The sequence below is a fragment of the Hominiventricola aquisgranensis genome (assembly GCF_040096225.1).
Classification (GTDB): domain Bacteria; phylum Bacillota; class Clostridia; order Lachnospirales; family Lachnospiraceae; genus Hominiventricola; species Hominiventricola aquisgranensis.
The window spans coordinates 54389-112059 of record NZ_JBBMFC010000006.1 but is presented as its reverse complement, the minus strand read 5'-3'; the positions used below and the strand labels follow the sequence as shown (position 1 = coordinate 112059).

Here is a 57671-nt window from a genome sequence, read left to right as displayed (position 1 = left end):
TCGATCAGATACAGATAATCCTGTATCATATAATATTTGAATTTTTCTTTGTCAAGGCTGCCGTCTGCAATTCCTTTTACAAATGGATGCTCATGGTAAGCCTCCCAGATCTCTTTAGATACATTCAGCAGTCTCTCCGTAGTCGTCATGCCTTCTCCTCCGCAAAGCCTTTTCCACGGAAATCAAATCCATGATCCATAGGTCCAGAACCATGTCCAAGGTCAAGCATCGCTGCCAGTGCGCCGGAAATATATGCTTTTGCACGCTCTACGGCTGTGTCCAGATCATAGCCTTTTGCCAGGTTGGAGGCAATGGCACTGGAAAGGGTACAACCGGTTCCATGAGTGTTCGGATTATCGATCCTTTTTCCATTGAACCACTTGTATCCACCGTCTCTGTACAGAAGATCGTTGGCATCATTCAGCTGATGTCCACCTTTGCACAGAACTGCACAGTGATAGGTCTCACTGATATATTTTGCAGCTTCTACCATATCCTCCGCCGTCTTCACTTCCATACCGGACAGAACCTCTGTCTCCGGAATGTTTGGTGTCAGTACGGTTGCCATGGGAAGAAGCTTTTCTTTCAATGCTCCAATGGCATCCTCACTGATCAGTCTTGATCCGCTGGTTGCCACCATCACCGGGTCCACTACAATATTTTCTGCTTTGTACTCTGTGAGCTTCTTCGCAATAGATTCAATTAATCCTGTGGAAGAAACCATTCCGATCTTCACTGCATCCGGACGAATATCCGTAAAAATGCTGTCGATCTCCTGCTCGAGGAACTCTGGTGTCACCTCGAAAATTCCCTGAACGCCGGTGGTATTCTGGGCTGTCAATGCTGTGATCGCACTCATGGCATATACTCCATTGGCAATCATCGTCTTCATATCAGCCTGGATTCCGGCGCCTCCGCTGGAATCACTTCCAGCGATCGTTAATGCTGTCTTCATTGTTGTTCTCCTTTCAACATCAATAACTTTTGTTCCGCGATACAAGGTGGTGCCCCCAATGTACCGCCGTAAAGCTTTACAACACAAAAATGGAAGTCCCCGCAGGCACTCCCATTCTATTACTTATCTCACAGTCGCTCCCTACGTTGGCATGATCCAAATCAGGTATACGGGTCCTGGCGGTATTCTCAGCCAGCTCTCAGTCTGCTTCACACAGACTCCCCGGTACTTCGTTATTCACTTTACACTACAGACTATACTCCCAAACGACAGATGTTGTCAAGTAGTTACGGGCAATTGGTAGGATGTTTTACCATGCATACCGTTCACACATGCCATTCACACGCGCCATTCATGTGTTTTGTAACCCCAGTTTATATTCTGTCCATATTCATGCTTTATCTTTAGACAATTACAGGGTAAAATAATTATATTCTACCAGAAATGAGGAAATAATCATGTTAAGCTATTATATTTCGCAGTTGCGATCCATTCTCTATGTGACACCTGTCATGCTGTTAGCCATCATCGTCCATGAATGTGCCCACGGCTGGGTCTCCGATAAGCTGGGCGATCCTACCCCCAGAATGTCCGGTCGTCTGACCTTGAATCCATTAAAACATCTGGATCCTATGGGAACACTCTGCCTGCTTGTCTTTCACATGGGCTGGGCCAATCCGGTTCCGATCAACCCTTATTACTATAAGGACCGGAAGAAAGGCCTGATCCTGGTCTCTCTTGCCGGTCCCATTGCAAATATGCTGCTGGCATGTATCTCCATTTTGCTGGAGGGTCTGCTACTGCTCTATGCTCCAAACACTGTCTTCTTCCAGACTTTAGCCGTTCTGTTCTGGTATTCTGCTGTACTGAACGTAGGTCTTGGCGTTTTTAACCTGATTCCCATCCCACCGCTGGATGGATCCCATGTGCTGGGTGAGCTGTCAGACAAAGCAGCGGAAATCTATAATCGCTACCGTCCCTATTGGAGCATCGTACTGATCCTGCTCCTGATATCCGGCGTCTTAAGCCGTCCGCTGACCGTCATTGACAACGCTGTCCTCTCCGGCATGCAGACAGCTATTTTCAATCTGCTGTCCCTGCTGGTACACACCGGAAATGCGATGAGTGGTGTTCTGTAAGATTTTATTGTTCCTGCTGTCTGATGTCTGTCACATATCCATCCGTAAGGTCAGATGTCAGATTGCAGGTATTTCCTAAGTCAAAATACATTTCTCCAAGCTTTTCTTCCGGTACGGCAAATGCCCAGTGTACGGTCACTGTCTCTCCAGGTGCAAGAGAATCAATATAGTTATTTGAACGTTCTCCACCTTTCACATCGTACAATCCTACCTCCGTATTAAAGGAATGATTGTCCACAGCCACATAGGTCCATGCGTCATTCTCTGAAGGGGTCTGGGTATCCGCTCTCCAGATCTTTGCCACAGTTCCAGCCGGTTCCAGAATGTTGATCGTTCCATTGAACATAATGTCTTTCCATGTTTCTGTACCAGTATTGGTATAATCCACGGTCACGCAGACCAGCTTCTGCGGCTCTTCTTCCGTCCGGATCACCTGATCCAGCGTATTGACTCCATCTCCTTCTTTCACATAAGTAAGTATGACGGGAAGCAGCGTTCCATCTGATGCAAAAGCCTGCTTATCATCCTCTCCCAGCATGGAATCTGACAACATGGATCGATTATCCCCGATCTGGACATCTGTTACCTTTGCAGTCAGTCCTGGATGCTTTTCCAGATCGTTTTCTGATATATCCAGTACGTCTCCCATTGGATGTGCTTTTTCCAGGCTCTCCATGGATACCGATGTGACAGGAAGGTTCGATTCATCTATCATCTCCTGTCCTTCATCCGCAGTCAGATAACTGCTCCAGTTATAGCACATCATCACATCTTTATCGTCGGACTGTTCCACGGGTGTCAATGTCACATGCTCCGCGATCTGGATAGCATCCTCTTTTGACACATCTGATGCCGCTGTCATCTCCAGCACCAGATGAAGCTCCGGGTACGCCACATAGAGCTGCTGGTTAAATGCAAGTCCATCTCCCAGTGCCTGCTGTCCCAGGTATATACCTTCTCTGCCATTGATATTCAATGTTTCACTCTCTACCACCTGTTGTGTCAGCATTTCAAAAGCGGAGTCTCCCGTATCCATATAGTAACAGAGCATGCTCACGCCACCCTGCGCATAAGTATCTTCAAAACTATATTTTCCTTCCTCTGTCTGCACCATTCCGTCCGGCAGCCACTTGGCAGTCAGCCTCACATAATGGTTTTCTCCTGTCGGCTGCATAGTTTCATTTTCTGTTCCTGCTTCTTTTTCCTGCGTTGTCTTCACTGCATAGGTTCCCACCTGCTTACTCTTCATCCGATATAAAACACCTGCAAATGCGGTGGTTCCCAGTGCCAGAGTTGCTGCCAGCACAGCGATCATCACTCGGCGGCCTATGAATTTTCCTGTTTTTTTCTGTAACTGCTGTTCTACTTCCTGCTCTATCATCTTCCGCATAGCATCCGGCATCTTCGGAAATTCCTGATTCATATTTTCCAGCTTCATCGTTCATCCTCCCTTTTAACCTTCTTTGGATAATTCTTCCTTCAGCTTTGTCCTCGCTCTGGCAAGCCGGTTCTTCACCGCACTTTCTGTCACTCTTGTCATTCTGGCAATCTCCCGAATGCTGTATCCTTCCATATAATACAGAGTCACCGCCAGTCTTGCTTCCTCTGTAAGCCTCATCAACGCCCCATAAAGATCTGAATAATCCTGTCTCTCCATCCACGGCTCTTCCCGTTCACAGGTCTCCAGTGATATGATTTTCTTTTCCTTACGCATGATTCCATAGCATTCATTGATCAGAATACGGATTAGCCAGGTCTTTGCATACGTGTCCTGTTTTAACGTTCTAATCTTGTCAAATGCTTTTGCGATGGTCTCCTGAATGGCATCCTGACAATCTGCATCATTATAGAGCAATGATTTCGCCACATGATACATGCTGTCCTCCGATGCCAGGATCAGCTGACCCAGTTGTTCTCTTTTCATAGTATCCTTCCCGCCGGCTTTTTTGTATTTACATAGATTAGATGCCTGCCGCCTCCATTTGGTCGCGGTGTTTTTTAAATTATTTTCACCCAAAAGAAGAAAGAGCAAAAAGAAACTATTACATTTCTTTTCACTCTTTTTACAATTCTTCTCTTATTTCAAAATCAATTCCACCGGACAGTGATCACTGCCAAACTGATCCGACAGAATCTTGCTGTCTTCGATCCGGTCCTCCATTCCTTCGGACACCAGGAAATAGTCAATACGCCAGCCTGCATTCCTCTCTCTTGCCTTGAAACGGTAAGACCACCAGCTGTAAGCTTCTGTCTGCTCCGGATACAGATACCGGAAGGAATCCACAAATCCGCTTGCCAGCAGTTCCCGCATCTTATCACGTTCCTGATCAGAAAATCCTGCATTTCCACGGTTGGATTTTGGATTCTTCAGATCAATTTCTTCCTTTGCTACATTCATGTCCCCAGTCACGATCACCGGCTTTTTCTCTTTGAGTGCACCTACATAAGCGCGGAAATCATCCTCCCACTCCATTCGATAATCGATCCTTTTTAATCCATCCTGTGCATTGGGTACATAGACGCACACCAGATAATACTCTGGATATTCCACTGTGATGGCACGACCTTCTGTATTGTGTTTGTCCTCAAATCCCAGATCATAGCTTACAGACAAAGGCTTTTCCTTCGTCAGCACAGCTGTTCCTGAGTAACCTTTTTTCACCGCACTGTTCCAGTACACATCATATCCGGGAAAGTCAAAATCCGCCTGATGAGGCTGCATCTTCGTCTCCTGTAAACACAACACATCCGGCTGCTCCCTCTCCAGGAACTCCCGGAATCCTTTTTCCATACATGCCCGAAGACCGTTCACATTCCATGAATATAATTTTGTCATTGCCGTTCCTCCCACTGTGTTTTCATCATTGTCAGATCATGAAATCTCCAGATCTCTCCCATCAGATGATAATCTGTACAGGTTCCTGTCTTTTGAAATCCCAACCGTTCATAGCAGTGTGCCGCAGTTATATTATTTTCAAATACGCCCAGTGACACCTGCTCCACCTTCAAAATGGTAAATGCATACGTCAGTGCCAGTGTCAGCATCTGTGTGCCGTATCCTTTCCCACGGATCAATGGATCTACGATAATGCAGCCAAATTTCAAATGTCTCTGCTCCGTATCTAAGAACTGCATCAGCAGATGCCCCACCACTTTTGTATCATCCAGCATCGTCATCTGCCAGAAATCATCCTTCATGCGGAAGGAATCATAAAAATTATTGATATCATCGGCTGTCACCGGATAATGATCGTACCGCCCGGCACACCATTTCCAGAATCCTGCTTCATCGGTCAGCCACTGTACAAGTGACTGTGCATCGCAGGGCTTATAAGGGCGTAATCGCAGCATATCTCTTTCTCCATCTCATCTGTTTTCACTTAGATAACAAAAACGCAGGAAACGACTTTAGAATCTCTAAAGCAGCCCTGCGTCTGTTTCTGAAAGTAACTTCCAGTCTTATTTCTTATAAATACAACAAGCAAAACGATAAGCCGGGTTATGTCGTTGGACAATCATCTATCTAGACGTACCGTTACCGGCACGTTCAAGCAACCTACCTGAAGCTGGCGGGCCACCATATGCTTCTGCTTGGTCTTGCTTCGGATGGGGTTTACATGTGCCCCGTCTGTTACCAGCCGGGCGGTAGTCTCTTACACTGCCTTTCCACCCTTACCCGTCCCTTGCGGAACTGGCGGTTTATCTCTGTTGCACTGGCCTTGGAGTCGCCTCCACCGGACGTTATCCGGCATCCTGCCCTGTGAAGCCCGGACTTTCCTCACCTGATATAATCAGCCGCGATTGTCTGTCTTACTTGTCGTAGAGTCTATTGTAACGTACTTTTTCCGACTTGTCTATGGGAAATTTTTAATTTTCTGCACTTTCTGCGCTTTTCTTCTTCGGCTTCAATATCGCCAGAAGCATGCCACATACACCCCAGCCAAGCATCCAGAGCCATTTATGGTATCCGTAAATAAGAATTACGTTACCTAAAATACCCGAAGCAAAATTAAAAGATACAGAATCACCGGGTCGCATATTTTCTACCATCTTCTTATATATCCACTGTTCATATCCATAGCGAATACATTCCACTGTCATTACAATCCCATAGGCAACTACTACGCCTATTAAAATCCAAAACACAACCTTTATCCATTTCGCTCCAGAAATTTCTTTTCCATATGCGCGCCATAACAGCGCCATAATCTGTTCTCCAATAATCACATATGCCGCTGGATAACTCACAAGCCCTAACCACCATACCCAGCTTGGAACAATAAACGTATCTTTTGTCAGATCATTTCCATATCTGATTAATGAAGAAGAAATCACCATCATTAATCCAGCAATTACAAGCCAGATAACCCTTTTCAGAATCTCTTTTCGCCATGTCTGATCCGCTGACTGCTCTTTCTTCTCTCCATAGATCAATGTATTCGGATCTGTCTTAAGTGCCTCTGCCAGCAGCTGAAGCATCTCTATATCCGGGTTGGAATGTCCCGTCTCATAATTGGAAATAGTATTCCGCGTCACACACAGCTTCTGCGCTAACTGTTCCTGCGTATATCCCTTTTCCGACCGTGCTTTTTTAATGTTCTTTCCGATCCGATTCATATGCCACGCCCCTTCCATGTTCTGGTAGCTTTATCATACCTTATCAGATAGAAAATTGTCACGCCAAGAATCTTTACATGGTCTATTTTTCCAGTTTCATTAAATCACAATCCCATGACAATGGTCGATCTCATGCTGAATGATCTGGGCTGTCCAGCCCGTATAGGTTCCATGCTGCTTTTTGAAGTTCTGATCCAGATAGTCCACTTCGATTTCTTTGTATCTTGTACAGGGTCTTACACCATCCAAGGACAGGCATCCTTCTTCTGTCTGAAATGCCTCTTTCTTTTTGGTGATCACCGGATTGATCATGGCAAACTGAAAGGGACCCATTGCCACAACAATGATATTTTTTCTGACACCGATCATATTCGCTGCCATTCCAACGCATCGATCCAGATTCGCCCGGAGCGTATCCAGAAGATCCTGTACCACCTGTTTATCTGCCTCTGTTGCCGGCACGGATTTCTGTGCCAGAAATAAAGGGTCTCTCACGATTGCTTTTACCATTTTTTCTCCGACAGCCTTTCCTATCATTACTCTTTATTTTTTCACGATTTTCTCAACCACCACAACCAGCACTGCAAACATGACGATTGCGGCACTCACATCCAGTACGGAATGCTGCTTGGTGAACATGGTGGACAGCACGATCAGCACCGCCAGCACTCTGCCAACCCAGATACCCCAGGATGGAATCAGTTTTTTCTGCATCTCCAATGTATACTGAAGCACCAGTGTCACATATACGTGCATGCTGGGGAATACACTTTTCGGTGTATCTACCGTCTGCACGAACTTCAACAGATTTCCACTTAAGGTATGAAGATCATAGACAATACTCTCACGGAGGCTCAGTCCCGTAGGCCACACGAAGGAAATGAACAGGAAAATGTTCATGCCTGTGGTCAGAACCAGTACCGCTTTCTTGAATTGTCTGTCATCCAGATTCTTGATTACAAGATACGCACACACGACTATGTATGGAAACCAGCTCACATACGGGTAGATAAACACTGCCATATATGGAATCATGTCATCCAGTGCACAGTGGATCAGATGCACTTCTTTGGGCGGTACGATCTCCAGAAATCCAAATAATCCCATATAAATAACAAACCACACCGCAATCGGAATGAGATGCCGTTTTTTGATCAGTTCTTTCATCTTATTGTATATTACTCCTGTTAATTTCAAAGCTGAACCTGTTCAATCATGCAGGTATGCTTCTTTGTCTTTTTGCTGTAATTGATACCTGCAAGCAGCAAATTTCCTTTGTAATCACGCAGAACATCTATATATTCATTTCTCTTGATCTGCTCAATTGCCCCTGATACACTCTTATCCCATTTCAGTTCGATTACTACTGCCGGCTTATCTATATGAAGCTTTCTTGGAATCATCACAATATCTGCAAACCCTTTTCCTGTCGGTAACTCCCGAACTATCGTATAATATTCTCTTGCAAAATAGAAGGCCAGATTGATCGTACAGCTTAATGCATTTTCATTATTATACTGTAAAACTGAGATCTCTTTATGTGCCTGTTCCACACCTTTTGCCACAGCAGCCTCATCCATCTTCCACAGTGCTTCCAGCAGCTTTCTGGAAGCTTCAATAGAGCGCGCTACTTCATGCCAGTCCATAGTGCTGACTGCATTCACATATTCCTGTGCAACTTCTCTGTTCGGAATTGATACCTTCTCTGCATCACTGTCATAGGTCAGATATCCCAGATGTACCAATAACGTAAGAACATCATCTCTGGTCGCAAATGTGGTCATATCATTCATAAACGTCCCAGTATTAACACGAACGGACTCTCCACCAAGCATTTCTATAACAGCATCTTTCAAGCCATCCATATTCATCTGAATATAGACTTTCAACGCTTCATACGTCTCCGTACGGTTCCAATATGTGCCATACTTATGACGCATCATTGCTTCTACTACGGATTTAGGATTGTACATGGCATAATCGAAGACTTTCGTCCGCTGATGGACCCTTAAGTGATATCCGTCATACCAGGCCTTTGTCTCTTCATAATTCATCTGGTATTCTGCACACAATTTTTTTACTTCATCTTCTGTAAAGCCAAAATATTCCGCCAGATCACCAGGATCTGTCATGGAATACTCAGTAAACATATTCAAAGCAGAATGAGACCCATATTTTTTAATCGGTAAAATACCTGTCATATATGCCAAAGCTACATATTCCTTATCCTTCAGCCAGCTTCGCAAAAAATCCAGATATTTTTTCTGGGCATTCTGATCATGTTGATACTCTCTGAACAGGCAATCCCATTCATCGATCAGAATAATAAACGGATGCTGTGTAAATGCATACACATCCTGCATGGCAAACATCAGATTATTCTGTGTCACATACTCCGGATATTTCCGTTTCAGTTCCAGAATCAGACGCTCCTGCAAAAGCTTCAGCATCTCATCAATTTCATGTGATACACTGAAGAACTCCTGCATATTCACTCTGATCACATCGTATTGATTTCTGTGTTCTTCATAAGAAGCGATTCTGCTCACCTGGAAATGCTCAAACAAATGTCTGCTGTCAGTCTCTCTGTCATAATATGCTGCCAGCATATTTGCTGCCATGGATTTTCCAAATCTGCGCGGACGACTAATACACAAATATTTCTGCAATGTATTGATTTTCGCATTTGTCTTTTCAATCAGTCCGGTCTTATCTACATAAATGTCAGAGTTAAGACTTTCCTGAAATCCTTTGCTTCCCGGATTCAAATACGTTCCCATACTCTCACCCCCTGTGAACAGCTTTTCATCAGTTACACGTTGAAAAAGCTTCCTCCTATAAATTCTCGCAAAATGGAGTTGCCCGGAATCATATTGCTGTCGATTCCCTGGAAATAGTTAAGAAATTTCAGCAGCCGTTTTGCTTCCAGATACTCCGGTTCCTCCGGCTTGATACCAAAGAGCAGTGGTTCTGCATACTGTTTTAATACAGACAGCTCATAGATCAGTGCAGAGTTGAATACCACATCTGCCGACTCCTGATATGGGAAAATGTTCTCATCTTCACCACGACGGACTGACGGCCACATGGAGATAGTCTTCTGAGCACTTGCCCCACGGGTTCTGGCATCGCGGACCATTCTGCGGAGCAGTCGTCCGTCTGTGGTCGGGATCCGGTTATGCTCGTCAATATTCATCTGCGTCAGGGCACTCACGTAGATCTTAAACTTATTTTCTGCCGGAAGAGAATAGGACAGGGCATCATTCAGGCAGTGGATGCCTTCGATGACCAGTACATCTTCCGGTCCCAGCTTCAGGCTGTTGCCCTTATATTCTTTCGTACCGGTAATAAAATTAAAGGTCGGCATATACACTTCTTCTCCCCGAAGAAGTGCACTCATCTGCTGATTAAACAGCTCAATGTCCATAGCTTCCAGACATTCAAAATTGTACTGTCCATTCTCATCCTTTGGTGTATCCACGCGTTCCACAAAATAATTGTCCACTGCGATTGGATGAGGCTTCAGACCATGTGCCATCAGTTGAATGGAAAGACGATGAGAAAATGTGGTCTTTCCTGACGAGGATGGTCCTGCGATCATAATCAGCTTCTTGTCTGGGAGAGCTGCGATCTGCTCTGCAATATTTCCCAACTCTTTTTCCATGATCGCTTCCTGCGCCAGAATGATATTTCCGATATTTCCTGCAGAGATCTGCTCATTTAACGCACCAACAGTTCCCACATCCAGGATCTCTCCCCATTTAGTAGAACTTTTCAGTGTCTGGAATACCTTATGCTGCTCCTTGAATGGTCCAAAAGTTTCCGGGGTCTTGCGTGGCGGGAATTCCAGCACAAATCCTTCATCATAGGGAATCAGCTTAAAATATTTCAAATACCCGGTGCTGGGTACCATATATCCATAATAGTAATCCTCAAAATTATCCAGCAGATATACATTCACGCTGGAGCTTCTGCGGAAGCGGAACAGACGTGCTTTGTCGATCATTCCATGTTCCGTAAAATGCTCAATGGCTTCTTCCACCGGAATGCTATGCTTTTCAATTGGCAGATTTTCATTTACCAGTTCTTTCATCCGCATTTCGATCCGGCCGAGCGTTTCCTGGTCTACCGGCATCTTTTTGCTGCTCACATAGTAGCCCTCGCTGACAGAGAACTCCACTTTCATGCCACGAACAGCTTCCATGCCTTCCACATCATAGATTGCCTTCAACAAAAGCAAAGTTGCACTTCTTCTGTATGTATTATAGCCATCGATCTGTCCGGTTGTCAGAAAAGTAACCGTTGCTCCATCTTTCACTTTGCGGAACAGCTCCCGCATCTTGTTATTTTCCAGAACCAATACAATATCATGGTCAAATTTCTTTTGAAAATTCTTCGCCAGTTCCAGATATGTCGTTCCATCCTTCACATCCAGAGTCTGTCCTTCTACTATGATCTGTCTCATATACGGTACACCCCTTCCTGTCTGTATAACTGCCAAAAGCCCGTATCTCACGGGCCTTAGAGTATTTTTAGATAACTACAAATGGATGCTTCACAGCCACGCAGTCCATATGGACACCTGTCAGCACCTTTTCCAGATATGCTTTCACATCCTCCATAAAAATGTGTTCCACACCATAATGTCCGGCATCAATGATACACATTCCCTGATCCACTGCATCAATACCAGTATGATGGTCAATGTCTCCGGTAATATAGACGTCGCATCCAAAGCCTAATGCCAGCGGCATAGTACTTTTTCCAGCCCCTGGGCAGATTCCCACCAGGCTTACCTGTGTATCCGGATTTCCAAACAGTCTGACATTTGGAATGCCATATGCCACTTTCACCTGCTCTCCACACTCCCGAAGGGTCATAGGATGAGGCAGTTTTCCGACTCTTCCGATGCCTTCCCCATCTTTCACTTCTTCCAGTACTGCGCACTCGGTCAGTCCCATCAGCCGCGTTGCCAGATCTGCCATTCCTCTGGTATCATAATTCGTATGCATGGCATAATAAGAAATGTCATTGCGGATCAGTTCCAGCAATCTTCGCCCATTCATATCCTGATCAGTCACCCGCTTGATGGCTGAAAATAGCATGGGATGGTGAGTGATCAACATATCATATCCACCTTCTGCTGCCATGCGAACCACTTCGTCTGTGGCGTCCAGGCTCAAAAGGATTTTCTTTACTTCTTTTGTACTGCGGCCGGCCAATAATCCAACATTATCCCAGTCACAGGCATATTCTGTTCCATATTCCTGCTCGATCAGAGCACAGATCTCGCTGCATTTCATTATCCGTCCTCCTTATCTGCCGTCCAACGCTTCCAGCGTCTCCCTGATCAGATTCATCTGCTCCTGAAGCTCTTTCATGCGATCAGACACTTCTCTTCCATTTTCATGCAGACGCTCCATGATGGTGCTGCTTTTCTCCTGTTCATGAATGAGGAAATTCCTCAAAACCTCCGGAGAGCGCTGTTTTTCCACATCACCATAAAAATACTGGAAGGTTTTCCACGGATGATCCTTACACTGTCCACTTCTATCTTCAAAGTCGTGGATAAGTTCTGCACGCATCATGGGATAATATTTTCCATCCTCCAGCACTATGTCCTCGTCCGTGATTTGATAGCCATGCTCCGCCAGGAACTTCCGCACCAGATGGATATCTGACTGGGGCTGCAAAATCAGTTCCCCAACACTGGACAGGCAATGCCCGCCACCTTCCAGAATCCTTTTCATGAGCATACCGCCCATTCCGGCGATCAAAACGGTATCTGCTTCTCCCTCATGAAGCTCTGTCAATCCATCTGACAACCGTGTCTCTATATATGTATCCAGTCCCTGACTATGAATATGCTCTCTGGCCCTTGACAAAGGACCTTTTCCAACATCCATGGCAAGTGCTGACGGGATTCTGCCTTTCTGCACCAGTGCAATGGGAATATATCCATGATCCGTTCCAATATCAGCCAGACGGCTGCCCTCCGTCACCAATGACGCCAGGGCACTCATTCTCTTTGATAACTGAATTCCCATGTAAGTTACTCCAGGAAATCCTTCAGTTTCCGGCTGCGGCTCGGATGACGCAGTTTGCGGAGAGCCTTCGCCTCGATCTGACGGATACGCTCACGGGTAACGTTAAATTCCTTTCCAACTTCCTCCAGCGTACGTGCTCTTCCATCATCCAGTCCAAACCGAAGACGGAGTACCTTCTGTTCTCTTTCCGTCAGTGTACCAAGTACCTCTACCAGCTGTTCTTTCAGCAGTGTAAATGCAGCTGCTTCTGCCGGCACCGGAACATTGTCATCCTGAATAAAATCACCCAGATGGCTGTCCTCTTCTTCACCGATCGGAGTCTCCAGAGATACCGGTTCCTGGGAGATCTTCAGGATCTCACGTACACGGTCTACCGGCATATTCATTTCTTTTGCAATCTCTTCCGGCTGCGGCTCACGGCCCAGCTCCTGAAGAAGCTGTCTGGATACACGGATCAGCTTGTTGATAGTCTCTACCATATGAACCGGAATACGGATCGTACGTGCCTGATCTGCGATCGCTCTTGTAATTGCCTGACGGATCCACCAGGTCGCATAGGTACTGAACTTATATCCTTTTCTGTAATCAAATTTCTCTACAGCTTTGATCAGACCCAGATTACCTTCCTGGATCAGATCCAGAAACAGCATTCCACGTCCCACATAACGCTTTGCAATGCTGACTACCAGACGAAGGTTAGCCTCTGCCAGACGTTTTTTTGCATCTTCATCACCAAGCTCCATCCGTTTTGCCAGTTCGATTTCTTCCTCCGCACTCAGAAGCGGCACTTTACCGATCTCTTTTAAGTACATGCGGACCGGATCTTCGATGCTCACGCCATCCGGCACAGACAGATCGATCTGCTCCACATCCACATCATCCTCGTCACTGAGAATAATATTACTGTCATCATCATCGTCTGTGATTCTCAGCACATCGATGTTATTCTGCTCCAGGAAGTCAAGGATCTTATCGAATTTCTCCGCATCCAGTTCCATATCGCTGAAGAAGTCGCTGATCTCCTGATACTCCAGTACATTCTTTTTCTTTTTTGCCATTGCCAGCAATTCTTTCAGTTTCTCACTGAATTTTGCTACATTTTCTTCCATATTGGTTCTTCCTTCCATAATTGTTCATATTTTATCCTTAATCCAAAGAAATATGCAATTTCTCTATTTCCCTGCGCTTTCGCACGATCTCCTGAAGTGCATTCATGTCTCCGGGATCCATGTGCTCCGTCTGCCAGGCGATGCTGTTCTGTTTTACTCTCAGGATCGTTTCCTGTAACGCTTTTTCCTCTTCCTCCCTGCTCTTCAGAGCTGGAATTGAGTCATTAAACATGGCTGCTGCACGCTCCTGTTCTTCTCCCTCCTCAAAATACTGAAAAAGAGCCGCAGGGTTCAGATGCCCCTGCTCCATCTGTGTTCCTAACAATGTAGCCGCCTTTTGGCACAGCTCATCTGTAAAATCTTCCGGTTTTACATATCTGGTGATATTCCGGTACAACTGCTCACTGGTGCTCATCCATGTGATCAGTAACCGCTGGGAACGGACACCCGCATCTTCTTTCTGCCGTCTTCTTGCCGGATCTCTGGACACATTTCCCATCTCGGGCCGTTTTTTCAGATTTCCCAGCTGCTCTCCGGTCTGGCTCACCATTTTCACAAGCTGATCATAGGTCAGATGATATTTCTCAGCCGCCGCTTCAATGTAATTGTTTCTCTCAATACCTGCATCGAACTCCAGCAGTTTCTTCGCAACTTCCCTGAAAAACAAGGTCTTGCTCTCCGGATCACGGAAGTTATACTGTCTCTCCAGAATCCGCAATTCAAAGAAAAAGCTGCTCTCTGCCGTGTCGATCCGCTTCTGGAATTCCTCTGCTCCCAACGCTTTGATGAATTCATCAGGATCCTTATACGGTTCCATATTGATAACTCTGGCCGTCAGACCTGCATCCTTCAGGATCGGAATGGCCCGCATAGCGGCTCTCACTCCCGCATCATCACTGTCATAGGTCAGAAGTACTTCATTGGTATACCGTTTGAGGATCACGGACTGCTGCTGCGTAAACGCAGTTCCCAGCGACGCTACCGCCTGATTGAAGCCCGCCTGGTGCATGGCGATCACATCCATGTACCCTTCACACAGAATCATGTTTGGCTTCCGGCTTGTCCGCGCCAGGTTCAGTCCATAGAGGTTCCGGCTCTTGTCAAACACCTTGGTCTCCGGAGAGTTCAGGTATTTAGGCTTTGCATCTCCCATGACCCGTCCGCCGAATCCGATGATCCGGTTTCGGCTGTCCATAATGGGAAACATGACCCGGTTCCAGAATTTATCGCGCATGCCATCTCGTTCATCCACCTGCATCAGCCCGGATTCTTTCAGCAGAGAATCCGAATACCCTTTGCTTTTCAGGTATTTATACAGGTCGTTGCCCCGTTTGCTGGAGCATCCAAGGCCAAACTTCCGAATGGTCTCATCCGAAAGCTTCCGCCCCTTGAGATAGTCAAGGCCCTGCTTTCCATCCGGCTGGCGAAGCATATAGTAATAATACTTTCCTGCCAGACGGTTAAGCTCCATAATCTGTTCCTTCAGATCTGCCTGTTTTCTGGCTTCCGGTGAATAATCCTGCTCCGGCAGTTCAATGCCTGCCCGATCCGCCAGTACTTTGACAGCCTCAGGGAATGTCAGATTTTCATAATCCATCACAAACTTAAATACATCTCCACCAGCTCCGCAACTGAAACAGTGATACATCTGCCTAGGCTGGTTGACGGACATAGATGGATTTCGGTCATTGTGGAACGGGCAGACTCCCACATAGTTGCTTCCTTTCCGCTGCAGCTTCACATAGCCGGATATCACATCCACAATGTCGCTGCGGGAACGGATCTCTTCTACCAGTTCCTGTGCATAGTAACTCATGAAATCACCCGATTCCTGTTAATACCTCCAGGCAGCCGGAACGAAAAACTCCTGGAATTTGGTGATGGCATACTGATCCGTCATTCCTGCAATATAATCGCAGACACTTCGTTCCTGTGTCTCTCCGGACTGCCACATTCTCTCAATATATTCATTGGAAAGAAGCTCTGGATGATCCATATAATACAGAAACAGCTCTTTCACTGTATTTTCTGCCTTGCGCTCCTCTCCCTTTGCTTTCGGATTAGTATACACATTATCAAACATATATCTGCGCATACCCCTGAAAGCAAATTCCACATCCTCTGACATGGTAATGGAAGGTTTTCCCTGGCTCTGTGCCACAATGTCATGGATCATGGTATTCAGACGTTCCTTGGACGAATGTCCCAGAATATCTGTATATGTACGGGGGATCTCCTCTTCCCGGATGATTCCTCCCCGGATCGCATCATCCACATCATGGTGAATATACGCGATTTTGTCAGAATAACGAACCACCCAACCTTCCAGAGTGTCCGGCTGACCGGTCATCTGATGGTTGAGGATTCCGTTTCTTACTTCCCAGGTCAGGTTCAGCCCCCGGCCTTCCTTTTCCAGCTTCTCCACGATCCGTACACTTTGTTCATGGTGTCGGAATCCTTCACTGAACACCTCATTGAGTGCCCTTTCTCCGGCATGACCAAAAGGTGTGTGTCCAAGATCATGTCCCAGTGCAATGGCTTCGGTCAGATCTTCATTGAGTCTGAGTGCCCTGGCAATGGTTCTCGCTGTCTGCGCCACTTCCAGCGTATGGGTCAGTCTGGTGCGGTAATGGTCTCCCTGTGGAGTAAGAAATACCTGTGTCTTGTGCTTCAGTCTCCGAAAGGCTTTACAATGCAGGATCCGATCCCGGTCTCTTTGGTAAACCGGCCGGATGTCGCAGGGTGTCTCCTCCACCTCACGGCCTCTGGAATCTCTGCTATGGGCAGCATAAGGACTTAAAAACTGATCTTCCCACTGTTCTGTGCTTTCCCTGATCGTCATGGCGTTCCCTCCTTCGGCTGAAACAACTATTATTTACTGTTTTCTAATACAGACCTGCAATGATCGGTCCGATGATAACGGTAAAAATACCGGTTACTGCAATGGCAAGACTGCTCATCGCTGCCTGGATCTCTCCCATCTCCAGAGCCTTACTGGTTCCGATAGCGTGGGATGCTGTTCCCATGGCCAGACCCTGAGCCACCGGATCCTCAATATGGAACAGCTTAAATACTGTTCCTGCGATCACAGCTCCCAGAATTCCTGTCAAGAACACAGACATAACCGTCACAGCAGCCACGCCGCCCATTTCTTCAGTCATGCCCAGTGCAATGGCAGTGGTGATGGACTTCGGTACTAAAGAGGCATAAATGCTCATCTCCAGCGCAAAGAATTTGGACAGTCCGAAGATCATGATCGCGCATGCCGCTGTTCCTGACAGAATGCTGAGCACGATAGCTCCTGCATATTCTTTCAGAAGCTTTAACTGGCGATACAATGGCACTGCCAGGCAGACTGTGGATGGTGTCAGGAAATAATTAATATATTTCGCACCATTGTCATAAGAATCATAGCTGATATTGGTCAGCTTCAAAAATGCAATAATAAAAATAATGGATAATAACAGCGGATTACAAAGTGTACTTCTCATCCGCTTTCCAACCTGTACGGCGCACCAGTAGCCCATCAGGGTAATAAAAAATCCAAAGTAAGCAGAGTTCTGCATCAGACTATCCATGGAATTCATCCTCCTTATCTCTCTTTCTGCGCACCAGTATCTGCGCGATCAGTCCTGTCAGAACCATAACAACCATGGTGGACAGTACAGAGATTATAAGGATTCCAAGCAGAGAATCTTTCATGAGTCCAAAAGATTCCATCAAGGCAACTCCAGGTCCCACAAACACCAGCGGCATAGCTACCAGCATAAAATCTGCGGTCTCCTGGATCTGATCCAGCTTAATGACCTTGGTACAAAGACAAATCAACAACAGTAACATGCCGTATACGCTGGCCGGAACCGGCAGCGGCAACAGATAATTCAGAAGCTCTCCAGCCAGAGAGATTCCACCGATAATCATAACTTGATATGCGTATTTCATAATATTTCCTCGAATGTTATTTTTTCCATTTGGTAAGTTTCGGATAATTTTTCCGACCTACCATATATTTCCTCATATAGGCAAAGGTAAATTCCTCGCCCTTTTCGTCAAGCATATGAAGCATATACTCCAGAAGTGCCCGCGTCTCCGGGTGGATCATATAAGAATCCTTACCCTTTTCATAATATTCCAGCGGCGAATGCTGCGTATAACTTTTTCCTTCATAGATCTTGGATGCTGCGATCCGGTCCATGATCATCTCATTGACATATTTCAACGGCATCTTCATGCCTGCCATTCCTTTGACCGGTCCCAGACTGTAATCGATCCAGTACTCATAGTGGTGCTTGTTGCGTCCCTTATGATGCAGCCACGCAGCAGAATATCCTTTGTCCTCGCGTTCCGCATTGTTTGGACTTCGATATCCCTGGTAATACTTGCATCCCTGCCAGAACTCTGACGGGGAATATTTGGACAGATCATGGGTCAGTCCCTGCCAGTACATGCCGACCTTGAAGCAATGCTTCGCCACCATGATCTTATGCTCCGTAATCGTATGAAAATGCTTCCATATATTAATCAGTCTCATATTTCGCGCCTTCCAGTATCAAGATTGTGTGAGGTTCCACCAGGATCATCTTCTGCTTTCGTGGAAGCGGCTTCTCCCGTTCCTTTAAGAACACATCTTCCCGCCCCGTATCAGCCAGAAGATACCATTGCTCTTTGCCCGGCAGTGTTGGCAGTGCCAGCTCATGCACGATCGCATCCATATTATATAAAATATATAAAGTGTCCTCTCCGGTGTAAGCTCCCGCATAGAGAACGCCGATCTGACGGCTCTCATTCTCAAAGTCCCCGTACCATGCTTTCTTTCCATGGTAAGACAGATCCGGAATTCCATGAGACTTCAGATCTCTCATCTGATACTCAGATGCCTGCCCAAAAGCCGGATGTGCTTTTCGAAATGAGATTGTCTCACGCACAAACTGCTGCAGCTTTCTGTTAACAGACGACTTTCCCCATTGTATCCAGGACAGCGGATTGTCCTGACAATAAACATTATTGTTGCCCTGCTGAGAATTACCCATCTCGTCTCCGCCATAGATGGCCGGAACACCCTGCGACAACAGCAGCAACAAAAACGCATTGCGAAGCTGTCTGGATCTGAGCTTCTGGATTCGCCTTGATGTGGTCGGACCTTCCACGCCATAATTACAACCATAATTATAATTGCTTCCGTCCCTGTTATCTTCTCCATTATCCTCGTTATGCTTGGACGAATAGGAAACCGCATCATTTAATGTAAATCCATTGTGGGAAGCCAGATAATTGATTGTGGTACAGGTGGCCGGGTTCCTTCGGATACTCTCCGCAATCTGTCCGGTCATATTTTCATCTCCCCGCAGAAACCGGCGGGCTTTGATCAGAAAATCATCATTGTATGCTGCCAGTCGACGATACACCGGTACTTCCTTTTCCGCAAAGATCTGATCCAATGGGAAATATTCACTCATGATCTTGGTTCTTGACAACACCGGATCCAACGCCAGTGCCCGAAGTGGAGCCACCGCACAATTCACATGTACGCCATCTATGTGATATTCTTTGACCCAATAATGGATGCAGTCCATGATCAGATTGGGGCTGGTTCTCTCTGCAAAATAAAACTCCAGGATCAGCTCGATTCCATTCTTATGGAGTGCCCGTACCAGCTCTTTTAACTCCTGCACCGGATTGCCAGACGCACTGTATGCGGTCTTTGGTGCAAAGTACTGTGCCTGTGTATATCCCCAGTAATTGATTTTATCAAAATATCCCTTCGGCACCGGCTGATGCTTCTTCTGAGGCGGTCCTACTGACCATTCAAAAAACTCATAGACTGGCATCAGCTCCAGCTGCGTGATTCCCATTCCTTTTAAATAGGGAATCTTCTCCCGAATGCCTGCAAAGGTTCCTGGGTGTCGGACCTTCGCCGACGGATCCATGGTGAACCCTCTCACATGCGTCGTGTACAGTATACACTCTTCATAAGGAATCTTCAGCGGTCGGTCACCTTTCCAGGAAAAATGTCCCGTCTCCGGCACACACCTTACCTCTTTGCCTTCCTCTGGTCTTTCTCCCCAGTGCTCTCTTCCTGTAAGCTGCACTGCATAAGGATCCTGTACAACTTTTCCGTCGATCTGGTAATTATATTCATATGTATCTGCTGGAAACTGACTGATGCGAACTGCACAGACATCTCCAAACCGCATCTCTTCTGTAAACGGAATCTCCTGCTCAATCTTGGCAGAGCCTTTTTTATACAACAACAGACTGCAATCCCGATTTTCCGGTACTGCAGCGGCAAAATTCAGATCCCTTTGAAGCCTCGTGACACCCAGGCGTTCCGGTTCTCCCGGTCTAACATCCATGTGCAATGTCCTCTTTATCTTCTTTTTTCGGTAGTCGATATTTAACCCAATTATATGTATTATAGCATCTGGCGGTGCAGTTGGCAACAAAAAAGAGCTTCCGGGCCTCTATGACCCGAAAGCCTGTTATATCAATGTTTACTGCTGGTTTTCGCTCGTCTGGTCTGTGTTCTTTTTATTTTTCTTACTTTTCTTAAACACAAATTTCCGAAGCAGGATCACAACCACTGCAAGGATCACACCCCAGACCACCAGGATTGGAAGGGAGCCTAAGATACCTATTGCAAATCCACGCAGTCCCATGAGTACTACATAGACGCTGTCACTGAATCTGGAAGCTACTTCCTCAAAGAAGCCCTGTTTACCGGTGTCAGTCACTCGGAACACTTCTGAAATATCCACATAGACAGTACTGTAATCGATCTGATTGTCTAATAACCGGATCTGGCTTTCGTAATTTTCCAGTTCATAGCGGACATCTGACAGACGGTTTTCAATGGTAATGATATCTTCCACATTTTCTGCCTTCTCCAGCAGTGCCAGCAGCCTCTCCTGTTCTGTCTCCAGTGCTTTCTTATGACTATCCACATCCACATAACGAAGAGTCACATCATCCACACTTTCATTTTTATAGGTCACATTTCCCAGCGTCTCCACCACATCGATAAATTCATCCAGTTTGTCAGACGGAATGCGAAGTGTGTAGCTTGCGGAACGACTGCTGGAATAGTCCGAACTGCTGCCCCACACAGAAGAATCCTGAATATATCCGCCCAGATCTTTTATCTTCTGACTCATGTTATCAAGGACGGTGTCAAATTCTTTCGTCTGAAGACTTAGATTCACATTCCGTATCAGCTTTCGATCAGTTTCCTGCACCTCTTCGATTCCATTTTCTGAAGTCACAGCACCGCTTCCAGCTTCCTCCGCAGATGCCGCTTCCGTTGTGTCATAGCCACTGTCATATGCCATATCATCATAAGCTGCGCTGTCCGCCACTGCACTTTCTGTAGCCATCATAGACTTGCTTCCGCAGCCAAAGATCGACACTGCCAGTATTCCTGATAATACACAAGCCAATACTTTCTTTTTCATTTACTCCTCCCTCTCCTTTCGCATCTCCTCCAGGGTCTCCATCTGCTCTGAGAATACTTCTTCAAAGGTAAATTCAGCACTGAGCATATGCTCTCCGATCCGAACAACCATCCGATACCGCTGTGCACCATAGTCGATCTGATACTGCGTCAGGTCAATGGCTTCATCCATGGCCATCTTCTTCTCCAGACGTGTCCAGGTCGGCTCTTTGCTCTCGGTACTGGTTGTCGGGATCACATACCAGCCATCATCCAGCCACACTTCCAGAATTGGCGGCATCTGATAAGATGTTGACGTCTCTCCCGTATTGGCGATGGTCAGTGTCAACGTCGGATTCTCTTCATCCAGTACCGGGCAGTTCACCAGAGTGTTTACATTTTCCAGTGCCTCCGGCATATCCTGGATCTCTGCCAGATAAATGGTCTGCCCACAATATGTCTTGCCCTTTGAAGTATCCACATCTGCTGTCTTCTCTGCTTCCAGGCCATCTGCCGCACCAGTATCTGCCGCATCCTCCATAGCATCTTCCGCCACTTCAAGTTCTGCACTCTCTTCTGCAACGTCTGCACTTTCTGCTGTCATCATTGCCGTGGTATCCGCGGTCCCTTTGCCTCCGCTGTGCTGCAGATACACAGTTCCTGCCAATGCTCCACATACACAAAACACTGCAACACATGCCGCCAGTTGTCCCCATTGGAAATGGAAATGCTTCTTTAATTCCTTTTCCTGCATCTTTTGTTCTGCTTCTGTCATCATAGCTTCCATCTGTTCCTCAAACCCCGGTGAAAACCGATGCTTTCCTGCAATCTCCCGTTCATGAGGAACAAAACTTAAATCTTCTTCCAGGCACTCGTCCAGTACCCGGGTCAATAATTCTTCCCCTTCAGTCCGGGCACCGTTTCTAAGCCTCTTCAATGCTTTTTTCCTCCTTTCGGATCATTTCCTGCAGTTTTTTTCTGGCACGAAAATACCGTACATTCACATTTTTTGCAGAGATTCCCAGAATATCCGCGATCTCCTCGTCACTCATCCGATACAGATACTTGTACTCAAACACCACCCGGTAGTTGTCGTCAAGCTCCAGCACACAACTGATCAGCCTGTTATAATTTTCCTTCACCAGAAGCTGATCCAGAATATCTCTTCCTGCCTTACCTTCCGGCAGCTCATCCGTCAATTCCTCCTGTGGATTGTTCTTCCGTATGAGATCGATCGCCTTGCTTCTGACAATTGTTGCAAGAAATTTCTTCGTTCTGGGGCTGTGTGCATCCTCCACTTTATCCAGATGCCTGGTCAGTGCCAGAAAAGCTTCCTGCACTGCATCCTCCGCCAGATGGGTATCCTTAAGTTTCTGCTGGGCAATGTACCACATAAAATGCCGGTAGTTCTCGTATATCTCCCTGAACTTTTCCTGTTCTTCCTGCGTGTCCAGAAGTGCCAGAAACAGAACCATGTCTTATCCTCCTGTAAATGCATCTACATCTATATAAACGCGTTTTTCTTTCATTTTACTACAAGACAGGAAGAAAATCTTCTAAAAAAATCTTAAATGTTTCTGAACGAACATTTTTAATATATGTGTCCTACTTCACATTTACAGTCTCGTTCAGGGTGAATTCTACACAGCCCATAGATCCGGGAGCGACATCGTATTCGTTGAAGCAGACTACAATGTGTCCGTCTTCATTGACGTAGAAATCCTGGTCTTCAGCGATCTTGTCAAAATTCCACTCTTCTACCTCTGGATCATCCAGCCAGTACTGTACAGTTTCATCGGCTGCCATCTGTTCTCTCATCTGCGTCTTAATTTCTTCGCTGATGGTATCAATATAGTCATCTCCGCACAGATCTTTCAGCGACAGTTCTTTTCCGGTCTTTTTATCAACGGTATAATGCTTGTGCTGCTCATAACCGCTGCCTGCTCCCTGATAGAGAATCAGTTCCAGGGAGAAAAGATCGTCGGTGTCCAGCTTCACGTTGCTGTCAATGTAGATGTTCTGATAACCTTCTTCATTTTCCATGCTCTTTTTGAACTCTTCGATCAGCTTATTGGTCTCTTCGTTGATATCAAAATTAATGGCATCTGCGGATACTTTTGCCTGCTCAACGGTGTCACTGTCTGCATTCTCATCCGTAGCAGCTACTTCTACCTGCGGCACTTTTACATTCGCACTGTTGCGCTCCTCATCCACCTGATACTCGCGGACAGTCACCACTTTGAACAGATTACCAAGTAATGGGATCTGCTGCATGGCTGCCGCTGCAGTCTGGCTGGTATTCGGAAGAATCAACACGATGGCAAGTACTGCTGCCATGCTTCCAAATGTTTTATATAACGTTATTTTTTTCATACGTTTCTTTTCTTTTTTTGCTCTGTTAATAGACTGTTCCAGTTTTTCTCTCATCTCTTCCGGCACTTTAATATTGTCATACTCCTTTTTCCAGTCTTCCATAATTCACCCCTCCTGCTTCCATATATTTCTTTAACTTATCCATTGCCCGGTACAGCTTGCTCTTTACCGTACTCACATTCAGATTCATGATCTGTCCGATGGTTTCGATCTTCTCTTCTTCAAAATACCGGAGCACTACGATGCTTCGTTCCTTTTCATCCAGCTTATCCAGTGCCCGCTGAAGATCCACATCCTCAATCTTATCTTCCTGTCCCTGCTCCGGTACCTCCTCCACCGAAGCTGTTTGTTTGTTTTTCTTCAGGAACCGCAGTGCCTCATGGATCACGATCCGGCAGATCCAGGTATCTGCGTATTCCGGCTGTTTCAGCAGATCACTTTTTAAGATTGCCCGATATGCCGCCTCCTGCACGATATCCATGGCATCCTGCTCACGAAACACATAGCTGTATGCCATACGATAATATTTTTCATAATTCTGCACCAGGCACTCATGAATCAGCGCCTCTTTGTCTGATGCCCTCATATTATTCCTCCTCTCTGCTTTCTTTTACCTATTAGACCTTAAGGTTTTGCGGAAAGTTTCACTTTATTTTCATTTTTTCAGAATCTTTGATAAAAAAGGGCAAAAAGCCCTAGTTTCATGCTTTTCACCCTTTATATCTACCTTATGTAATCTATTATCTATCCAGCAGCTCACATAACTGCCACGGCTCATCGATCATCACATCTGCACCGCTTTCCCACAGAACATCAGTGCTACGATATCCCCATGACACACCGACACCCACGAATCCGGCATTTTTTGCAAACTGCATATCGGTCTCGCCATCACCTACATGCATGACCTGGTCCGGGGTAACACCCAGAGTCTCACACAGCAGTTTTCCGGCTATAGGGTCCGGTTTCAGGGGGCGATCATGATCATTTCCCCAGACTTCTTCAAAAGGAAGGTCACTGCAGAAATGGTTTGCCAGCTTCTTTGCAGTCGTTTCCACTTTATTGGTCACAATTACCAGACGGATTCCTTTGGCAGCCATCCACTGCAGAGTCTCCCACATTCCCGGATAGAAACAGGTCTGTTCCGTACAGTGCTCCGGATACCACTCCAGCTGATAACGTACTGCTTCTTCCAGTTTTTCCTGAGTCGCATCCGGACAAAGTTCCCTGTAAATTCCTTTTACACCATTTCCGATATAGTTAGCAAACCGAACCGGCGGCATAGGCGGCAGTCCTGCCAGTTTCAGTGCCCGTCTGGCAGCTGCCTCCAGATCTGCCTCCGTATTGAGGATGGTTCCATCCATGTCAAAAGATACTACTTTGATATTGCTGTATTTTCCACTCATACCCGTATTTTCGTTCCTTTCTGATCTCTGGTTCCATTTTTCAGCTTCTGTAAAGATACTTCTTTTTCTTTATAAGTGATGATCTTATCTTCACCATCTGCCATCACATAGACCTGTTCCAGACTGTCTTTGGCTGACAGCTTCATGGCACGCACACCAATCGCTGCCTTCTTCTTCTCCGGGATCTCCTCAATGGCAAATTTCAGGAAGACACCTTCTGCGGACTGAAGTACGATCTGCGTATTATCCCCGACCAGACCTGCATACAACACCTCGTCATCTTCGTTCAGTTTGGTTGCCGCACTGGTTCTGGTGCGCACATCATACTCGTAACCGCTGACCACCTTTGTCATACCATATTTGGTCACAAACAGCATGGTTCCCATAAGCAGCTCTTCCATACTGCAAATGCAGATCATGCGCTCCTGGGAACTGTCAAAATTGCTGAAATTATCGATTGGGAATGCCTTATCACGGAATTTTCCATATGGCAGGTCTGCAATCTTAGCCGTATGAAGCTTGCCTTTCTCTGTGAAAATGCAAAGCCGGTCGGTATTGCGGCAGGTCAGCACATAACGGCTCTCCGCATCAGCCGCCTCTTTATTTCTCTCATAAGTCGCCACATCCATGGTACGGCAGTAACCAAATCGATCCATCAGGAATTTCACCGGCATCTCTTCCATCTTCTTCTCCACGAAAACAGCTGCTTCTGCATTTTCCACGGATGTCTTTCTCGGTTGTGCATAAGCCTTCTTGTAACGCTCAAGATCCGCTATGATAACCTTCAGCATCTCGTCATAGTTGTTGAGGATTTCCGAATAACGGGCAATGTTTTTCATGGTGGTATCATGTTCTTTCATAAGAGCTTCAATCTCCAGACCGATCAATTTGTAGAGACGCATCTCCAGAATTGCCGTTGCCTGGCGCTCTGTGAAACGAAGCTTCGCCGCCTGTGCTTTTGACTTCTCGGACTTAAATGTAATTCCTTCTGTAACACCACTCATGAGGCAGGCTTTTGCCATCTTCAGATCCCGGCTTCCACGCAGCACTTCGATGATCAGGTCAATCACGTCACAGGCTTTGATGAGACCTTCCTGAATCTCTTTTTTATCCAGCTCTTTATTCAGAAGTGTCTTATATTTTCTGGTATTCAATTCAAACTGAAAGTCGATCACATGGTCAAAGATCCGGGTCAGCCCCAGAGTCTCCGGTCTTCCATCCGCCACTGCCAGCATATTTACACCAAAGGTATCTTCCAGACGGGTCTTCTTGTAGAGCATATTGGTCAACTGCTCGGTATCTGCACCCTTTTTCAGTTCCAGCACAATACGGATGCCTTCCTTGGACGACTGGTTGGTAATATCCACAATATCTGTAGTTGTCTTAGACTCCACCAGTCCGCCGATATCATTGAGGAATTTTCCAATATTAGCGCCGATCATGGTATATGGAATCTCTGTAATGACCAGCTGCTCCTTGCCCCCCTTTAATTTTTCCACTTCCACGCGGCCACGGATCTTGATTTTACCTGCGCCGGTGCGGTAGATCTCGGTCAGTTCATCTTTGTTGACCACAATTCCACCAGTGGGGAAATCCGGTCCCGGCATAATCTGCAAGAGCTCTTCCACTGTCATCTGCGGATTTTTCATGTAAGCCTTCATAGCATCAATGGTCTCACCCAAATTGTGCGGCGGGATGCTGGTAGACATACCGACAGCAATACCCTCTGCGCCGTTGATCAGCAGATGGGGAATCCTTGCCGGAAGAACACCAGGTTCTTTCTCTGTCTCATCAAAGTTCGGAACAAAATCCACGATATTTTTGTCCAGATCCGCCAGCAGCACATCTTCACTGACCTTCTGAAGTCTCGCCTCCGTATATCGCATGGCAGCAGCGCCATCTCCTTCGATGGAACCAAAGTTACCATGTCCGTCGATAAGCGGCAGCCCTTTTTTGAAATCCTGGCTCATAACAACCAGTGCCTCATAGATGGAGCTGTCTCCATGGGGATGATATTTACCCATGGTATCGCCAACGATACGGGCACATTTTCGGTAAGGGCGATCACTTCGGATACCAAGCTCATGCATATCGTAGAGAGTTCTTCTCTGTACCGGCTTCAGACCATCCCTCACATCCGGCAGTGCACGGGCCACGATAACGCTCATGGCATAGTCAATATAAGACTTCTGCATGATGTCGGAATATTCTGTTTTTATGATCATTTCTTCACTCATGCTATTCCTCCTACACATCCAGCTCTGCGTCTACTGCATTTTCATAGATAAACTGACGACGCGGCGGCACTTCCGTTCCCATCAGCATCTCCGTTACAGAGGAAGCCAGTCTGGCATCCTCGATCTCTACCAGGCGAAGCCGTCTGTGATCAGGATCCATGGTCGTCTCCCACAGCTGGGTGGCATCCATCTCTCCAAGACCTTTATAACGCTGGAGCGTGAAGGATCCCGTGTGGGTCTTTCTGTATTTTTCCAATGCCTTGTCGTCATAAAGGTATTCTTCCTTCCCTCTTGCCGGCATGGCTTTATAAAGCGGCGGCATGGCAATGTACACATGTCCCTCGTAGATCAGCTCCGGCATAAACCGATAGAACAAAGTCAGCAGCAGCGTACTGATATGGGCACCGTCCACGTCTGCATCGGCCATAATGATGATCTTATCATAGCGAAGCTTTGTAATATCAAAATCATTTCCATATCCTTCAGAGAATCCGCATCCGAACGCATTGATCATCGTCTTGATCTCCGCATTGGCAAGGACTTTATCAATGCTGGCCTTCTCCACGTTCAGAATCTTACCGCGGATAGGCAGGATTGCCTGATAAGCACGGTTTCTGGCTGTCTTGGCAGAACCGCCTGCGGAATCTCCCTCCACAATGAAGATCTCACATTTGGATGCATCCCTGCTCTCACAGTTCGCCAGCTTTCCGTTGGAATCAAAAGAGAATTTCTGCTTGGTCAGCAGATTTGTCTTCGCACGTTCCTCAGATTTTCGGATCTTGGCGGCTTTTTCCGCACAGCCGATCACAGTCTTCAGCGTCTCCAGATTCCGGTCAAAATACCGCTGGATCTCATCACCGGTCACTTTTGCAGTGGCCTTGGAAGCATCCTGGTTATCAAGCTTTGTCTTTGTCTGTCCCTCAAATCTCGGATCCGGATGTTTGATGGAGATGACAGCTGTCATTCCATTTCGTACATCTGCGCCTGTAAAATTCGCATCTTTTTCTTTGAGGATTCCCAGTTCCCGGGCATAGGAGTTGATCACCGTGGTAAATACTGTCTTGAATCCCGTAATATGAGTACCACCTTCCGCATTATAAATATTGTTGCAGAACCCCAGTACGTTCTCATGAAATTCATTTACATATTGAAAAGCCACTTCTACGGTAATCCCTTCGCTTTCCCCCTGAAAATACACCACCTCATGGAGTGTTTCCTGCGATTTATTCAGATCTTTTACGAATCCTACCAGCCCGTCCGGCTCATGGTATTCAATATGCTCCACTTCACTGCCACGGCGGTCTTCAAAGATGATGGTCAGATTCGGGTTCAGATATGCAGTTTCATGCATACGGCTCTTGACCTCTTCTGCCTTGAAGCGGGTCTTCTCAAAGATCTCCGGATCGGGCAGAAAACGGATCTTCGTTCCCGTCTTTCTGGTCTTACCAAGCGTAGGAAGCAGTCCATGTTCCAGTTCAACGGTTGGGTTGCCCCTCTCGTAGTGGTCATGATGTACATATCCGTCTCTGTACACCTCTATATCCAGCCAGGTGGACAGCGCATTTACAACAGAAGAACCTACTCCGTGAAGTCCTCCGCTGGTCTTATATGCAGAATCATCAAACTTTCCACCTGCATGCAGTGTGGTAAATACCAGTCGCTCCGCAGACATTCCCTTTGCATGCATTCCGACTGGAATACCACGTCCATTATCTGTGACCGTACAGGAACCATCTTTTTCCAGATACACTTCAATCTGGGTACAATATCCTGCCAGATGCTCATCCACTGAGTTATCTACGATCTCATAGATCAGATGATTCAATCCTTTTGTGGAAACGCTTCCAATGTACATGCCAGGCCGTTTTCGTACCGCTTCCAGTCCTTCCAGAACGGAAATACTGTCCGCATCATATGTGTTGCCTTTTGCCATCTGTCAATACTCCTTTTCTAATTTCCGGGGAAAAAAGCAGGCGTCCTGCATTACTGAGGATTCCTGCTTTTCACCCTACTCCATATGAATCTTATGTTCCTTGTACTGCCGGATCTCATCCAGCGCTGCCTGCATGACACGGTCTCCCTTTGCCATACCATAATCTCTGGTATCCACTGCCATGACCGGAATCCTCTCCGGTACCCGCTCTCTTACGCTTGCCAGTGCACAACGCACCTGCGGTCCCACAAGGACAATATCCGCATCCTCTTTATCTTCATCCAGTCCAGCCAATGATGATACAATAATCTCCACATCCAGCAGATTGGCTCTCGCCCAGGCAAGCATTCTGTCCCTTAAAATACTGGCCGAACTGCCGGAATAACATACCAACACCAGTTTCATTCCTTGTTTCTCCCGTACCGAACTTATTCCGGATCGTTATATCCGTTCGGATTCTGGGTCTGCCATTTCCAGGAATCAGCACACATCTCATCAATACCGTACTCTGCTTCCCAGCCAAGCTCTCTCTTTGCTTTAGACGGATCACAGTAGCAGGTTGCAATATCGCCTGCACGACGCGGTTTGATCTCATACGGGATCTTCTTGCCGCATGCCTTGCCAAACGCTTCAATAACCTGAAGTACACTGTATCCGTTGCCGGTACCCAGGTTGTAGATCAGCACACCTTTATTCTCTTTGAACTTCTCGATTGCTTTTACATGACCTCTTGCCAGGTCTACCACATGAATGTAATCACGTACGCCGGTTCCATCCGGGGTATCATAATCATTTCCAAATACACCCACACATTTCAGCTTGCCGATGGCTACCTGTGCCACATACGGAAGCAGGTTGTTCGGAATACCCTTGGGATCTTCACCGATCAGTCCTGATTTGTGTGCTCCGATCGGATTGAAATAACGAAGCAGGGTTACATTCCACTCTGGATCTGCACGATGGATGTCCATCAGCACCTGCTCCAGCATGGTCTTGGTCTGACCATAAGGGTTGGTCGGACTCTGTTTCGGGCATTCTTCTGTGATCGGGATCTCCAGAGGATCTCCATATACTGTAGCAGAAGAACTGAAAATAATGTTTTTCACACCATGTTTTCTCATGGTATCACACAGGAGCAATGTTCCTGTCATATTATTATGATAATATTCAATCGGCTTTACCACAGACTCTCCAACTGCCTTGTATCCTGCAAAATGGATGACTGCATCCGGCTTCTCTGCTTCAAAAATCTTATCCATTGCCGGCTGATCCAGCATATCTGCCTCATAAAATGTAAGCGTTTTTCCAGTGATCTGCTGTACGCGGTCCAGTGCCTTTGCGCTTGCATTATAAAGGTTATCCATAACAACTACTTCATATCCACTGTTCAGAAGCTCTACGCAGGTATGACTTCCAATATAGCCTGCTCCCCCAGTTACTAAAATCTTCATGTCCTTCTACCTCTCTGAAATTGTAATATATTTCCCGGACGTATCGTATATGCCCACGATAAAACAAGTGTATCACACTTTTTTAATAATAGCAAACGACCGGCATGTTTTTTTCTACATAACCATAGATTTCTTTTGCCTTATTAGGTGGCAGGTTCACGCATCCATGGGATCCGCTGGTCTGGTATATAGTTCCACCAAAACTGCCTCTCCAACCGGCATCGTGCATACCGATATTCCCGTTAAATGGCATCCAGTAACCGACAGGTGTTGCATAGTCTGCGCCTCTGAGTACCGCATTTCTTGTCTTATAGGTCAGTCCAAAGACACCACCCGGTGTGCCCCAGCCTCTGGACATATTGCCTGATACCAGCGGGCTTTCCATGATCACGGATCCATCTTTGATAAAATACAGATGCTGGGCACTTAAGTCGATCTCCACATACGTGCTGCCTATGTCATTTTCTCCTGTTACATAACCCTCTTTGGTCCACTGTGGAGTATGAGCGACACTTTTTTTATCCGCAAGCATGGTAAGAAGGGCTTCCTGCTCTGCTTCCACGTCCATTTTCCATCCGTAAGCACCGCTCTTCAGCTTTTTCTCCACACCGCTTACCGTCTTAAAAATGCGGACTTTTCCATAGGTGTTATAGGTATCTGCCAGCTCTTTCACATAAGCCTTTGCCAGTTCTTCATCCACTGTTACCGTTCCATCTGCTGCACATACCAGCCACTCATGGATCTGATCTCCGTCTACCGTTACCGGAACCCCATGCATATCATAGGAAAATGTCAGGTTGGTATAGGCATTCAATTCTTCTGCTTCTTTGTTGAGTCGCTCATCGTCAGAAAAGATCTTCGGTTCTTCATAATATTCAGCTCCGGTCAGATCAAGCTCAGCCTGTCGGGTCGTTACTGCTTCCCAGATCGCTTCTACCGCATCTTCCTTATGGATCGTACTTCCTTCTACTTCCGTGAGCACCTCGTATCCCTTTTTCTCTGGAAGGTAATCGGACAGCTTCGCATCCACCGGAGCAATCTGCTTCTTCGGCTGGAAGAAACTCATAGCATCTACCTGTGCGGTAAATGTCTCCTCATCGATCTGAATACTGCCTGTCAGTTCATCCTCAAAAGTCTCAAAAAAGCTGACCGGCCACATCCACGGACGCTGTCTGCGCAGATTTGACCTCAGTTCTTCAAGTGGATCAATAGATGCCCCCAGCTCTTTTCCGGTCCGCACTTCCTCCATTTCATATCTTCCCCGGATCGCCAGACTGTAATTCTTCTGTCGTGCGGTCACATCCACCGCCACCTCTTCCGGCGTCATGCAGCCATAGACCACTCCGTCGATCTTCGTTCCATAAAAATAATGGGTATAAAAATACCAGCATCCCACTCCGTAAACCGTCAGGAACAGTGCCGCTGCCACGATGGCTGTTATCTTCAGTACTTTTTTCATTTTACTTTCTCATTTCCCATGTATTTGCAATGATCCAGAATCATGTATTTTCACCGATGGACTCTGCATACTGCTTATAAATCATCATAACAGGATGATTTCCAAAAGGCAAGCCTGTATGATCACACCAGTGAACTGTAACTAAAAAAACTGCGATCCCATAGATTCCTCTATGAAACCGCAGTCTCTCTTATCTGCATTTATTCTTCATGTGTGTGTTCTGTTTTATCAGGCTCTGTAACTTCCGCTACTTCGCTGATATCTGATACATGCTCTGTCTCTGTCGACTTCTGCTCTGCTTTCTTCGCCGCACGGGCCAGACGTCTGAGTCTGAGCTTATACATACCAAACATGAGCAATCCCAGAAGAATCAGTCCTAAAATGCCAAGCACAATGCTCATCCAGGTATCTATCCGATCCAGTACTACGATATAACCACTCTTAGCAATGGTTGTATCCACAGACAGATAACTTCCCACTTTTTCTGCCTTCTGCACTTTATCCAGCGTCTGGAAAGAATCATCCATGCTCACAATGCAGTCTGCCAGCGTCAAATTATGAACAACTCTCACCATTGCCTGCGTATCCAGCTCTTCTTCCTGATTCAGTTCATACCGGTAAATATGTTTCACATAATAGTGATACATCCAGTTGAACGTATCAAAATTCTGAGATACCTGCTTTGCTTCCTCATCTGTGGCATCTCTGACAGTCAAAGTGGTATCCGGATAGAAGTTTCCTCCAAACAGGACCGGATCACTGCCATCTTGGGCTGATCCAAGTGATGGCATATAGGCTCTGTATACTGCATGTACGGTGATGTTCCGGTGAATCGGGCTTACATCTTTCTTCTCCCAGTACACATACCCATCTCCTGCATCCGGAAGCTTTGGATACTCATCTTCTGTCAGCACATCTCCATAAGCATAGGTGTTCTGCCAGATCACATCATCCCCGTCCATAAAACGGATCGTGAACTTCTGAAAGTTCTCCGGCATAGTTTTCAGATCCAGCAAGGACGCATAATCCATAGGAACAGCCTCTGCCTCTTTGGTCACGCCATCCACAGCTCCATATCCGTTATCTACAAAATAGTTGTCACTGATGATACCCTTTGCTTTTCCTGCCACAGCTCCGGTGGACTGTACATAACTGTCCAGATCCAGGTACGAGCATACATAACAGCCAGTCACATCTTCTGCGCGTCCTGCCACACCGCCTACATATCCGTCTCCGCTCACACCGCTTAAGGTGTAGCAGTCTTTGATCAGCAGATCAGAACGTCCTGCAATACCACCTGCATAGTTGCCGCCGTCTGCCAGAATATCTCCGTAATTCTCACAGGAATTGATCAGACCATACTCTGCTCTGCCAACCACTCCGCCTGCGTAACTGCCTTTCACAGTTACACTTCCGGTATTTACAGACATAAATACAGCTGCCATCACATGACGGGTAATACTGTTGCTGTCATCATCCTCATCCTCATCTTCATCATCGTCATCATTGTCTCCGAATCCAAGATCCAGAATCTTTTTGCCAGCATTTTTCACGGTCTCCATGGAGATACTTCCAATAATACCGCCTCCCTGGCTGTCTGCATAGATTTCGCCGGAATTGTCACATCCGATGACCTTTCCGTCTCCTGTCATACTGTCTGCCAGTTCGGATATATCCACATAGACGCTTCCATCCTCGATCCGGTCTTTCAGCTCGTCAAATGCATCAGAAATAGTTCCGCGGATGTTGTCAAACTGGCTCTTCACCCGATCCAGGCAATCGCTCATCTGATCCCAGTCGCTGTCCAGCTGATCTCCGGTTGCCTTAAAGGTATCATAGACGCGATCGCTCTTCTGGCGAAGATCGTTGGTCATGGTGTCAAATTCATCCTCGAAATCATCTGCAATCTTTCCAAGATCATGAGTCATCTTATTCAGACTGTTGACAGTTGACTTCATATCGGAAGCTGCTCCGGAAAGCTGTCCCATTGCATTGGTAATGATTCCCATCTGGTTCTGAATATCCGCATTAAGTTTTGCCAGTTCCCGGAGTGCTTCACTCAACTGTGCCTGCTGATCTGGCGTCAGATCTGATCCTGCGCCTCCACCATCGCCGTCTCCGGTGCTGCCTCCATTACCCTCATCTGAACCACCTTCACCAGGTGCTGGTGTTTTACTGGTCACTACGGTATAGGATACAGCTGTCATTTTTCCGGTAGATGCCTGTGAAGGATCGATGCCATCCTCTGTGGTCTTGCTACCAGAATCTCCGTTGGATTCACTGCTGTCACCTGTTGTGCCTTTCTTATCAGCATCATCGGTTCCTCCACCAATGCCAGTGCCGGTTCCGCTACCACCTGTTGTGCCTTTCTTATCAGCATCATCGGTTCCTCCACCAATGCCAGTGCCGGTTCCGCTGCCACCTGTCGTGCCTTTCTTATCGGCATCATCGGTTCCTTCACCTGAGCCAGTGCCTGTTCCACTGCCACCTGTCGTGCCTTTCTTATCGGCATCATCGGTTCCTCCACCTGAGCCACTGCTGCTTCCGTCTTCGGTTCCTGTGCCGGTCCCGCTTCCACTGTCGGTTCCAGTATCGGTTCCACTTCCGCCGCCGTTTCCGCCACTGCCGTTTCCATCGTCACTGCCACCTGATCCATCTCCCGGCAGTTTATCGATCCAGTCTTTCAGACCCTTCAATGTGTCCTTCAACTGTTCGATCTGCTGCTGATAGCTGTCCAGCTTCCCTTTCATACCCCCAAGTTCTTTCTTAAGCAAGGGTTCAAGCTGCTCCATGATCTCCTGCATCTTATCCAGATCTTCGGAAATCTTAGTCATGGCATCTGTAATCTGCTGTATATTGATCCGATTAGTCATCCGATTGATGGAATCCTTCATCTCACCCACATTTTTATCAATGGAGTCTTTTCCGTCAGATGCCATATCGCTGTAATCATCAAAATAGATCCGGACAGAATTCTTCAGGGATTTGAGCTGTTCTCTCAACACGTCCACGTTGTCGGACAGATGATTGCCCATACCATCTCCCACATCTGACAGCTGATCCATCAGACTGCTTAAATTATCCAGCTCATCCTTCAGTTCCTGCTCATAATCGCGATCATAAGAACCTGTTTCGTAAGGTACAAACACACCTACGATTCCGCCTACATCCTTATGTCCATAGACAACGCCGCTGTTGTCAGAGTAAGCAAGGCTTCCCTTCTGACGTCCTACCACACCGCCGGTAGCAGATCCCAGACGTTCGTGTCCGATAGTAGCTTCATTTTTACAATATGTTATACTTCCTTCAGAATATCCCGCAATACCACCTGTGTCGTTGGCACGGTCATCTGCTGTCATACCAGTCACCGCATTGGGAATCGAAATATTAATGCTTCCCTCTCCGTTGGTGGTACTCTTTACCACTTTCTGATTAGTATTGACTTTTCCGCTATTGGTACAATCACTGACGGTTCCTTCATTGTAGCCGATAATGCCGCCGGTTGCCTGTTTACCGTCCACTTCTGCTTCATTGCCACAACGGGAAATGGTTCCTGTCGTTTCATTTTTGCCGGCAATACCACCTACATTGGTCTGTCCGTTCAATGTACCACGGCTGGTGCAGCCACGGATTGTTCCTTTATTATCACCAGCAATGATACCGATGTTTTCCTGATCTTCCCCACTGGTCACCGTTGCCTCTACCGTCAGGTTTGCAACAGTTCCATTTGGTCCTACATAACGGAAGAATCCATAATCGGACATTTCTTCCTGAAGACGGATGCCAGTGATCGTATGCCCGCCGCCGTCGAAGGTACCATCCATGATCGGGATAAACAGGTTTTCATACTCAGACAGGTCAATATCTTCTGTCATCACAAAAGTCTTTCCAGTGGAAAAATTCTCTGTCTTACCGCTGTCTGCCAACAGGACCAGATCCTCTGCTGATGCGATAGTGATCACAGAGCCGGTCTCCTCTGCCAGCGATACAATTCCTGACTGCGTAAATAACATAGCGGCGATCAGAAGAAGGGCTCCGCCTCGATGCATCCATTTCATTATCTTTTTCATGCTTTCTGTCCCTCCTCACCAGCTGCTTCTGCTCTTAATTTACTTAAGTTTTCCAGTGACAGCTTGCTCTTGTAATAAGTCTTGGCAATGATACCGTCAAACATATAGAGAAGCTGCGGCAGGATCAACATAACCAGAACAATAGAGGTCAGTGTTCCTTTTCCAAGAGTCGTTCCCAATGAGGCAATAACCGGGTTGCTGGTGGTCTGACCAACTACGAATCCGGCAGATGTCATAATAGAACCGGATGTAATGATCGTAGCAAAGCTCTGATCCAGCGTCTTGACCACTGCCTCGCGTTTGTCAGTGATCGTCTTTCGCAAATCAATATAGCGGTTTGTGATAACGATCGCATAGTCAATCGTTGCACCCATCTGGATGGAGCTGACGATCAGATAGCTCAAGAAATACATATGTACTCCCTGGATCGCCGGCAACGTGAAGTTGATAAAAATACTGGTCTGAATCGTAACCACAAGGATCAACGGCAGACTATAATTTTTAAATGTAAACAGAAGGATCAAGGCCACGAACAATGCTGTCAGGATCGTGATGATCATATTATCCTGCGTAAAAGATTTGCTCAGATCATAGTCACTGGTGGAATCTCCTACTACATACACTTCATGGTAATATTTCTGCGCAATATCTCTTACCTTGTCAATCGTTGCAAAGGTCTCCTCTCCTTCCACCGGTCCGGAGATTGTAAACAGCATGCGATGGTAGTTATCTCCCTCCAGCTGTTCTCTCGCATCAGACAGGGTCTTGTGCATATCTTTGATATCCTGTGACAGATCCTCGTCAAAATCAAAGGTCTCGTTTTCTTCTTCTCCATAGATAAAATCAACCATGGAGATCAGCGGAATCTTGAACTCATCAATGGAATTTAGAAATGCACCGTATTTCTCTTCCTTCCATGCATAGAACCGATACAAAAGACGGATCGTATCAATATCCATATCTGTAACGTCTGCCAGCTCCTGAGGAGTCAGTCTGTCTGTCAGTACATACTGCTCATCATCATCTACAGTAACATTGGCAAGACCTGTAGCAGATGCCACATTGTCGATTTCCTGAATCTCCGACAGAATCGCAGCCTCGCTGTCATAATCTCCTGCAGGAACTACAATAGCCATCAGATTATCCAGATCAAAATTCTTGGAAATCTCCCGCTTGGATGTCATATATTCATTCATCTTTGCAGATTCCACGGAACTCTGGTCATAAGCATAGGTACTGGTATTAGACAGATATCCGCACACGAAGATCATTACAACAAATACTGGTACCGTGAATTTTCTGACAGCAACAACAATTTTTCCCCAGAACTCGATCTTCGGCACAAAACTTTTATGCATTGTATTATCGATCTGACGATTGAACATCATAATCAGTCCCGGCATAAATCCGAATACAGAAAGCATACTTAACAGAATGGCTTTTACCATGACACGACCCAGATCCAGTCCGATACCAAAATGCATAAACATCAGAGCCACCATACCAGACATGGTTGTCAGAGAACTGGATGATATCTCCACAATGCCTTTTTCCAGTGCCCGGATCAACGCTTCCTTCGTATCCGTATGCGCCTTTTCTTCCATAAAACGGTGGAACAGAATAATCGCATAATCAATTGCCATAGCAAGCTGCAAAATGGATGCTACTGCATTGGTAACAAAAGAAATCTTTCCGAATATAAAGTTGGTACCCATATTCAGGAGTGCCGCCATGGCAAATACAAGCATGAAAATAGCAATCTCCATATAGGTTCCTGATGTAAACCACAGAACAGCTATAATAATAAATACAGCAATCACCAGAATGACCTTGATATCTTCCTGCAGTGACGCATTATCATCTTTATCTACCGTCGTGTAAAACCAGGTATCATAATCGGCCAGTGCTTCCCTCACATCTTTGATTGCACCCTGTGCTTCCGGATCATCTTCCGGTGTGTCAAAAGTAATACTCAGAAGTGCGGACAGATTTTTGTAGTAATCAGACAGTTCTTCCCCATCTGTAATCTCTGTCTCGTCCTCATCACTTTCCTCATAAAAGTCCACCGCAGATACGCCCTTGATGTCTTTGAGCTGTTCTACGATATCCTTCGCTTCTTCATACGTTACATTTGAGATCATAACCTTTGCCGTACCAAAGGTCGTGAACTCAGCGTCCATCAGATCAACTCCCTGTCTGGTCTCAGTGTCTTCTGGAAGATAATCTGTCAGTTCCTGTACGACTTCCACATGGGATGACATGATGGCACTACCGATCGCTGCCGCGATAAAGATCACCATCAACAGCTTACGATTATTTACAATAAGTTCTGCCAGCTTTCTCAAGTCTTTTCCTCCTCGTCCTAGCTGTTACATGTGTAACTTTTCATTTCTGCTGTAACAGCATAATATAAGAATGTTAAAATCACAAGAGACAAAAAACCTAATGTTACATTTGTTCCTTATCTGTTTTGCAATCTTTACGATTTCTTAGCAGTCTCTCCCTTTATTTAGTTAAGTTCACCTCAATCTGTTCCATCATCTTTGCCATCTTCTCCGGACTTTCCTTCATGCCTCGCTCCACCCAGCGAAGCAGAAGCAGACTGAACCGTCCTGCTTCCTCATAGATCAGGTAATCTGCCGTCACTGGATCCAGTCCTTGATCCTGACCGAAGATTTTCTCAACTAAATAACTGCAATACTGAATAAAACATTTCAATACCATTTCATAGAGCTTTGCCCGAAGGACTGCCTTCAGAAGACGCTCATTTTCTTTTGCCTGCTGGAAGATCAACAATGAAAACTGATATTTGCTGATTCCTTCTGTATTCTTTATTTCGTTCAGAAGTTCTGCAAATATTTCATTGAAATGCTGAATCAGAATATCATCCTTTGACCGGTACAGCCGATAATAAGACATACGCGACACGCCTGCCCGCTTTGCAATATCTGTAATTGTGATCTCTTCATACGTCTTCTGCTCCATCAGAATCAGAAGCGCCGTAAAAATACATTCCTTCGTCATAGTATTTTTTTTCTGTGTCTTTTCCTGATCCACGAATTTATCCTCATCTTTCCTGTTCATATGCTGCCTCTCTTTCCACGGCAACTCTACTGTCTGTAAGTATATGGGATGATTTTCCAAAAGGCAAGCAAAAGACATGGAAAAACTTTTCATTTTCTATTGCATCTCCACTGCTTCTATGCTATTATCTTCATATGAACATATATTCAAATGTTTTTATATAAAAATATTATTTCAATTCAACATGAAACAGGAGGATTTTCCATATGAGTATGAAGGTCAGAGAGTTACTTCTCCACCAGGATGACGAATGTAGCTGCGGCTGTGGACATGATCATGATCACGAGGAGCATGAGCATCACCATCATCACGATGACGAATGCGGCTGCGGCTGCGGCTGTGGACATGATCACGACCATGAGGAGTATGAGCATCATCACCATCACGATGACGAATGCGGCTGCGGCTGTGGACATGATCACGACCATGAGGAGCATGAGCATCACCATCATCACGATGACGAATGCGGCTGTGGTTGCGGACATGATCACGATCATGAGGAGCATGAGCATCACCACCATGATATTCCGAAGGCTCACGGAAAACGTGTATATATTCTTGAGAACCTTGGTTGTGCCAACTGTGCTGCCAAGATGGAATCCCGGATCAATGAACTTCCTGGCGTAGCAGAAGCTACCATTACTTATGCAACCAAACAACTTCGTATCACTGCTGAAGATTACGATGCCCTGCTTCCTCAGATTCAGAAGATCTGTTCTTCTATCGAGTCCGAAGTTAAGGTCGTTCTGAAGGATCAGCCTGCAGGCGGCATCCGTACCAAGACCTATATCATCGAAGGTCTGGACTGTGCCAACTGTGCAGCCAAGCTGGAGCGTCGGATCAATGAGATGGATGAAGTAGACGAGGCAGTTCTTACATTTGCTACCAAGCAGCTTCGCATCTCTGCGCAGAATCCGGATCGTATCCTTCCGAAGATCCGTGAGGTATGTGTTGCCATGGAGCCTGATGTAACGATCCACGAAAAGGAGCGTACCCGTTCTGAAGCAACAAAAGAAAAAGAGTCCGGCATGTCCGAAGAGACGCAGACTACTCTCTCCATCATCATCGGTGCTGTTCTCTTCATTGTTATGGAAGTTCTGGAGCACATAGGATATACAAGTCCGCTGATGCTTGCCGCTTATGTAGTTGCCTATGCAGTTCTTGGCTGGAAAGTAGTATTTACCGCACTCCGCAACCTGACCAAAGGACAGATTTTTGACGAGAATTTTCTGATGAGTGTGGCAACCCTTGGTGCATTTGCCATCAAATCTTACCCGGAAGCAGTCGGTGTTATGCTGTTCTATCGTATCGGTGAATATTTTGAAGAAAAGGCAGTAGAGCGCAGCCGTTCTCAGATCATGAATGCGGTCGATATGCGTCCTGAGACTGTAAATCTGGTAGAAGGCGACGAGATCCGTGTGATTCCTGCGGAGGATGCCTGCGTTGCTGATATTATCCTCGTTCGTCCTGGCGACAGAATCCCTCTGGACGGTGTTGTCGTAGAAGGTGATAGCCGTATTGATACTTCTCCGATCACTGGTGAGCCGGTTCCGGTTCATGTAGAGGTCGGTGATGAGATTCTGTCCGGCTGTGTCAATACTTCCGGTCAGTTAAAACTGAAGGTACAGAAACCACTTTCTGAATCTATGGTGACTCGTATTCTGGATTCCGTTGAAAATGCTGCGGCAAGCAAGCCGAAGGTAGACCGTTTTATTACCAAGTTCTCCAGAGTCTACACTCCGATCGTTGTATTTCTGGCACTGGGAACTGCTGTTCTTCCGCCGCTTGTTGCCGGTGGTGACTGGAACTACTGGATCTACACCGCTCTGTCCTTCCTGGTCATGAGCTGCCCTTGCGCACTGGTATTGAGTGTTCCGCTGGCGTTTTTCTCCGGTATTGGAGCAGGTTCCAAGAAAGGCATCCTTTTCAAGGGCGGTGTTGCACTTGAATCTATGGCTGATGTCAAAGCTGTTGTTATGGACAAAACAGGAACCATTACAGAAGGAAACTTTGTATTGCAGAAGACCGTAACTGTTGGCAATACCGACGAGGATACTCTTCTTCGTCTGGCTGCAAGCTGCGAGCAGGTATCCACTCATCCCATTGCAAACAGTATTGTAACCGCTGCCAAAGAAAAAGGCATGGAGCTTACACGTCCATCTACTTTAAAAGAGATTGCCGGTGAAGGTATCCTTGCTGTCATGGATGGAAATGTGATCCTCTGCGGAAACAAGAAATTGATGGAGCATCACAACATTAACATTTCTGCTTATAATAACGAAGTATTCGGAACAGAGGTCCTGGTTGCCATTGAAGGTGAATATGCCGGATATCTGGTGATCTCAGATACGATCAAGGCAGACGCAAAATCCGCGATCGCAGCAATCAAGAAGCAGAATATTGTGACTGCCATGTTGACTGGTGATGCACAGAACAGTGCAGAAGCGGTTGCAAAAGAGACTGGTATTGATGAAGTGCATGCAAAACTGCTGCCACAGGATAAGCTTTCAACTTTGAAAAAACTGCGTGAAACCTACACTTCCGTCATGTTCGTAGGTGACGGAATCAACGATGCTCCGGTGCTTGCCGGTGCGGATGTAGGAGCTGCCATGGGAAGCGGTGCTGACGCTGCCATTGAGGCTGCTGATGTAGTCTTTATGACTTCCAGCATGTCTGCAATCCCGGATGCCTTACGTATTGCAAAATCCGCAGTAGCCATCTCCTGGCAGAACATTATATTTGCTCTGGTGATCAAGATCGCCGTTATGATCCTGGGACTGTGCGGATTCGCTTCCATGTGGATGGCTGTATTTGCCGATACCGGTGTTGCCATGCTGTGTGTACTGAATTCTATTAGAGTATTATATAAAAAATAAATTCTGGTTATAAAAAGGTCCGATCCTTCTCTCCTGGCCAAATAAGCAACAAGGCCTGAAGCGAAGGGGCGGACCTTTTACGTTGATCACTGCGTAAACATCACATCAAAAATTGTCCCTCCAGACGGATTGGATCTGACTGTAATACTGCCATCATGCACTCTCACAATTTCATGGACCAGAGCAAGTCCAAGCCCTACGCCGCCAAGTGCCCGGCTTCTGGATTTATCCACCCGGAAGAAAGGTTCAAATACACGTTCCCGAAGCTCCTCAGGAATTCCATTTCCCGTATCCGCCACTGACAGGTGCACCTGTTTTTCCTTTCGGTCTGCAGTTACTGTAACCTGCCCTCCTGCATGGTTATATTTTATAGCATTCTCAACAAGATTATATACCAGCCTGTAAATAAGAATGTCACTTCCAACCATTGTTATATTTTCACATTTCCCGATCAGTTTGATATTCTTTTCCTGTGCAAGAGGTTCCAGATCTGCCAGCACCTCATCAACAAGAGCATCCACTATAATTTTATCATCCCGGCCTACGGTCTGAAGCTCGCTCATGTCAAGAAGTGTCTTTACCATCTTGCCAAGCCTGTCGTTCTGTTCCGTAACCATTTTTATTGTCTGTAAGGTCTCTTCATCGCTGCCTGGATGTCGGGTGGAATTATACAGATCAAGCTGCACCTGCATCAAAGCTAAAGGAGTGCGAAGCTCATGGGCTGCATTTGCAGTAAATTGTCTCTGCATTTCAAATGCATCTGAGAGACGTTCCAGCATCTTATTATATGAAACGCTAAGTTGGTTCAGTTCCTTTACCTGGTTTTCTTCTATCCGTGAATCAGCCAGATTTTGTGCCTGCACCTTTTCGATTTTATCAGAAAACTCTCTGATCGGTCTGAGTGCATGCCCACTTATAAAATAGGTGGCCACTCCTCCAAGAAGAGCCAATAAGGCCGAAATGATCAGACTGTTTTTCTTGTAGTCCGCCTTATTATTGTACACCTGAACAGAGAAGTCATTGGCAAACTCATCCCACTTATCCTCTGGTATGCTGATAAATATTTCTTCCGAATCGTCCACATGATCATCTCCCTGGGCATCCACAGTCTCTTGCAGAGAATCCATATAATACACACCATTTTTATAGACAAGTGTAGTGACGCATCCACATATAACCGCAATATATACGGTAATGATACAGGTGAGCCTCCACTGCAGCGATATTCTTTTCATCTACCAGACTCCTCCCTTATTTGATATCCCTCTCCTACCTTGTTCCGAATCGGATCATATCCAAGCACGACCTTAAGCTTTTTTCTAAGGGATGACATATGTACTCTGATGGCGCCACTGAAGCTATCCACAGATGCATCCCAGACATGCTCCATCAGTTCCTCCTGGCTTACCGGTCTGCCAAGATTCAGAAGCAGATATTCCAGAATACCATTTTCTTTTCTTGTCAGAGATACCATTTTCCCTTTTGCATATGCCTCACGCCTTAACGTATCGAACCTTATGTCACCACTTTCCAGGCATACATCCTTCTGTACAAATTTCCTTCTTGTCAGGCTTCTGATACGAGCCTCAAGCTCCTGCAGATGGAATGGTTTTTCCATATAATCGTTTGCTCCTGCATCCAGTCCTTCCACCTTATCCGCAATCTGTCCTCTGGCAGATAAGATAAGAACCTTTGTCTCCTCATTTCTCTGTCTGAGTTCTTTCAATATCTCCATTCCATCCATACCGGGCAGATTCAGATCCAGAACGATCAGGTCATAATTTTCCGTCAGGATACATTCAAGAGCCTCTTCCCCATCATAACAGGTATCCACCTCATATCCAGCATGATAGAGACTTTTTGCAACCGTATCACAGATTTCTTTCTCATCCTCAACTATTAATAATCTCAAAATTCTTTCCCCTGTTCTTAACAAAGATTTTACAACAAATATTGTATAATACCAATGTCAGCTGGTCAATGAATACAACAAGCGAAAGGAGTAACAATATCTTGAAATGCAGAAATATCTCTCAGATTCTTTTGCTCATGGCGGGTATCGCCATGATAAGCTATGGAGCGGTCAGAGGTGAAGCGGCTGTTGTGCTTGGTAAAGCAATAAAACTATGTCTGGAGTGTGTCGGAATTGGATAAGAAAAAGAATTTATTATCAAAGCAGATGGTCAGATTACGCGGATGGATACAGGCAGCCGCCACACTGCTGACTAATATCCATATTCCCAATTTATTTAAAGGAAAAATATATCAGGGGAATGTGAAAACTGTATGTGTACCAGGATTAAACTGCTATTCCTGTCCTGCTGCCACGGGAGCCTGCCCAATTGGAGCCTTTCAGGCCGTTGTCGGATCATCCGGGTTTAAATTTTCATACTACATAACCGGATTTTTTATTTTACTTGGTGTAACACTAGGAAGATTTATCTGCGGTTTTTTATGTCCCTTCGGATGGTTTCAGGATTTGCTTCATAAAATCCCCGGAAAAAAATGTTCCACAGCCAGACTGAAGCCCCTAAGATACCTGAAATATATCATTCTTATTGTTTTCGTTATACTTCTGCCGATGTTTGTAACGAACTCTATCGGAATGGGGGACCCCTTCTTCTGCAAATATATTTGTCCACAGGGAGTTCTGGAGGGAGCTATCCCGCTTTCCCTAGGAAATGCAGCTATACGGTCCGCACTTGGAAAGCTCTTTTCTTTTAAATGCTTTATTTTAATTACCGTTATTGTGCTAAGTATTCTGTTTTACAGACCCTTCTGTAAATGGATCTGTCCTCTCGGGGCGATCTACTCATTATTTAATAAGGTCAACCTTCTTAACATTAATGTTGAGCACAACAAATGTGTCGGATGTGGTCAATGCTCGAAAGCATGCAAAATGGATGTGGATGTGTGCAAGAATCCAGATCATCCGGAATGCATACGATGTGGTGCCTGCATCAAGGCTTGTCCTAAAGATGCGATCCATTATCGGTTTATAAGAAAATAATCTAATTACTATTATTTAAAGGAGAAATCATTCATGAAAACAAACAAAAAAATTCTTACTATTTTTACACTCTGTATCGCATTATTGCTTACAGCCTGCAGCACAACAGATACTGCTGACACGAAAGAAAACAATGCGTCCCTGACGGAATCTGACACAACCTCAGACAGCTCCGACACTGTACTGAACGATTTGTATCAGCAGGAGAACCAGCTTTTTGCAGATCATGAAGAGGCATGGAACAAGGTATTTGGCATGATGAGAAAAAGCAATGCTGATCCCAGCGGAAATTATGCTGATTATCTGGCTGATACCGTTGAAGCAAACAAGGACTCCTTTACAGATGACGAGTTGAAAATACTTACGGACGATATTGAGACCATACGAAAAATCGAAGATCAGATTGCAGAAATTGAAAGCAAAAATGCAGCATCAGATACTGCCGACCAGAAAAACAATTCCGAAGATGCATCTCCCTTCAAGAATTTTTCCGGCCAGGATTTTGATGGTAATTCTGTCGATGAAAGCCTGTTTTCCGACAATGCCGTAACTGTCGTCAATTTCTGGTTTACCGGCTGCAAACCTTGTGTTGCCGAGTTATCCAAGCTCAATGAATTGAACGATGCCATCAGATCAATGGGCGGCGAAGTTGTAGGCATCAATACCGAAACCTTCGACGGCAATGAAGCTGCCATGAAAGAAGCTGCATCCATCCTTGAAAGTCAGGGTGCCAAATACCGCAATCTTTCCATTGATTCTTCTTCCGAAGCAGGCAAATACGCCTCCGATATTATGGCATTTCCTACAACCATATTAGTCGATAGAAATGGCAATATTGTGGGCGATCCCCTGCTCGGAGGAATTGATAACCAGAACAATTATGATGCTCTGATGAAACAGATCCAGTCTGTAATTGACGCGGACAGCACAAATAAATAACCTTTTATTTATGTCCTTCCACGCAGATCCAGTTTTCCCCATCTCTGGTATGGATCACGGTTTCCGCAAATCCGGCAATCTGAAAGATTTCCCGGAACTCCTCTTCTGTTGGATTGAACAGTTCATATCTCGTAATATTTTTCTTCTGCTGTTCAGTCAGATGTCCATTCTGATAAACATCTGCTACCAACAGGAAGGTACCGCCTTTTTTCAGTACTCTGTGGACTTCCTTCAGATTTGCCTGCGGATCCGGCCAGAAATAGAAGCTTTCTACGGTGATGATCTTGTCAAACGTGTCATCTTTAAATGGCAGCTTCTCAACCGATGCCTCCAGCACGGTCAATTTTCCTTCTTTCACGAACGCTTCATTAAGTTTTCCGGTTTCTTCAACAGACACACCAGAATAATCCACGCCAGTCGCATGACCAGTCGTCAACTGCTCCGTCATCCGGTGAAGGGTCATTCCACCGCCGCATCCAATATCCAATATCTGATCGTCACCTTTGATCTTCCAGTGAGCAAGTGCCCATCCGGTAACCTCGTAATGACTGTGGTTCATCCGGTCCAGCATGACTTTTCCTTCTTCCCCCTGGGGTTTTCTTGGATTTCCTTCTCGTGTAATCTCTTCTTCTGTTCTCTTCACTTCTGACATATAGATCTGTCCTTTCCCTCATCGATTTTATTTTAAATTCTGCAGCTTCACTTCTGTAATATGTTCTCCATCACAGGTGGTCACCACCGCTTCTTCTGAAGTATCAAACACCTGAATCTTCCGCTCATCCAACAGTTTCAACGTGTCCGCGCTGGCCGGATGCTTATTGGAACAACAGATTACCGCAAAGGACGGTTCCACTGCATCCAGAAGTTCTCCCAGATTCGCCTCATAGCGTCCATGGTGCGGCATTTTGATCCAGTCTGCCCTCAGATCCTCGTCTGATGCCAGCAGTTCACTGATCCGTCCCTCTGTAATGTCTCCGGTAAACAAAAATTTCCGGTGACCAAATGTCACCCAAGTGACCAGTGACAGATCATTTTCATCTGCAAATGTATCCGCCTGTTCTGCTGCCTGCACACGGATCTTCATCTCTCCAATGGTCTGTTCCGTAGTTCCGGTCAGTCTCTGAACTCCGTCTCTTCCAGCCAATGCTTCCAGAAAAGAATCATACTCCGGTCTGGTTCCTTCATAATCTGGCATGAAAACAGCATTCACTTCCATGTGCTCAAGCACCTTTGCCGCGCCTCCCACATGATCCTTATCAAAGTGAGTAATAACTAACAGATCTACGCTATGGATCCCCTGATTTTTCAGGAAACGAACGATCTTATCCCCGTCATCTTTTTCTCCGGTATCGATCAGTACCGTATGTCCTGCCTGCTTCAGCACCAGCGCATCCGCTTTTCCCACTGACAGAGCCGTGATCGTAAGATTCGGATCTTCTTCACTCTGTCCGGCGTGCTTTGCTGCAAACACAAGAATCAGCAGTGCCAGCATTAACGCCAGCACTGCCAGTAAATTTTTCTTTTCCATAATTACTCCGCAAAGATCATCACTTTCGTTACGATCTCATTCTCATCTTCCCACAGAAGGCAGGCAGTTCCTGCTGTCAGATCCTGCAGTTTTACAATATTTCTGGTAAGATACGGTGTCACCTGTGCATCTTTGTCGATTACATAAGTTCTTCCATCCGTTGCCTCCAATACAATTGCATTCTCCAAATCAGTGGAATCAACCGGATCTTTTGCTACCTCCGCATACTGTGGTGCAGCTTCATCTTCTGCAATATTTACAATCACCATATCCGGTGTACACTGCGGCGGCAGTGACATGGTCATGGCATCTCCCAGATAGGCCTCAAAACTTCCATTTTGTACCTCTGACAGCTCCACCGGAAGTCCGGTCTGTGCATCGATGATTTCTGTATTGGACGGATCAATGGTCAGGATCATCTCTCCTGTGGAAGATACCTCTGACTGGTTGTCCACGGTAATGGTCTGCTCAGACGCAGATACGTCGGTGATCACACCATAGATGCGGTTGGAATTCTCTGCTTCTGTTGTCTGTTCCTGTGAGATATTATTTTTTCCACAGCCTGCTACTGCTGTTGCCGCAAGTGCTGCTGCCAGCATCAGCATAACGATTTTCTTTTTCATATTCTTCTCCTTATCAATGTTATGCATCCCATTGTATCATAAGTATTTCCTTTCTTGTAGAAAAAAAAGCAGGAAATCTTTCTTAAAAGATTCTTAAGCTCTTCCTTTTAAGAAACAAATCTGTTAGAATGGAGCAGGGTGATGTTATGACAAAGAAAGAAAAAAAACAAAAACTGAATATGGAAAAAACAACCGGCAGACGACCGGTATCTAATAGAAGGGATGACACTGTGCACACGAATGCTCACAGACGGAAGAGAAGTTCTGCCAAGCGCAGAAAAGCACGTCAGAGACGGATGCTTCTGTTAGGGCTGGCACTTGGACTGTGTGTCTGTATCTTACTGTTCAGTGTCTGGAAATTAGCTTCTATTTTACTTGGCTATCAGTCTGGTGAAAGCGAATATAAGAGTCTTCGCAAATATGTGACCGAGGCACCTGCTGATCCTGAGACCGTACTTGCCAATGCAGCTTCTTCCGAAGATGAAGAAGGTGATGGTTCCGATGTGGCTGCTCCTATGACCAGAATTGATCTGGCTTCACTTCAGGGAATCAACAGTGATGCAGTAGGCTGGATCGAGATTCCGGATACTTCTGTAAGCTATCCTCTGGTACATACCACAGATAATACCTACTATCTGACTCATACCTTTGACAACAAGACCAACCGGTCTGGAAGCATTTTTGTTGAGGCTTCCAATGCTGCTGATTTTTCAGATCTGCATACTATTATTTATGGACACAACATGAAAAATGGATCTATGTTTGCAGGACTGAAGAACTACAGTGACCAGAGCTACGCAGAGGCTCATCCATACATTTATGTAGATCTGGCTGATGGTTCTCACTGCTATGAGATCTTCTCTGCACATGAAGCAGACGCAACCGATATTACCTATACGATCGGTTATCGGGCAAATGATACTTACGCTTCGTTCCTGGATTCTCTGAAGACTGCTTCTTTATATGATACCGGTGTGGAAGTGACTAAGGATGATTCTGTGATCTCCCTTTCCACCTGTACCAAGAGTGGTGAAAAACGGTTCGTTGTTCATGCGAAAAAACTTTATTAACTCTGAATATCAGAATACCCGCTGGAAAGCTTTTCATGATCCGCTTTCCGGCGGGTATTCTTTTTTTCGTTTTATTCCGATATATTCCTTCATTCTTCTACCGTCTTCCTGCAGCTTCAGAGCAATCTGCCGGAGCTTTTCATACTCTTCACGGATATATGCGATCTGCCGGTCTTTTTCTTCCAGCTGTGCCTGTCTAAGATCCAGCTGGTTCTGAAGTTCTCCAGGTAGCAGCTTCTCTTCCTGATTTTCTTCCGCCAACAATATCCATGTTTTTTCCCACTGGTACAATTGCTCTTCTCCTTCTGCTCCTACCAAAAGAAATGTGTATCCTCCCTCCTGAACTGCCTGCAGCACCGGCCGTTTTTCATACGTTCCTGGTAATTCCTGTGGTTCTCCCATCTCCTCTTCCATCTGCTGTACATAGGCATGCCATACATCCTTTTCCGGCTCTTTTGCAGAGTACAAAAGCCAGAGTCCCTGATCCTTTGCCACCAGTTTCAGTCCACCGTACTGCCTTACATGATATCCATCGCTCAGCACGATCCGATCACTTTGCTCCTCCGTCCCTGACAGAATAATATGATGTTCCAGTGACTGCCAGGCAAGACGGATATTCCCTCTGTAGATCACCCCTGTCAGATCTGACAGACAGCCGTCCCTCATACGGAATTCTCCACCGCGCCGAAGCGGAAGACGAACAGCCAGGATCTGATTTCCTTCTTCATAGACCACCAGCTTCTGGTGCTGTTCCAGTTCAAATAACAGACTCATCCATAACCTCCACTCTTTTTTTCATTATATGAAACTCCATAACCAAAAATGAATGGTCCACATACTCTATATAGAGACTTTCTTTCAGAAAGGAGCTTAAACTTATGCCAAAATATTGTGCAAGAGGACAGTCCTGTCACCAGGAAACACCCTGTGTGGATGTCTGTACATCTCCACTTTGCGGAACTCCTGATCTTCTGCCGCTGTATGCGCCTCTGATCTATGATGAGATCGGCATCAACGTCTGCCGTACCATCACCGTGACAAATACTGCATTTGCCACACAGACCACCGCTGAAAAGGCGACCGTACAGGTTCTGGATGTCACCTTCGGCAATTCTACAGTTACCACCATTGCCGGACGCCCCAACTGTACAGAAATCACTCTGCAGAATCTGACGGTTACTCTTCTGATCAGGCTTTATAGCTGCTCCGGACAGCTTCTTGGCTCGTACACAGAGGCTGTGACCTATCTGCCTCCATCTACAGATGAATCCTATAATGAAGATACCAATCCCAGTTCAGTATCCTTCGATCTGTTTACTCCTTATGGCATCTCCTACACAGATGCCACTGCCACCACGCCTAAGATCACCTATCTTGGTTTTCTCTCCGAAAATAACAATATGGTGCAGGGACTTACAGCTATCGCTTATCCAAAAGTACTGGATCTGAATGTGCCGGGAAGTCAGATCACCGTTGGCCTCACCGTCATCATAAGCTGCGTTTATTTCTCCCAGTATCTGGTTCCTCAGAAGGGGAAAATTCCCGTTCCCAAAGGAAGCCTTATCCCAGAAGATGACAGTCTGTGTCTTACCTTTGTAAATGGTGATCTTCTGGAGCTTGACATCAGACCGTTGGAGCTGGGACCGCCCGGTAATGAAGAACTTCTGAAAAATAACTGCAACAACAGCGGATCTCCCTGCTGTTCAAAAAAACAATAAGACCTGATAAGATCCGGCGGAGCCTATGCTTCCGCCGGAAAATTTATCTGTTTATTATCCAGAATTAGTGCTATAATGAGTCAATGCGTTTTTTCGCTGACACATTTTTACACAGGAGATGTATGTATTATGGAAAATTTTATCTTCAGTCTCAATGCGACTGCGCCCATCTTTCTGGTCATGATTCTCGGAAATATTCTGATGAAAACAGGATTCCTTTCTGAAGAATTTACAAGAGTATCAGATAAATTTGTATTTAAGGTGGCACTGCCTGCCCTGTTGTTCTATGACATTTCTACCGCTGATATGAGTGATGTCTTTAATCTTAAATTTATTTTATTCTGTATGTTCACAACCATCATTATGTTCCTTGTGATCTGGATCCTGACCTGGATCTTTATGAAGGACAAGTCCATGGTCGGTGCTTTTGTACAGGCATCCGCCAGAGGAAGTGCAGCCATCCTCGGCATGGCATTTGTACAGAATATTTATGGTGATTCCGGTATGGCTCCTCTGATGATCGTATCGGCCGTTCCTTTTTACAACATTTTCTCTGTTGTGATCCTGACTTTCCACTCCCGCGATCAGATTGGACTGGACAAAAAAGCCCAGATCCGCAGAGCCTGTATCAACGTGGCTAAAAATCCGATCATTCTTGGCATTCTGGCAGGACTGCTGTTTAACGTTCTGCATCTTACCATGCCAACAATTCCGATGAAAGCCATCGCCTATATGTCCAACACGGCCACTCCGCTGGCACTTCTGAATGTAGGTGCAAGTTTTCATCTGTCAGATGCGATCCGCAAGTTCCGCCCGGCTATGGTGGCATCCACGATCAAGCTGGTGATTCTTCCGGCTGTGTTCTTCCCGGCTGCCCTGTATCTTGGATTCCGTCAGAGTGAACTGGTAGCGATCCTGATCATGCTTGGATCTCCGACTACCATTTCCAGCTATATCATGGCAAAAAATATGGGAAATGATGAAGTCCTCACCTCCAATGCGATTGTATTGTCCACCATGTTTTCTTCTGTCACCATGACTGGCTGGATCTACCTGCTGCGCTCCTTTGGGCTGATTTAAATTTTTTTGTTCTGTTCTTTTTCAAGAAAAATATTTTATTTCAAACTGTCTTTTTTGAATCTTTTCATTATTGCGTCTTTCCTTCTTGCCTTTCCCCTCACATACAACTATAATGTGCGCAAAAAGGCAAAGGAAAGAGGTTATACATATGATCGAAGATATTATTTTACGTCATTCTCAAAGAGGTATGGATGTGCTCCGCCCGTACATGCCGAAAGCATTCTGCGAAGAAGCTGTAGAAGCTCTTCTGAATCTTCCTCATGGAGTGATCTTCCTCACCACCGGTTTTTATGTAGCCGGTTATGCCGAGACCGATGGTCCTCTTGGAACGGAAGTACTTGCGCAGGCTTTGAAAAAATTAGGATATCAGCCCGTGATCGTAACAGATGCTTTGTGCAAGGATTATTTTGAGCCTATGGGACTGGAAGTAGAATATGTTCCCTTCGATGCAGACGCCTCTTTCTATCAGGACCTGCTCTTAAAGCGGGATCCGGTCGGTCTGATCTCTATCGAACGCTGTGGTATCAACAGTCAGAACGATTATGCAAATATGCGTGGAGTCAGCATTCGTGAAAACACTGCTACGATTGATCAGCTCTTCAGTCTGGCTCACAAAAAAGGTCTTCCGACCTGGGGTGTCGGTGACGGTGGAAATGAGATTGGCATGGGTAATCTCAAAGATGTAATTTCCAAGAAGCTTTCTTTGGTTCCCTGTGTAAACAAAGTGGATCATCTGGTTATCGCAACCGTATCCAACTGGGGTGCATTCGGAATGACCGCTTACCTGGAGAAGCTGACAGGCGTTCATGTATTTCCTTCCTATGAGAACATGCACAAGTACCTGGAGCAGACTGTAGCCATCGGAAGTATCGATGGTGTAAACAAAGTCCATGTATGCACTGTGGACGGTTATCCGGCTGAAGTTGAAGAAGAAATTGTAAATGCTCTTCAGGACAGCCTTTCCAATTAAATATTCCTGTGGTAAAATAGACTCCGGAAACAATGACACAAAAGGGGTCTATTTTTATGGAAAAAACTTATACATCCTGCCGGAAGGATTATCCGGTATTCTACTATACGCATTATGAAGTTCATGAGACAGCCTCCGATCTTGCGGTAACTTATCATTTTGAGATTCCGGGACTGTCTTCTTTCGCACCTACCTGGTGCTTCCCGAAAAAAGCAGAAGATTGTACTTGCTGGTCAGAAGATCCGACTCTGCTCCGCACAATCTTCTCTCTGGGAATGGTGGAGCTTGTCAGCTACTGGAAGATCGCCTGCCCGCCGAAAGTGGTGGTGAAAGCCGGTATCATCAATGATGCTCAGATTTCCTGGTGGAAAAAGCTTTATTATCAGGGACTGGGTGAATTCTTCTATACCAACGGCATTGAAGCAGATCATGACACCTTTATGGAACTGGTCTGCGAGCCGTCTGCTGATATCCAGAAGATTGCCAATGTCTTCACTGCGAAGGCGGAAAAAAATGTGACAGATCCGGCTGCTTCTGACTGCGGTTGTCTGATTCCGGTGGGTGGGGGAAAAGACTCTGCCTGCACCATCGAAATGCTGAAAAAGAGCAGACATCCTCTCTATACTTATATTATCAATCCAAGAGGTGCTACCCTGTCCACAGTCAAAGTCTCCGGACTTTCCGAGGATCACAGCATCCATGTGAAGCGTACACTTGATAAAAATATGCTGGAGCTTAACAAACAGGGCTTCTTAAATGGTCACACGCCCTTCTCTGCGCTGGTTGCCTTTTCTTCTGTAATCACTGCAAGAATGTACGGCCTTAAATACGTGGCGCTCTCCAACGAGTCCAGTGCCAATGAAAGTACCGTTGCTGGAAGTACGGTCAACCATCAGTACTCCAAGAGCTTTGAATTTGAACAGGATTTCCACACTTATGAACAGGACTGGCTGGAAAGCGGTGTCTATTATTTCAGTATGCTTCGCCCGCTGTCTGAATTTCAGATTGCAAAATATTTCGCAGGCGCAACTGCTTATCATAATATTTTCCGCAGCTGCAATGCGGGAAGCAAGCAGGATATCTGGTGCGGACACTGCCCGAAATGCCTGTTCGTGTTCCTGATCCTGTCCCCGTTCTTAAGTCACAAGAGACTCACAGAGATCTTCGGTACGGATATGCTGGAAGACGCTTCTATGGAAGACTGCTTTGACAAACTGACCGGCCTTCAGAGCGAGAAGCCTTTTGAATGCGTGGGAAGCCGCCATGAAGTAAATGCAGCGATCTGTCTTACTATTGAACAGATGGAAGCCGCTGGTGAACCGCTGCCGCTTCTTCTGAAACGCTACAAAGAGCTTCCGCTTTATGAAGCGAATTTTGCTCACCGTCATGATTATGACCGCTATTACGATGGCGAACACCTGCTCCCAGAAGAATTTTTAAAGATCCTGACAGATGAGTGCTATGGAGGTGTTCTGCCTTGTTAAGCCGTTTACACGAACTGATTAAAGCGAAAAACATATTGATCCTGGGATTTGGCCGGGAAGGCCGTTCCACCCTGAACCGCATATTGGAAGTGGGCGATGCCGCGAGCATTACGATCGCCGATGGAAATGAAGCACTGACTCTTCCCGCCGCTATGGAAATCACCACTTTGTCCGGCGAAAAGAAATCTGTCTCCTCAGAAGAAATCAAGCTTCTTGCAGGTGCACATTATATGGACTCTTTAGAGAATTATGATGTGGTCTTCAAAAGTCCGGGAGTCGTACTTCCAAAAGCTGCTGATGAATACACCTGTCTGATCACTTCCCAGACCGAAGTGTTCTTTGAAGCTTACCGGGAACAGATCATCGGGATTACCGGTACCAAAGGAAAGAGTACCACCTCTACCCTGCTTTATCATATTTTGCAGGAAAGCGGTATGGACACGGTCCTTGCCGGTAATATCGGTATTCCGTTTTTTGATATTCTGGAACAGATCACACCTGCTTCCCGTATTGTATGTGAACTGTCCTGCCATCAACTGGAATATATCCATGTGTCTCCGCACATTGCGATCCTTTTGAATATCCATGAGGAGCATCTGGATCACTACGGAACCATGGAAAAATACGTCCATGCCAAGCAGCAGATCTACCTTCATCAGAAGGAACAGGACCTGCTCTTCTGCGGACTGGATGTACTTCCAGCAAAGGGAACCTGCCTTTCCCACATTCTCACCGTGTCAGACCGGTTCGCTTCCTGTGATGTGACCCTGACCGGAACACGAATCCGTTTTGAAAGCGGTGATTATCGAATTCCTGCATCTGAGATCCGTCTGCTGGGACATCACAATCATCTGGATATCGCCTTTGATTATGGCGTATGCCATGAACTTGGCGTGGATGATGAATCATTTACAAAAGCTTTAATCAGCTATGAACCGCTGCCTCACCGCCTTCGCCTGATCGGTTCCTTAGATGGCGTCCGTTACTATGATGACTCCATCTCCACCATCTGCGACACAGCGATCCAGGCATTGAAGAGTATCCCGTCCCCAGGATCGATCCTGATCGGAGGCATGGACCGCGGAATCGACTACAGAGAACTGATTGAATATCTGTCCGTGGATTCGGTTCCTCATATTATCCTGATGGAAGCCACCGGAAAACGGATCTATGAGGAGATCAAGAACAGTTACCCTGCTTTCCATGATCCTGACCGGCTACATCTTGTAGAACATTTAAGCGATGCCGTGGAGCTTGCGAAGAAAGTCACCCCACGGGGAAGCGCCTGCATCCTCTCTCCCGCCGCTGCCAGCTACGGTATCTTCAAGAATTTTGAAGAACGTGGCGATGCGTTCCGGGATCTGGTATTTGAATTATAGAATACAAATTTTTGAATCTCTATCCATAAAAACGGAGCCGGATGATACATTCATCCGACTCCATTTTTATTCCTATTTTGCAAGATCTACAATGATCTGTGCACATTTTTCAATTCCAAATTCTCCACTGTCCAGGCACAGATGATAGTTCTGAGATGCGCCCCATTCCCGATCCGTGTAATACCGATAATTTACCCGACGCTTCTTATCCTTGTCCATCAGCCGCTTCTCCGGCTTGTCAGCCGTCTCCCCGTAAAGCTTCACGATACGCTCCACCTTTTTGTCTGTGGCTGCATGAATAAATACGTTGAGACAGTCGGTTCTGTCACGAAGAATAAAGTCTGCACAGCGTCCCACGATCACGCAGGGCTCCTTTTCTGCCAGATCCAGGATCAGCTTTCTCTGCATCATCCAGATCTTATCCTGCATGGATACCCCCATAGCATCTCTTCCAAGGAACGAATAGGAAAATACATTGGTTCCCGGTGCATGCTCTCCATACTCTTCGATAAATTTCTTTGAGAATCCTGTCTCCTCTGCGATCTTCTCGATCAGCTCTTTATCATAGAAGGCAATTCCCAGCTGGTCTGCTACCATTTTTCCTATTGTTCTTCCACCGCTTCCAAACTCACGGCTGATAGTAATAATACGTTTACTCATAGCATCCCCTCCTTCTTTTTGTACCTGAATTTTACCACATTTTGATTTTCTTTGCAAAATGAATTTCCACCACATCTTTCATTTAGTCAACTCTTATGATACAATATTTGGTGTTTTGTTCCGAGAATATATTTCTGCTTTCCCGGAAATCAGCAACCATCAAAAAGGAGAGACAGCTATGAGTAAACGACGTAAAAAGAAAAAATACCCCGCCACCCTGAAGCTATTGTGTGCCGTCACAGTTCTGCTTCTCGGTGCTGCCGGTTATACCTTTGGAAATGATGGGATCACTCCCATCAGTGACACTGCATCTCAGTCTGCACAGGGCGTCTATCAGGACGCACAGACCGATCTGTCTGCAAATGCAGGTGATCTGACCGTTCATTTTGTAGACATCGGTCAGGGTGACTGTATGGTCCTCACACAGGATGATCACGCTATGATCATTGATGCCGGTGACAATGACAAAGGAACCCTGGTTCAGTCTTATCTGGAATATCTTGGAATCTCTGAACTGGACTATGCAATACTGACTCATCCGGACGCAGACCATATCGGAGGCGCCGATGTAGTCCTCTACAAATTCGACTGTGATAGGGTACTTATGCCGGATCACAGCTCTGATACGAAAACTTACGAGGATGTGATCCGCGTGATCGATGACAAACAGATTCCGGTGGAGCATCCTGTTCCCGGAGACACCTACACGTTTGGAAATGCTTCTTTCACAGTTCTGTCACCGTCTAAGGAATACAAAGACAATAACAACAACTCCATTGTGATCCGCCTGACTTACGGTAACACTACATTTCTGATGACGGGTGACGCTGAGGAAGAGGCCGAAGAGGATATGCTCTCTTCTGGTCTGCCACTGTCTGCAGACGTGTTAAAGCTCGGTCATCACGGAAGTAGTTCTTCCACCAGCGATGACTTTTTATCCGCTGTAGATCCTACCTGGGCAGTCATCAGCTGTGCAGAGGGAAATAAATATGGTCATCCCCATGCAGAGACCATGAATAAGCTCCGTG

53 protein-coding genes, 1 other RNA gene and 1 riboswitch (2 of these 55 running past the window's edge) are annotated in these 57671 nt (G+C 46.0%); of the genes, 12 read left to right on the top strand and 42 right to left on the bottom strand.

What is annotated here, in order from left to right:
- Both tenA and thiD read right to left on the bottom strand, forming a co-directional pair.
- Nucleotides 1-149 carry the beginning of a thiaminase II gene (gene tenA, locus WMO62_RS04970; RefSeq protein ID WP_349144014.1) on the bottom strand. Its footprint begins 514 nt before the window's first position, so 149 of the gene's 663 nt are visible here — the first part of the coding sequence; the start codon lies at nt 147-149; the stop codon falls past the left edge of the window.
- Nucleotides 146-955 (bottom strand): bifunctional hydroxymethylpyrimidine kinase/phosphomethylpyrimidine kinase, encoded by an 810-nt coding sequence (thiD, locus tag WMO62_RS04965; RefSeq protein ID WP_117498204.1) that lies wholly within the window; start codon nt 953-955, stop codon nt 146-148. Before thiD ends, tenA begins: the two co-directional genes overlap by 4 nt.
- 120 nt (nt 956-1075) lie before the next feature.
- A riboswitch (TPP riboswitch) is annotated at nt 1076-1190 on the bottom strand.
- A 223-nt stretch (nt 1191-1413) separates the two neighbouring features.
- On the opposite strand from thiD, the gene WMO62_RS04960 reads away from it, so the two are divergent.
- Entirely contained in the window at nt 1414-2094 is a 681-nt protein-coding gene (locus WMO62_RS04960; RefSeq protein ID WP_349144013.1) for a site-2 protease family protein, read from the top strand.
- Between the two features lie 4 nt (nt 2095-2098).
- Here WMO62_RS04960 and WMO62_RS04955 read toward each other — a convergent pair whose 3' ends face one another.
- From WMO62_RS04955 to WMO62_RS04795, 33 genes are all read right to left on the bottom strand, one after another.
- Entirely contained in the window at nt 2099-3532 is a 1434-nt protein-coding gene (locus tag WMO62_RS04955) for a hypothetical protein (RefSeq protein WP_349144012.1), read from the bottom strand.
- 15 nt (nt 3533-3547) lie between these two features.
- Nucleotides 3548-4018, bottom strand: a complete 471-nt coding sequence (locus WMO62_RS04950; protein WP_349144011.1) for an RNA polymerase sigma factor — start codon at nt 4016-4018, stop codon at nt 3548-3550.
- A 153-nt stretch (nt 4019-4171) separates the two neighbouring features.
- Nucleotides 4172-4930, bottom strand: coding sequence for an exodeoxyribonuclease III (locus tag WMO62_RS04945; protein WP_118511932.1), 759 nt, complete (start codon nt 4928-4930; stop codon nt 4172-4174).
- Nucleotides 4927-5445 carry a GNAT family N-acetyltransferase gene (locus WMO62_RS04940; RefSeq protein WP_349144010.1) on the bottom strand — a complete coding sequence of 173 codons (519 nt, stop codon included), beginning with the start codon at nt 5443-5445 and terminating at the stop codon, nt 4927-4929. The genes WMO62_RS04945 and WMO62_RS04940 overlap by 4 nt, the downstream gene beginning before the upstream one ends.
- Before the next feature lie 123 nt (nt 5446-5568).
- Nucleotides 5569-5911, bottom strand: an RNA gene (rnpB, locus tag WMO62_RS04935) — RNase P RNA component class A.
- A 50-nt stretch (nt 5912-5961) separates the two neighbouring features.
- On the bottom strand, nt 5962-6711 hold the full coding sequence (locus WMO62_RS04930; RefSeq protein WP_349144009.1) for a helix-turn-helix domain-containing protein: 750 nt from the start codon (nt 6709-6711) through the stop codon (nt 5962-5964).
- A 99-nt stretch (nt 6712-6810) separates the two neighbouring features.
- Complete coding sequence (locus tag WMO62_RS04925; RefSeq protein ID WP_147602100.1) at nt 6811-7221, bottom strand: peptide deformylase; 411 nt, start codon at nt 7219-7221, stop codon at nt 6811-6813.
- A gap of 33 nt (nt 7222-7254) precedes the next feature.
- On the bottom strand, nt 7255-7878 hold the full coding sequence (locus WMO62_RS04920) for a phosphatase PAP2 family protein (protein ID WP_349144008.1): 624 nt from the start codon (nt 7876-7878) through the stop codon (nt 7255-7257).
- A gap of 26 nt (nt 7879-7904) precedes the next feature.
- Nucleotides 7905-9491 carry an AAA family ATPase gene (locus tag WMO62_RS04915; RefSeq protein WP_349144007.1) on the bottom strand — a complete coding sequence of 529 codons (1587 nt, stop codon included), beginning with the start codon at nt 9489-9491 and terminating at the stop codon, nt 7905-7907.
- A gap of 32 nt (nt 9492-9523) precedes the next feature.
- Nucleotides 9524-11176, bottom strand: coding sequence for a nucleoside kinase (locus WMO62_RS04910; protein ID WP_117498181.1), 1653 nt, complete (start codon nt 11174-11176; stop codon nt 9524-9526).
- 67 nt (nt 11177-11243) lie between these two features.
- A complete protein-coding gene (locus tag WMO62_RS04905) occupies nt 11244-12014 on the bottom strand; it encodes a Nif3-like dinuclear metal center hexameric protein (RefSeq protein ID WP_349144006.1) in 771 nt (256 codons plus the stop codon).
- A gap of 12 nt (nt 12015-12026) precedes the next feature.
- Entirely contained in the window at nt 12027-12758 is a 732-nt protein-coding gene (locus WMO62_RS04900) for a tRNA (adenine(22)-N(1))-methyltransferase (RefSeq protein ID WP_349144005.1), read from the bottom strand.
- 5 nt (nt 12759-12763) lie between these two features.
- Nucleotides 12764-13867, bottom strand: coding sequence for an RNA polymerase sigma factor RpoD (gene rpoD / locus WMO62_RS04895; RefSeq protein WP_117498175.1), 1104 nt, complete (start codon nt 13865-13867; stop codon nt 12764-12766).
- Nucleotides 13868-13904: 37 nt separating this feature from the next.
- Nucleotides 13905-15683 (bottom strand): DNA primase, encoded by a 1779-nt coding sequence (dnaG, locus tag WMO62_RS04890; protein WP_349144004.1) that lies wholly within the window; start codon nt 15681-15683, stop codon nt 13905-13907.
- A gap of 18 nt (nt 15684-15701) precedes the next feature.
- A complete protein-coding gene (locus WMO62_RS04885; RefSeq protein ID WP_117498171.1) occupies nt 15702-16709 on the bottom strand; it encodes a deoxyguanosinetriphosphate triphosphohydrolase in 1008 nt (335 codons plus the stop codon).
- Between the two features lie 43 nt (nt 16710-16752).
- Nucleotides 16753-17445 (bottom strand): LrgB family protein, encoded by a 693-nt coding sequence (locus WMO62_RS04880; RefSeq protein WP_118439016.1) that lies wholly within the window; start codon nt 17443-17445, stop codon nt 16753-16755.
- A complete protein-coding gene (locus WMO62_RS04875) occupies nt 17438-17809 on the bottom strand; it encodes a CidA/LrgA family protein (protein ID WP_117498167.1) in 372 nt (123 codons plus the stop codon). The genes WMO62_RS04880 and WMO62_RS04875 overlap by 8 nt, the downstream gene beginning before the upstream one ends.
- Nucleotides 17810-17825: 16 nt before the next feature.
- A complete protein-coding gene (locus WMO62_RS04870) occupies nt 17826-18398 on the bottom strand; it encodes a DUF5662 family protein (RefSeq protein WP_117498166.1) in 573 nt (190 codons plus the stop codon).
- A complete protein-coding gene (locus tag WMO62_RS04865) occupies nt 18385-20220 on the bottom strand; it encodes an alpha-amylase family glycosyl hydrolase (protein ID WP_349144003.1) in 1836 nt (611 codons plus the stop codon). Before WMO62_RS04865 ends, WMO62_RS04870 begins: the two co-directional genes overlap by 14 nt.
- A gap of 138 nt (nt 20221-20358) precedes the next feature.
- Nucleotides 20359-21315, bottom strand: a complete 957-nt coding sequence (locus WMO62_RS04860) for a DUF4349 domain-containing protein (protein WP_349144002.1) — start codon at nt 21313-21315, stop codon at nt 20359-20361.
- Complete coding sequence (locus WMO62_RS04855) at nt 21316-22230, bottom strand: immunoglobulin-like domain-containing protein (protein WP_349144001.1); 915 nt, start codon at nt 22228-22230, stop codon at nt 21316-21318.
- Nucleotides 22217-22768 (bottom strand): RNA polymerase sigma factor, encoded by a 552-nt coding sequence (locus WMO62_RS04850; protein WP_349144000.1) that lies wholly within the window; start codon nt 22766-22768, stop codon nt 22217-22219. The genes WMO62_RS04855 and WMO62_RS04850 overlap by 14 nt, the downstream gene beginning before the upstream one ends.
- Nucleotides 22769-22898: 130 nt before the next feature.
- Nucleotides 22899-23768, bottom strand: a complete 870-nt coding sequence (rsiV, locus tag WMO62_RS04845) for an anti-sigma-V factor RsiV (RefSeq protein WP_117498156.1) — start codon at nt 23766-23768, stop codon at nt 22899-22901.
- Nucleotides 23743-24252 carry a sigma-70 family RNA polymerase sigma factor gene (locus tag WMO62_RS04840; protein ID WP_147602091.1) on the bottom strand — a complete coding sequence of 170 codons (510 nt, stop codon included), beginning with the start codon at nt 24250-24252 and terminating at the stop codon, nt 23743-23745. Before WMO62_RS04840 ends, rsiV begins: the two co-directional genes overlap by 26 nt.
- Before the next feature lie 154 nt (nt 24253-24406).
- The gene (locus WMO62_RS04835; protein ID WP_349143999.1) at nt 24407-25072 is read right to left on the bottom strand and encodes an HAD family hydrolase; all 666 of its coding nucleotides are present in this window, start codon (nt 25070-25072) and stop codon (nt 24407-24409) included.
- Nucleotides 25069-27309, bottom strand: coding sequence for a DNA gyrase/topoisomerase IV subunit A (locus WMO62_RS04830; RefSeq protein ID WP_349143998.1), 2241 nt, complete (start codon nt 27307-27309; stop codon nt 25069-25071). Before WMO62_RS04830 ends, WMO62_RS04835 begins: the two co-directional genes overlap by 4 nt.
- Before the next feature lie 10 nt (nt 27310-27319).
- Entirely contained in the window at nt 27320-29242 is a 1923-nt protein-coding gene (locus WMO62_RS04825) for a DNA gyrase subunit B (RefSeq protein WP_147602088.1), read from the bottom strand.
- Nucleotides 29243-29317: 75 nt separating this feature from the next.
- Nucleotides 29318-29647, bottom strand: a complete 330-nt coding sequence (locus WMO62_RS04820) for a PTS sugar transporter subunit IIB (protein ID WP_117498146.1) — start codon at nt 29645-29647, stop codon at nt 29318-29320.
- A 23-nt stretch (nt 29648-29670) separates the two neighbouring features.
- On the bottom strand, nt 29671-30693 hold the full coding sequence (gene galE, locus WMO62_RS04815) for a UDP-glucose 4-epimerase GalE (protein ID WP_117498144.1): 1023 nt from the start codon (nt 30691-30693) through the stop codon (nt 29671-29673).
- 82 nt (nt 30694-30775) lie between these two features.
- Nucleotides 30776-32152 (bottom strand): L,D-transpeptidase family protein, encoded by a 1377-nt coding sequence (locus WMO62_RS04810; RefSeq protein ID WP_349143997.1) that lies wholly within the window; start codon nt 32150-32152, stop codon nt 30776-30778.
- A 200-nt stretch (nt 32153-32352) separates the two neighbouring features.
- A complete protein-coding gene (locus tag WMO62_RS04805) occupies nt 32353-36222 on the bottom strand; it encodes a GLUG motif-containing protein (RefSeq protein ID WP_349143996.1) in 3870 nt (1289 codons plus the stop codon).
- Entirely contained in the window at nt 36219-38567 is a 2349-nt protein-coding gene (locus WMO62_RS04800; RefSeq protein ID WP_349143995.1) for an efflux RND transporter permease subunit, read from the bottom strand. The genes WMO62_RS04805 and WMO62_RS04800 overlap by 4 nt, the downstream gene beginning before the upstream one ends.
- Before the next feature lie 160 nt (nt 38568-38727).
- Nucleotides 38728-39306 carry a TetR/AcrR family transcriptional regulator gene (locus WMO62_RS04795; RefSeq protein ID WP_349143994.1) on the bottom strand — a complete coding sequence of 193 codons (579 nt, stop codon included), beginning with the start codon at nt 39304-39306 and terminating at the stop codon, nt 38728-38730.
- Between the two features lie 212 nt (nt 39307-39518).
- Here WMO62_RS04795 and WMO62_RS04790 point away from each other — a divergent pair, with 212 nt between their 5' ends.
- Nucleotides 39519-42182 carry a heavy metal translocating P-type ATPase gene (locus tag WMO62_RS04790; RefSeq protein ID WP_349144032.1) on the top strand — a complete coding sequence of 888 codons (2664 nt, stop codon included), beginning with the start codon at nt 39519-39521 and terminating at the stop codon, nt 42180-42182.
- A gap of 86 nt (nt 42183-42268) precedes the next feature.
- Here WMO62_RS04790 and WMO62_RS04785 read toward each other — a convergent pair whose 3' ends face one another.
- Nucleotides 42269-43417 (bottom strand): HAMP domain-containing sensor histidine kinase, encoded by a 1149-nt coding sequence (locus WMO62_RS04785; RefSeq protein WP_349143993.1) that lies wholly within the window; start codon nt 43415-43417, stop codon nt 42269-42271.
- Entirely contained in the window at nt 43414-44094 is a 681-nt protein-coding gene (locus WMO62_RS04780) for a response regulator transcription factor (protein ID WP_349143992.1), read from the bottom strand. Before WMO62_RS04780 ends, WMO62_RS04785 begins: the two co-directional genes overlap by 4 nt.
- Nucleotides 44095-44231: 137 nt before the next feature.
- Here WMO62_RS04780 and WMO62_RS04775 point away from each other — a divergent pair, with 137 nt between their 5' ends.
- From WMO62_RS04775 to WMO62_RS04765, 3 genes are read left to right on the top strand one after another with little or no spacing between them, the layout of a single operon-like run.
- Nucleotides 44232-44336, top strand: a complete 105-nt coding sequence (locus tag WMO62_RS04775) for a CD1871A family CXXC motif-containing protein (RefSeq protein WP_435390462.1) — start codon at nt 44232-44234, stop codon at nt 44334-44336.
- Nucleotides 44329-45192: a 4Fe-4S binding protein gene (locus WMO62_RS04770; protein ID WP_349143991.1), complete on the top strand. Its 864-nt coding sequence runs from the start codon at nt 44329-44331 to the stop codon at nt 45190-45192. The genes WMO62_RS04775 and WMO62_RS04770 overlap by 8 nt, the downstream gene beginning before the upstream one ends.
- Nucleotides 45193-45225: 33 nt before the next feature.
- Nucleotides 45226-46131 (top strand): TlpA disulfide reductase family protein, encoded by a 906-nt coding sequence (locus WMO62_RS04765; protein WP_349143990.1) that lies wholly within the window; start codon nt 45226-45228, stop codon nt 46129-46131.
- Between the two features lie 4 nt (nt 46132-46135).
- Here WMO62_RS04765 and WMO62_RS04760 read toward each other — a convergent pair whose 3' ends face one another.
- From WMO62_RS04760 to WMO62_RS04750, 3 genes are read right to left on the bottom strand one after another with little or no spacing between them, the layout of a single operon-like run.
- Nucleotides 46136-46783, bottom strand: coding sequence for a class I SAM-dependent methyltransferase (locus tag WMO62_RS04760; protein WP_118439004.1), 648 nt, complete (start codon nt 46781-46783; stop codon nt 46136-46138).
- A 27-nt stretch (nt 46784-46810) separates the two neighbouring features.
- A complete protein-coding gene (locus tag WMO62_RS04755; protein ID WP_349143989.1) occupies nt 46811-47659 on the bottom strand; it encodes a ComEC/Rec2 family competence protein in 849 nt (282 codons plus the stop codon).
- 2 nt (nt 47660-47661) lie between these two features.
- Nucleotides 47662-48282: a hypothetical protein gene (locus WMO62_RS04750; protein WP_349143988.1), complete on the bottom strand. Its 621-nt coding sequence runs from the start codon at nt 48280-48282 to the stop codon at nt 47662-47664.
- 146 nt (nt 48283-48428) lie between these two features.
- Here WMO62_RS04750 and srtB point away from each other — a divergent pair, with 146 nt between their 5' ends.
- Nucleotides 48429-49352, top strand: coding sequence for a class B sortase (gene srtB, locus WMO62_RS04745; RefSeq protein ID WP_349143987.1), 924 nt, complete (start codon nt 48429-48431; stop codon nt 49350-49352).
- 33 nt (nt 49353-49385) lie between these two features.
- Here the strand turns inward: srtB and WMO62_RS04740 are convergent, their stop codons facing one another.
- Nucleotides 49386-50126 (bottom strand): HAD family hydrolase, encoded by a 741-nt coding sequence (locus WMO62_RS04740; protein ID WP_118717707.1) that lies wholly within the window; start codon nt 50124-50126, stop codon nt 49386-49388.
- A 104-nt stretch (nt 50127-50230) separates the two neighbouring features.
- On the opposite strand from WMO62_RS04740, the gene WMO62_RS04735 reads away from it, so the two are divergent.
- The 5 genes from WMO62_RS04735 (at nt 50231) to murD (ending at nt 55983) form a co-directional block, all read left to right on the top strand.
- Nucleotides 50231-51070 (top strand): hypothetical protein, encoded by an 840-nt coding sequence (locus WMO62_RS04735; protein ID WP_147602077.1) that lies wholly within the window; start codon nt 50231-50233, stop codon nt 51068-51070.
- A 129-nt stretch (nt 51071-51199) separates the two neighbouring features.
- Nucleotides 51200-52150: an AEC family transporter gene (locus WMO62_RS04730; RefSeq protein ID WP_349143986.1), complete on the top strand. Its 951-nt coding sequence runs from the start codon at nt 51200-51202 to the stop codon at nt 52148-52150.
- A gap of 148 nt (nt 52151-52298) precedes the next feature.
- Complete coding sequence (locus tag WMO62_RS04725; RefSeq protein WP_349143985.1) at nt 52299-53120, top strand: DUF4392 domain-containing protein; 822 nt, start codon at nt 52299-52301, stop codon at nt 53118-53120.
- Nucleotides 53121-53176: 56 nt separating this feature from the next.
- Nucleotides 53177-54604 carry a MurL-like N-terminal domain-containing gene (locus tag WMO62_RS04720; RefSeq protein WP_349143984.1) on the top strand — a complete coding sequence of 476 codons (1428 nt, stop codon included), beginning with the start codon at nt 53177-53179 and terminating at the stop codon, nt 54602-54604.
- A complete protein-coding gene (gene murD / locus WMO62_RS04715) occupies nt 54598-55983 on the top strand; it encodes a UDP-N-acetylmuramoyl-L-alanine--D-glutamate ligase (protein ID WP_349143983.1) in 1386 nt (461 codons plus the stop codon). Before WMO62_RS04720 ends, murD begins: the two co-directional genes overlap by 7 nt.
- A gap of 72 nt (nt 55984-56055) precedes the next feature.
- Here the strand turns inward: murD and WMO62_RS04710 are convergent, their stop codons facing one another.
- A complete protein-coding gene (locus WMO62_RS04710; protein WP_349143982.1) occupies nt 56056-56643 on the bottom strand; it encodes a cytidylate kinase-like family protein in 588 nt (195 codons plus the stop codon).
- 178 nt (nt 56644-56821) lie between these two features.
- On the opposite strand from WMO62_RS04710, the gene WMO62_RS04705 reads away from it, so the two are divergent.
- On the top strand, nt 56822-57671 hold the 5' portion of the coding sequence (locus tag WMO62_RS04705) for a ComEC/Rec2 family competence protein (protein ID WP_349143981.1). Its footprint extends 131 nt past the window's final position; the window shows 850 of its 981 coding nt (coding positions 1-850); its start codon is at nt 56822-56824; the stop codon falls past the right edge of the window.

Bases quoted from the DNA above. Each gene is read 5' to 3' on its own strand.
- thiD (WP_117498204.1), bottom strand. From the start codon at position 955: ATGAAGACAGCATTAACGATCGCTGGAAGTGATTCCAGCGGAGGCGCC.
- WMO62_RS04960 (WP_349144013.1), top strand. From the start codon at position 1,414: ATGTTAAGCTATTATATTTCGCAGTTGCGATCCATTCTCTATGTGACA.
- WMO62_RS04955 (WP_349144012.1), bottom strand. From the start codon at position 3,532: ATGAAGCTGGAAAATATGAATCAGGAATTTCCGAAGATGCCGGATGCT.
- WMO62_RS04950 (WP_349144011.1), bottom strand. From the start codon at position 4,018: ATGAAAAGAGAACAACTGGGTCAGCTGATCCTGGCATCGGAGGACAGC.
- WMO62_RS04945 (WP_118511932.1), bottom strand. From the start codon at position 4,930: ATGACAAAATTATATTCATGGAATGTGAACGGTCTTCGGGCATGTATG.
- WMO62_RS04940 (WP_349144010.1), bottom strand. From the start codon at position 5,445: ATGCTGCGATTACGCCCTTATAAGCCCTGCGATGCACAGTCACTTGTA.
- WMO62_RS04930 (WP_349144009.1), bottom strand. From the start codon at position 6,711: ATGAATCGGATCGGAAAGAACATTAAAAAAGCACGGTCGGAAAAGGGA.
- WMO62_RS04925 (WP_147602100.1), bottom strand. From the start codon at position 7,221: ATGGTAAAAGCAATCGTGAGAGACCCTTTATTTCTGGCACAGAAATCC.
- WMO62_RS04920 (WP_349144008.1), bottom strand. From the start codon at position 7,878: ATGAAAGAACTGATCAAAAAACGGCATCTCATTCCGATTGCGGTGTGG.
- WMO62_RS04915 (WP_349144007.1), bottom strand. From the start codon at position 9,491: ATGGGAACGTATTTGAATCCGGGAAGCAAAGGATTTCAGGAAAGTCTT.
- WMO62_RS04910 (WP_117498181.1), bottom strand. From the start codon at position 11,176: ATGAGACAGATCATAGTAGAAGGACAGACTCTGGATGTGAAGGATGGA.
- WMO62_RS04905 (WP_349144006.1), bottom strand. From the start codon at position 12,014: ATGAAATGCAGCGAGATCTGTGCTCTGATCGAGCAGGAATATGGAACA.
- WMO62_RS04900 (WP_349144005.1), bottom strand. From the start codon at position 12,758: ATGGGAATTCAGTTATCAAAGAGAATGAGTGCCCTGGCGTCATTGGTG.
- rpoD (WP_117498175.1), bottom strand. From the start codon at position 13,867: ATGGAAGAAAATGTAGCAAAATTCAGTGAGAAACTGAAAGAATTGCTG.
- dnaG (WP_349144004.1), bottom strand. From the start codon at position 15,683: ATGAGTTACTATGCACAGGAACTGGTAGAAGAGATCCGTTCCCGCAGC.
- WMO62_RS04885 (WP_117498171.1), bottom strand. From the start codon at position 16,709: ATGACGATCAGGGAAAGCACAGAACAGTGGGAAGATCAGTTTTTAAGT.
- WMO62_RS04880 (WP_118439016.1), bottom strand. From the start codon at position 17,445: ATGGATAGTCTGATGCAGAACTCTGCTTACTTTGGATTTTTTATTACC.
- WMO62_RS04875 (WP_117498167.1), bottom strand. From the start codon at position 17,809: ATGAAATACGCATATCAAGTTATGATTATCGGTGGAATCTCTCTGGCT.
- WMO62_RS04870 (WP_117498166.1), bottom strand. From the start codon at position 18,398: ATGAGACTGATTAATATATGGAAGCATTTTCATACGATTACGGAGCAT.
- WMO62_RS04865 (WP_349144003.1), bottom strand. From the start codon at position 20,220: ATGGATGTTAGACCGGGAGAACCGGAACGCCTGGGTGTCACGAGGCTT.
- WMO62_RS04860 (WP_349144002.1), bottom strand. From the start codon at position 21,315: ATGAAAAAGAAAGTATTGGCTTGTGTATTATCAGGAATACTGGCAGTG.
- WMO62_RS04850 (WP_349144000.1), bottom strand. From the start codon at position 22,768: ATGGTTCTGTTTCTGGCACTTCTGGACACGCAGGAAGAACAGGAAAAG.
- rsiV (WP_117498156.1), bottom strand. From the start codon at position 23,768: ATGGAAGACTGGAAAAAGGAGTATGACAATATTAAAGTGCCGGAAGAG.
- WMO62_RS04840 (WP_147602091.1), bottom strand. From the start codon at position 24,252: ATGAGGGCATCAGACAAAGAGGCGCTGATTCATGAGTGCCTGGTGCAG.
- WMO62_RS04835 (WP_349143999.1), bottom strand. From the start codon at position 25,072: ATGAGTGGAAAATACAGCAATATCAAAGTAGTATCTTTTGACATGGAT.
- WMO62_RS04830 (WP_349143998.1), bottom strand. From the start codon at position 27,309: ATGAGTGAAGAAATGATCATAAAAACAGAATATTCCGACATCATGCAG.
- WMO62_RS04825 (WP_147602088.1), bottom strand. From the start codon at position 29,242: ATGGCAAAAGGCAACACATATGATGCGGACAGTATTTCCGTTCTGGAA.
- WMO62_RS04820 (WP_117498146.1), bottom strand. From the start codon at position 29,647: ATGAAACTGGTGTTGGTATGTTATTCCGGCAGTTCGGCCAGTATTTTA.
- galE (WP_117498144.1), bottom strand. From the start codon at position 30,693: ATGAAGATTTTAGTAACTGGGGGAGCAGGCTATATTGGAAGTCATACC.
- WMO62_RS04810 (WP_349143997.1), bottom strand. From the start codon at position 32,152: ATGAAAAAAGTACTGAAGATAACAGCCATCGTGGCAGCGGCACTGTTC.
- WMO62_RS04805 (WP_349143996.1), bottom strand. From the start codon at position 36,222: ATGAAAAAGATAATGAAATGGATGCATCGAGGCGGAGCCCTTCTTCTG.
- WMO62_RS04795 (WP_349143994.1), bottom strand. From the start codon at position 39,306: ATGAACAGGAAAGATGAGGATAAATTCGTGGATCAGGAAAAGACACAG.
- WMO62_RS04790 (WP_349144032.1), top strand. From the start codon at position 39,519: ATGAAGGTCAGAGAGTTACTTCTCCACCAGGATGACGAATGTAGCTGC.
- WMO62_RS04785 (WP_349143993.1), bottom strand. From the start codon at position 43,417: ATGAAAAGAATATCGCTGCAGTGGAGGCTCACCTGTATCATTACCGTA.
- WMO62_RS04775 (WP_435390462.1), top strand. From the start codon at position 44,232: ATGGCGGGTATCGCCATGATAAGCTATGGAGCGGTCAGAGGTGAAGCG.
- WMO62_RS04765 (WP_349143990.1), top strand. From the start codon at position 45,226: ATGAAAACAAACAAAAAAATTCTTACTATTTTTACACTCTGTATCGCA.
- WMO62_RS04760 (WP_118439004.1), bottom strand. From the start codon at position 46,783: ATGTCAGAAGTGAAGAGAACAGAAGAAGAGATTACACGAGAAGGAAAT.
- WMO62_RS04755 (WP_349143989.1), bottom strand. From the start codon at position 47,659: ATGGAAAAGAAAAATTTACTGGCAGTGCTGGCGTTAATGCTGGCACTG.
- WMO62_RS04750 (WP_349143988.1), bottom strand. From the start codon at position 48,282: ATGAAAAAGAAAATCGTTATGCTGATGCTGGCAGCAGCACTTGCGGCA.
- srtB (WP_349143987.1), top strand. From the start codon at position 48,429: ATGACAAAGAAAGAAAAAAAACAAAAACTGAATATGGAAAAAACAACC.
- WMO62_RS04740 (WP_118717707.1), bottom strand. From the start codon at position 50,126: ATGAGTCTGTTATTTGAACTGGAACAGCACCAGAAGCTGGTGGTCTAT.
- WMO62_RS04735 (WP_147602077.1), top strand. From the start codon at position 50,231: ATGCCAAAATATTGTGCAAGAGGACAGTCCTGTCACCAGGAAACACCC.
- WMO62_RS04730 (WP_349143986.1), top strand. From the start codon at position 51,200: ATGGAAAATTTTATCTTCAGTCTCAATGCGACTGCGCCCATCTTTCTG.
- WMO62_RS04725 (WP_349143985.1), top strand. From the start codon at position 52,299: ATGATCGAAGATATTATTTTACGTCATTCTCAAAGAGGTATGGATGTG.
- WMO62_RS04720 (WP_349143984.1), top strand. From the start codon at position 53,177: ATGGAAAAAACTTATACATCCTGCCGGAAGGATTATCCGGTATTCTAC.
- WMO62_RS04710 (WP_349143982.1), bottom strand. From the start codon at position 56,643: ATGAGTAAACGTATTATTACTATCAGCCGTGAGTTTGGAAGCGGTGGA.